The organism is Gordonia sp. NPDC062954 (assembly GCF_044543825.1).
In the GTDB taxonomy this organism is placed as follows: domain Bacteria; phylum Actinomycetota; class Actinomycetes; order Mycobacteriales; family Mycobacteriaceae; genus Gordonia; species Gordonia tangerina.
Map to the genome: position 1 here is coordinate 1 of NZ_JBITWL010000019.1, position 56,887 is coordinate 56,887.

The following is a 56,887-nucleotide window of genomic DNA, read 5'->3' on the forward strand; positions in this document are numbered from 1 at the left end:
CGCATCCGCACCGGCCTGCCCGCCGGACTGTGCGAGCTCGCCCAACTCGGCCGATCGTTGTGGGCGCGGCACCGCGAGATCCTGGCCTACTTCGAACACCGGCGCCTCCAATGGACCGGTTGAAGCGATCAACGGCCGACTCGAGCATCTACGCGGCATCGCCCTCGGATTCCGCAACCTCGGCCACTACATCTTGCGGTCCCTGATCCATTCCGGACAGCTCGCCGAACGCCTGGATGCACTCTGAATCAGGAAGAGCCAGCAATCTCCCGGAACCCGACAATTCCGAATAATCGTAGTGATCGGAACTGTCCGTGAATTCATCCTTTTGAGCGAACTCGCCACAGCCGACAATTGATACGCTGGCCCACGGATATGCCAATGAAGCCAATCCATGGAGGTACCTTTCCGATGCGTCGATTTGTCCGCACCGCGACGGTGGCCAGCGCACTGGGGGCGGCCGCAATGATTTCTCCGGCAGTCGCGACAGCAGCACCCGACACCGGCAGCCTCGGGTCGAATCAATGCGCACAGATCTCGGCCGAGAACCAGACCAACGGTTGGGGCAACACCGCGCCCGACGAGCAGGGGCAGGCCGGCACCTACTCGGCGACCAACGTCATCGACACGGACGGATCGTTGGAGTTGAAGACCGACGCGGCGAACAAGCGCAAAGCGTCCTATCACTCGGCCGGCGGAGTAAAGCTCTCCGACATCCTGGGTAAGCCGCTCACCTTTGAGAGCAAGGGCGGCAACGCCAACTGGCAGATCCGTTCCACCGGCGCTGACACCGGCGAAGGCAACGGATTCGTCACCTTCGTGTGGAGTGCCAACGCCGAGGATGCAGGTCTGCGTACCGCAACCACTTCCGATCAGTGGTGGGCCACCCGCGACCTGGGTGACAACTTCCCCCGCGGCACACGCGGCACGCTGCAGGAACTGTCGGATGCGGCGGGCGCGAACACCGTCGTCGACGACTACGGCATCTCGAGCCAGCCCTCCTCCGTGCCGGACACGGTGTACGTCGACAATGTGACATTCAACGGATGCACCACGAATTTCGCCAAGACCGCACCCACCACCGGATTCGGATCTTTGGAGGACATCCTGCCGTTCTGATGCACTGACGGTTTCCACGGAATACGCAAAGAATGCGGGCCCTCGATACCGGGCCCGCATTCGTTTCGCAGATGTGTCGGATTTTTCCTTTTACCGAAATATGTCGCTCCTCACGCTCGTCCTATCGGCGACGCATAGACGAGATAAGCGTCGTCGGTGGGCTGCCCGTTACGACAAAGCAGGTCACCAGGATCAGTCGCCCGGGCACGGCCTGCCACACCTCGTCGTATCGGGTGAGATTCCACTCCTCGTAGGTTGTGGTCGCATCGACACGGTACGTGCGTGCGCCGGCGGTGGTGTCGAGCCTGATCTGCGCGCCGGGCTGCATCTGCTGCAGCGGCGCGAAGACCCCGTCGCCGCTGTGGATGGCCTGGCCGGCGAGGTAGGCGGTGTCGGCCAAGATTTCTGCGCGCTACCGTCGGGGAGGTCGTCGAAAGGACAGCAATGCCGTCGTTCTCCGCAGGCCTGCTCGACCTGGTCCAAAGGCGGACGCTGCTGCCCGGTCGAGTGGAGCGGACCCTGACCGGGCCGGGCCGCGATGTCGCCGGCCTCACCGTGGTGGTGACCGGGGCGTCGGCCGGGATCGGGAGGGCCACCACACAGTTGCTCGCGCAACGTGGTGCGCGGGTGATCGCGGTGGCACGCCGCGAGCACGAACTACAGACCCTGTCCGACGAGACGGGAGCGGCGTATCTCGTCTGCGACCTGTCCGATGAGTCCGCGATCGTCGATCTGCTCGCTCAGCTCGCCGATCGGAACGTGGACGTACTGGTGAACAACGCCGGGCACTCGATTCGCCGCTCCATCATGGACTCGACCGACCGTCTGCACGACTACCAGCGGACGATGCAGCTCAACTACTTTGCCGCGGTCCAGCTGAGTCTGGGGTTGCTGCCAGGCATGGTCGCCCGTGGCCGCGGGCAGCTGGTGAACGTGTGTACGTGGGCGTTGATGGCCAACACGTTTCCCCGGTTCTCCGCGTATGCGGGGTCCAAGAATGCGCTCGCGATCTTCGGACGCAGCCTCAACGCCGAGCGCCCACACCCGAACGTGCGCGCGACAAATGTGCACTTCCCGCTGGTGCGGACCGAGATGATCTCCCCGACCGCCGAATACGACGACGTCACCGCGTTGACGGTTGACGACGCGGCGCGCTGGATTCTGCGGGCGGTGACCCATCAACCCGGCGCGGTCGCGCCCGCGGCATTGCGGGCACTCCTACCGGCGATCGACTACGTTGCCCCGACGGTCGCCGACCGGGCGATCGCTGCAGTGACCTGACCGCGCCGGCCGGCGGTCTCGACGATCACCAGAGGAAGTTGCCGACGGCGCTGAGAATGCCGTATACGAGATCGGCGATCAGACTGAACATGGCGCACCTCCCTCCGGTGACCTGGGATTACCTGCGTAAGTGTAATCCAGATCACAGCATGGAGCGACGGGCATACTTTGGTCGGACGACCCCCTGGCCGGGGGCGCCCGAGGGGGCGGGGAGACGGCGAAACGCCCGGACTCACCACCGTTGCGAATATCCCGTCCGAGATGACAGTCGGGGTGAAAAAGGCAAGTCTTCACCCCGAGCGGTTTCGGAGGTGTACTCAGAAATGAGTACGGGATTGATCAGTGAAAAGAGAGTACAGGGGGGGAACGACTCTCGTTTGCGTTGATCATCACGCAATGTCGGTGAGGCCGGGCGTTCGTGTTATTGAGCATTCATCATGCCGCGCCTCCCCAGAAGCCCTGGAGGAAGCCGAGTGCGGTCTCGATGAAGCTACCGAGAATGCTGAACAGATCCATTGTTGTCACCTCCTTTCCACACGTAACGGACACGGACACCAACGACCGTGAGAACCAAAGGGGGCCTGGATCTCTCGGCCGAAGCTCGGGGGGTCTGGCAGATCTCGTGGGATCGCCGCGGGCTTGACGATCCTCTGGTCTGCGTTTCGGTGACGCTCAGTGATTCGTTACAACCACCGAAGAATTTATTCTCACGAACACCATATACCGAAGTGTACGGATGACCCAGTCGGGTGTCACCTAAATCTTGGTTCTCCCCCAGCAAAGTCTCAGTTAACCCCGGTAATGTGAATCTGTTCTTTTCCCAACGGTAGTTGAGAATTCTCAACGGACGTTGTGAAAACATATTGTTCCTGATTGTTGAACATCGTCGATGTCATTTCCCTCTGCGCTGGTGAACAGCGGTGTGGCACCTGAACGGCACTTGAACCTGAACGCACCTTCAAGTAGGTTTCGAGCCGAACCCGACGCGACCGGGTGATGCCACTCGGCCGCAACCGTCCACGACGAGGATGTGGTGATGGAGCTCGACGGCAAGGTGGCCATCGTGACCGGAGGCGCCGGCGGTATCGGCGCAGCACTGGCCGAGGCACTCGTGGCGCGCAACGTACGGGTGGTGATCACCGACCTGGCGGCCGATGGACTCGACTCCGTCGCAGCGACGCTGTCGGAGTCCGCCCCCGGGTCGATCGCCACCATCGCCGGTGACGCCGCCTCCCCCGAGCACATCGATGCCACCATCGCCCTCGCCGAATCAGAGTTCGGCGAGGTTGACCTGTACTTCGCCAACGCCGGCATCACCGGTGTCCCCGGGCTGGCGGCGACCGACGACGAGTGGGCGCAAATCATCGACGTCAACCTGATGGGCCACATCCGAGCCGCTCGACGGCTCGTTCCGGAATGGGTCGAGCGTGGTGCCGGCTACTTCGTGTCGACCGCGTCGGCGGCCGGCCTGCTCACCCAACTCGGGTCGGCCACCTATTCGGTGACCAAACACGCGGCCGTGGGCTTCGCGGAGTGGCTCAACGTCACCTACGGCGACCGTGGCGTGCGGGCGAGCTGCCTGTGCCCCATGGGTGTCGACACCAAGCTTTTGCGCCCCGACGACACCCCCGCCGACGAGGGCGCGGTGCTCATGCAACGAGCGGTGGAGACCGCCGGGCGGGTGCTGACCACCACCGAGGTCGCCGACGTGGTGATCGAGGCTCTCGACGATGAGCGCTTCCTGATCCTGCCGCACCCCGAGGTGCTCGAGATGTACCGGCACAAGGGCGCCGACTACGACCGATGGCTGCGCGGCATGCGCCGTTACCAGCAGGGTCTGGTCGACTCCGAGAAACCGTGAACCGGCGCCTCGGCCGGCCAGAGCTGAACCCCTCGACAAAGGAGAATCCGATGGATCTGTTCACTCCCTCCGAACGTGCGGAGAAGTATCGCGCGCAGCTGCTCGAATTCATGGACGTCCACATTTATCCGAACGAGGCGGTCTACGCCCAGCAGATGGCCGAGTCCGACAACCCGCACGCAACACCGGAGATCCTGCTCGAGCTCAAACAGAAGGCCAAGGACGCCGGGTTGTGGAACCTCTTCCACCCGCATCCGGAGTGGGGACCGGGCCTGAGCAACCTCGAGTACGCGCCGCTGGCCGAGATCATGGGACACGTGGGCTTCGCGTCGGAGGTGTTCAACTGCAACGCCCCCGACACCGGCAACATCGAGGTGCTGACCTTGTTCGGCACCGACGAGCACAAGGAGCGCTACCTCAAGCCGCTCCTGGATGGCGAGATCGCATCGGCGTTCGCCATGACCGAACCCGACGTCGCGAGCTCGGACGCCACCAACGTGGAGATGTCCATGGTGCGCGACGGTGACGAGTACGTGCTCAACGGGCGTAAGTGGTTCGCGTCCAACGTTATGCGTCCCGACTGCAAGGTGCTGATCGTCATGGGCAAAACCGACCCGAGCGCCGCGACGCATCGACAGCAGTCGATGATGGTGGTGCCCACCGACGCACCCGGACTGACCATTGTGCGGAACCTGCCGGTCTTCGGTTACGTCGACCGCGAAGGCCACGGCGAACTGATCTTCGACAACGTGCGCGTTCCGGCCACCGACGTCCTCAAAGGTGAGGGCGAGGGATTCGCGATCAGCCAGGCCCGCCTCGGTCCCGGTCGCATCCACCACTGCATGCGCACCATCGGGGTCGCCGAACGTGCACTCGAGGCGATGTGCGCGCGGGCGTCACAGCGGGTGACCTTCGGCAAGCCCATCGCCGAGCGTGCCAACATCCAGGACTGGATTGCCGAGGCGCGTATCGACATCGAGATGGTTCGGCTGCTGACGCTCAAGGCCGCCTACATGATGGACACCGTCGGCAACAAGGCCGCCGCCACCGAGATCGCGGCCATCAAGGTGGCCGCGCCGAACATCGCCCTGAAGATCATCGACCGCGCGATTCAGGTGCACGGCGGTGGCGGGGTCACCGACGACTTCCCCCTCGCGATGGCCTACGCACACATTCGCACGCTGCGGCTGGCCGACGGCCCCGACGAGGTGCACAAGCGCGCCATCGCCCGGCGTGAGCTGCGTCCGTACCGCGACGCGGCGGCCGCGGCGAAGGAGACCGTGGCGGGTGTGTCGGATCAGGCGCTCGTATCGCGATGACCGTGCGGCCGCTCACCGCGCGCGGTGAACGTACCCGGGCGGCGTTGATCGTCGCAGCCCGAACGGTTTTCGAGCGAGACGGGTTCGCCGACGCCCGCCTCACCGACATCACGGTGGAGGCGGGCTGCGCGACCGGCTCGTTCTACACCTACTTCGACTCGAAGGAGGACATCCTCGACGCGGTGCTCGCCGCAGCCCAAGAGGAGATCCTGCATCCCGGGATGCCGCATGGCGAACCGGACTCCGATGATCCGATCGCGACCATCGAAGCGGCCAACCGCGCCTACTTCCAGGCATATCGACGCAACGCCAAGCTCATGATGGTGCGCGAACAGGTGGCCGGGATCAGTCCGGACTTCCGGCAGAAACGGGTCGAGCGCGGCCACGTGTTCATCGAACGCAACGCCCGCGGCATCCGCGAACTCCAGGAGGCCGGCCTCGCCGACGCCGACCTCGACCCCGTGCAGGCCGCGCGGGCGCTATCGGGGATGGTGTCACGGATGGCATATCAGAGTCTGGGCGTCGGCGGCGCCGACAACATCGAGGACCTGGTCTTCACCGCAACACGCTTGTGGGCCAACGCCCTCGGCCTCACCCGCAAGTAGCTTTCGAACCCCTCGGTGGTCGACCTCAGTCGGCGTCGCCTTTCGTCGGTGGTCGAGTACCGTCCGAGCCGTTCTGTCGGCGTTGCCTTTTGTCGGTGGTCGAGTACCGTCCGGGCCGCCCTGTCGACGTTGCTTTTTGTCGGTGGTCGAGTAGCATCCGAGCCGCTAGGCGAGGGTGCGTATCGAGACCACGCAGGCTGACATGCTCTGTGTGGGTGGTGATCTCGATACGCGCACTCACTCCGTTCGCGCGCTAATCGATCACGCTCTCCGTCGGGGAGCGGCTAGCGTCCGAGCTGTCCTGTCGTCGTCGCTTCTTGTCGGTGGTCGAGTAGCGTCCGAGCCGCTAGGCGAGGGTGCGTATCGAGACCACGCAGGCTGACATGCTCTGTGTGGGTGGTGATCTCGATACGCGCACTCACTTCGTTCGCGCGCTACTCGATCACCGAGGGAGCGCGCACTCACTGCGTTCGTGGGCTACTCGATCACCGAGGGTACGCGCACTCACTTCGTTCGTGGGCTACTCGATCACCGGTATCGCCCTCACTCAAAGTACCGCCGCGGCACGTCGACGAGCATCGTCTGGATGTCCTTGTCGCTCACACCCCGCTCGCGCAGCGCCGGCAGCACGTCCTCACTGATGTGCCGATAGTTCCACTTGGGCACCGCCTCGCGCTTGGCCTCCGGCGAGAACCAGTCGATGAAACAGGCGGCGTCGTGCGCCAGGCCCATCCGGTCGGCATAACCACGTTCGCACAGGGTGGCCACCGTGTTGACGCGCTCCTCGAACGGCAGCAGCACATCCAGTCCGAAACGATCCATGCCCAGAATCGAGCCGGCGTCGGCGAGCTGCATCAGATAGTCCAAATTCGTCGAGTCGCCGGAGTGGCCGATGACGACCTTCGTCAGGTCGACGCCCTCCTCCTTGAGCACCTGCTGCGCCACCAGCCCCGACTGGGTGTGCGGGTTGGTGTGCACGGTGATGGGCGCCCCGGTCTGCACGTGGGCTTGTCCGACGGCGCGCATGGCTCGCTCCACCCCGGGCGTCAGACCCTGCTCCTCGATGGCGCATTTGAGGAATGCCGCCTTCACCCCGGTGTCGGCGATTCCCTCGGTCAGGTCCTTGACGAAGAACGTGACCAGCGGTTCGGCAACGTCGAACAGCAGGCCTGGACCGGTGTAATGGAACTGGAACGGGATGTCGTTGTAGGTGTACAAACCGGTCGCGACCACGAGCTTCAGGTCGGTCTGCTCGGCAATGCGCTGGATTCGCGGAATGTAGCGGCCCAACCCGAGCACCGTCGGATCCAGGATGGTGTCCATCCCCAATCCCTTGAGTTCCGTCAGGTCGCGCACTGCCTCGGCGATCTTCTCGTCCTCGTCCCAATCATCTTGGTAGTTCTGCCGATACTCCTCGCCGAGGACAAAGACGTGCTCGTGGATGAGGACATTGCCGAGGTCAGCGGAATCGACGGGTCCGGTGACGGTGTTGACGGTGCTCATGTGGCTCCTTTGCGCAGGCGGGCGGCCGAATCGTGTGGTCTGGGTCACTCTCTCCGGACTGTATTTGAGGGTGACTTCAACTTCAAGAGCGGCTTGATCACCCTCATGCGCGCATCATGGAAGTCATGTCCACTGCGCAATCCCTCGGCGTCTCTGCTGCGGATGCCCGCAGCAGCGAGACCCCGCGCGAGAACGTCTTGATGATCCACTGGCACGACCTCGGCCGGCACCTCGGGTGCTACGGGGCCGCCGGGGTGAACAGTCCCCATCTGGACGGGTTGGCGGCCAACGGAATTCGATTCACGGCTGCGCACGCCACCGCGCCACTCTGCTCGCCGGCGCGTGGATCACTGTTCACCGGCCGTTACCCGCACAGCACCGGGCTCATCGGCCTCGCGCACCACGGTTTCGAGTACCGCGACGGGGTGCGCACCCTGCCGTTCCTGCTGTCGCAGGTGGGCTACCGAACGGTGCTGATCGGGATGCAGCACGAGAGTGCCGACGCCACCACCCTCGGCTTCGACACCGTCGACGACTCCGACACCCGTGGCGACGTGGTGAGCGACCGCGCAGCCGAGTGGCTCACCGAACACGTGCGCGTGTCCGACGAGCGGCCGTTCTTCCTCACCGCGGGCTTCTTCGAAGCCCACCGTCCATACCCCGAGGACCGGTATCCGCCCGCGGACGCGACATCGATCACCGTCCCCGACTTCCTGCCTGACACCGATGATGTCCGCGCCGACCTCGCGGGCCTGCACGGCACCATCGCGACCGCCGACGCTGCGGTGGGACGACTGCTCGCCGCGGTCGCCGACCTCGGGCTCGACGAGACCACCTGGATCGTCTTCGTCACCGACCACGGACTTGCCTTCCCGCGCGCGAAATCCACTCTGTACGAGACGGGTACGGGAATCGCGCTGATCATCCGCCCGCCGCGCCGCCGCGACCTGCTGCCCCGCAGCCATGACGGACTGATGTCGGGCGTCGACCTGGTACCGACGGTGCTGGACCTGTTGTCGGTGCCGGTCCCCGACGATGTCGACGGCCTGTCGCATGCCGAAGCGATCGTTGGCGATACTGAAACACCATGCAGAACCGAGGTTTTCACCGAGAAGACCTACCACGACGCATTCGATCCGATCCGCGCGGTACGCACCAGAGACTTCTCCTACATCGAGAACTACGCCATACGGCCCACTCTGCAGCTGCCGCGCGACATCGCCGAGAGCCGCTCGGCCCGTTCGATAGACCAGGCGGCCGCCCAGAAGCCGCGACCGCTGCGCGAACTGTACGACCTCACTGCCGATCCCGGGGAACTGCACAACCTCGCCGACGATCCCGCACACCGCGAGACACAGCGCATCCTGGCAGAGACCCTGGCACAGTGGCGAGAACGCACCGGCGACACCATCCCCGAAGAGGCCGAGGGCGACGCCATCGCCGAACGCTTCACCGACCGATAGATCCGATCGGCTACCCTGCCCTTCGGGGTTCGTTCGATCAGGGGGTGGAATCAGTGCACACATCACTATTTCGGGTGACGGCGATATCGGTGTCGGCGGTCGCCGCGATCGGTGTTACGGGATGCGGGGATTCGGGTTCGCAACCGGACACCGGCGAGTCGGCCGAGCAGTCGGCGTCGGCAGAGGTCAACGCGCTGTTGCTGACCACCGACGAGCTTCCGGCCGGATTCCGCACCATGCCCATCCCGGCCGGGCAGGTGGCGCAGGCCGCCAACAGCGTTCTCGATGTGGCCAAGGGTGCCACCATCAGTCCCGCCGAGTGTGCGGCGACCGGTACCGCCGACGACTCCGGGATGGTGATGTTGATGGCCGTCTCCGGTTCCACCACGGTCACCGAGACGGTGACGCCCGGTGGCGGGGGCTCGCTCGACGACGTCCGCGCCTCGCGCACCGGACAATGTGCGAACGTGACGGCGACCATCGGCAACGGAGGTGGCGCAGCCGAATCGAGAATCACCAGCGACCCCATCGACCTTTCCGACACTGCAGCCGACGACGTGTTCGCGGTCGAGCAGACCAGTACGTCGACCTTCAACGGCCGTGAGGTTGCCTCCACCACCTTGCTGGCCTGGGCGTCGGTCGGCGATTACGCAGTGACGGTGACCTCGGCGGGCGCCGTCGCCGACGATCCGGACGTGAACACCTTCCGTCAGACGGTGACCTCCGCGATCGACAAGGTGGCTGCGGCGAGCCGGTGATGGGTAACCACTGCCCCGACGTCGCGCCGGCGCCGACGATGCGCTGAACTGGACGCATGGAACTGCTGCTGATCCGTCACGCCAAACCGTTCCGGCTGTCCGATCCGGCGGGGGCCGACCCCGATCTGATGCCAGAGGGCGAGGACCAGGCGAAGCTGCTGGCGAAGGCGATGGCCGCCGGACGCTACGGCGCGGTGGATGCGGTGGTCAGCAGCCCGATGCGGCGGGCGGCGCAGACCGCATCGGTCACCGCGGCAGCGCTGTCGCATGAGATCTCCTTCGACGACCGACTCGTCGAACTCGATCACGGGTGGACGACGTACGGGGTCGTGCACACCTACACCGACCGCGCGACCCTCCTCGCAGACATGAACGCCGGCCGCCTGGGAGACAACAGCTTCGACCTCGACGAGTTCCGCAGTCGCGTTGTCGACGGGATCGAATCTCTGATCGTCGACGACGAGCGGACCGTCGCTGTGGTCTGTCACGGCGGGGTGATCAACGCCTACCTGTCGCACATCATCGGCGCCGAGCAGATGTTCTTCACCGAGCCCTTCTACACCTCGGTGTCGCGGGTGATCGCGCTGCCGGGCGGCTACCGCCAGGTGATGTCGCTCAACGAAACCGACCACCTGCGGTAGGTGCCGGGAGCGCCGTATCCGCCAGCGGTGCCCGCGGATCGTCGCGTCAATTATTGTTCCGGGACCTCGCTGTAACCGCCGCTGTATCGGCGGTCAGTCGGGCCCGGCGGTGATGGTCAGCCAGATGGTGCGGGACAGCGCGGCGACCACCCGATCGTCGTCGGAGACGTCGCTGTCTGCGGAGATGATGTGCTGGGCGATGCTGCGTTCCACCATCCAGGTCACCGCTGCCACCGACTCGGCGGTCACCACGGCGTCGACGCGGCCCTGCGTCTGCCAGCGCGCCACCCGGTCGGCGGCGAAGTCGATGAACTCGTGGATGCGTCCGAACCAGAACTCGGCGACTTCGGTGTCGTAGGCGGCAGCCTCGCCCAGCGCGCGCATCAACGGCCAGTGCTTGCGGAACTCCGCGATCATCTCGGCGATGGCGCGCTGCACGCCGGACACCCCGGCATCGAGCGAGGCGTCGTCAGCGAACCACGACGTCGGGGCCGCGAAAAATTCCTTCGACGCGATCTCCGCGACCTGGATCAACACCTGACTCTTGTTCGGGAAGTATTGATAGAAGTTGGTGCGCGACATGCCCGATCGCTCGGCGATCCGTTGCACCGGTAGCTCGGTGAAGCGTTCTCCGGTGCCGAGCAGATCTTCCACGGCGCCGAGCACCCGATCGGTGACCTCGGCCCGACGCTGCAGCGTCTGCCCCGTGTGCGCCCGCGTCACCGACCCCATGGGCCTGATGCTACGCCACCCTTGACACCCGGGTTGTGCAGGCATAACGTCGGCCTGACACTGTGTCGGACTGCATGTCGGGGGCCGGCCGGGAGGAGCGAGGTCATGAGCTCAACCGTCGAGCAGTTCGACGCGGTGATCGTCGGGGCCCGCATCGCCGGATCGGCCACCGCGATCACGCTGGCCGAACGGGGATTGCGGGTCCTCGCGATCGATTCCGCGCGATTCCCGTCGGACACCCTGTCCACCCACCTGTTGTGGCCGACCACCATGGCCGAGATCCAGACGCTGGGTGCGCTCCCGGCGGTCGAGGCGATCGGTGCGCCCAGGATGCCGATGGCCGAGGCCGTCCTCGACGACATCGGCTGGCGCACCACCTACTCGGCGGTCGCCGGCATCGACTATGCGATGTGTTTGCGGCGCACGCACCTCGACCACGTCCTCGTCCAGACGGCCAGAGACGCGGGCGCCGAGATTCGCGAGCAGTGCACGGCCACCGATCTCATTCGGGTCGACGGGCGGGTGGCAGGCCTGACCTACACCGTCGACGACGACACGACTCACGAGATCCACGCGCCCATCGTGATCGGCGCGGACGGACGCAAGAGTTTCGTCGCCCGTCAGGTTGGAGCGCAGACGCCGACACTTCTCGCGCCCAGCGGGCGCGCCTGCTACTACGCGTACTGGTCCGACAACCGTGACGACCTGCGCCACATCGCATCCCAATGGCGAGTCGAGCGGCTGCTGGGGACCGCGTTCCCCTGCGACGGTGGCGATCTGCTGCGCCTGCTGCAACCGCCGGTGGACATGATCCCGCAGTTCCGGGGACGTCAGGCCCACGAGGCTTATCTGGAGGGAGTGGTGGCGTTGCCGGGGCTGGCAGCCAGGCTGTCGGGGTGTGAGCTGACCTCCCGGGTTCGGGCCGGCATCGGGATCGAGTCCTACTTCCGCCGCTCGAGCGGTCCTGGCTGGGCGTTGCCCGGCGACGCCGGCCACTTCAAGGACCCGGTGACCGCACAGGGCATCCGTGACGGACTGCGCTACGGCCGCCTTCTGGGTGAGGCGATCTCGCCGGTGCTCGGTGCACGAACCGGTGTGGATGCGGCGGAGCTCGACCGCGCGACCGCCGGGTGGGCGGCGCAACGTGACCGCGACTGCATCGACGTGTTCCAGTGGACCAACTTCCTGGCCTCGGGACTGCCGCCGTCGCCGCTGGAGTACGAGCTGTACCGGCGAGCGCAGCGACAGCCCGACTACGCCGCCGTGCTCAGCGACATCTACAACCGTGTGCAGCCGCCGGCGGCCATGATGTCGCCGTCGACGATGGCCAGTGCCGTGGTCAAGGCAGTGCGTAGGCCGGGGGTGCCGACCCGCGAGGTGGTTTCGGATCTACGTTTCCAGCAGCAACGCCTGGTGTCCGGATGGCGGGAGAAGCGACGTTTTCTGCGCGCCGAACCCGACGGAGGTCGGCTGCTCGGCGACGACCTCCCCGCCGAGCAGATACCGGTCACCGTCTGATCGGCCATCGCCAGCAACCTCCCAGCGGGCGTCGAAGGTTTCACCAGCCCTGGCCCGCATTCTCAATGGTGTCAACGAGATCCACCCCGGATCGCACACCGACGAGAAAGGCCGACGATGCCCACTCCGCATAAGACCACCAACAAGAACAAGGCCCCGCAGACCCCCGCCCGCCGCCGCCGTCGCGTGCGTCACTGGGACCAGCGCACCCGTCGCTGGCTCTGGATCTGGCAGTGACCTACCTCCGCCGATAGCTCGGGCTTCGCCCTCCCCCGCAACCCCGTCGTGGACACCACGGCGGGGTTGCCGCCGTCGCCGCCCAGCCAGTGGTCGAGTAGTCCGAGCCGCCTACCTGTTGGTCGAGTGGTGCGCAGCCGTCCCTCTCGGTGGTTGAGTGGTGCGCAGCCGTCCCTCTCGGTGGTTGAGTGGTGCGCAGCCGCCCCCTCTCGGTGGTTGAGTGGTGCGCAGCTGTCCCTCTCGGTGGTTGAGTGGTGCGCAGCCGCCCCCTCTCGGTGGTTGAGTGGTGCGCAGCCGCCCCTTCGGTGGTCGAGTAGATCCGAGCCGCCCCCTTCGGTGGTCGAGTAGATCCGAGCCGCTAGGCGAGGAACGTATCGAGACCACACAGCCGCACAGCGGGCCATGTTAACGAAACCCGCGTCGCAATTATTCTCCCGGTAACCACCACGCAATAGATCGGGCGTGAACTGAATGTTGTAGCCGCCCGACGGCCACACACCCCAGATCTTCGGATCGAATCCTCTTGTGAGGCAGCGTCGCCTCGACTTCCGCAACCCGGGTCGACGGCCGTGAACCGTCGCGCCTCATTCTAGGAGACTCCGTGCCTACTTTCGACGAGACCATCACCGAGAACATCGCCACGTCACTCGGTGAGATCCCGCACCCCTCGCTGCCGAAGGGTTCCAACATCTACGGCGGCACCAAGATCTTCCCCGACTACCAGGCCGAGGACGGCGAAACCTACTTCACCCTCGTGCACGGCATCGCCCATGAATCGTCGGTGTCGTTCGTCGCGGTTCTGCAGGCCACCCGCGCACTGCGCAAGGGCTTCGAATCGGCCATCTACTTCTACGGCCCGGGCGCCATCAATTGCCTTGCCACCCGGGGCTTCCCGAAGACCGGCGATTCCGGCTTCCCCGGTGAGCAGAACATCAACGACTCGCTGGCGACGTTCATCTCCGAGGGTGGCACCGTGTTCTGCTGTCGCTTCGGCCTGGCCCTGCACGGCGGCCGCGAGGAGGATCTCATCGAAGGTGTGATCCCCGCCCACCCGCTCGACGTCCAGGACGCGATCATCCACTACGCGCGCAAGGGCGCGATCATCAACTCCACCTACATGGTGTGACCGAGCCCGAGGCAAACCTCATGACCACCATCGCCGCGGTCGCGGCCAATTTCACCCGCGACCTCGAACAGAACTATGCAACCATCGCCGACTACGTGGTGCAGGCCCGCGAGCGGGGCGTCGACTTCCTGGTCTTCCCCGAAGCGGCCATCGGCGGCTACCTCTCGTCACTCGGCAATCACGGTGACACCGTCAAGAACGCCAATCGGTCGCTGCCGCCGGCGATCAGCCTGGATGGGCCGGAAATTCAACGCGTGCAATCGATCATCGGTGACATGGTGATCGCCATCGGCTTCTGCGAGATCGCCGACGACGGGGAGACCCGCTACAACGCGGCGGCTGTGCTCGACGGCTCGCAGATCTACGGCAGCTATCGCAAGGTGCACCAGCCGCTGGGGGAGAACATGTCGTATTCGTCGGGCACCGACTACGGCGTGTTCGACACCCCGGTCGGACGGGTTGGACTCCAGATCTGTTACGACAAAGCGTTTCCCGAAGCCGCCCGGGTGATGGCACTGAATGGTGCCGAGATCATCGCGAGCCTGTCGGCGTGGCCGGCCGCCCGCACGGCTACCGCCGAGAACTTGCAGGACGACCGGTGGACCTACCGGTTCAACCTGTTCGACACCGCTCGTGCCCTCGACAACCAGGTGTTCTGGATCGCGTCCAACCAATCCGGCACCTTCGGTTCGCTGCGCTACGTCGGCAACGCGAAGATCGTCGACCCCGGCGGCAACATTCTCGACACCACCCTGCTCGGCAGCGGCATGGCTGTCGCCGACGTCGACATCGCCGGCACCTTCACCGCCATGCGTGGCGGCATGTTCCACCTGCGAGATCGTCGGCCCGACGCCTACGGCGTGCTCACCGAACTCGACGCGACCGGAACAGCACCATGGCGGGATCTGTCGCATGCCTGAGATGACGTTCACCGTCCGTTGGCCCGACGGTCAAGTGCAGGAATGTTATTCACCGAGCCTGGTGATGCACGACCACCTTGTCGTCGGGCAACACTATACGGTCGACGAGTTCACCAGCCGAGCCACCACGGCACTCGGTGAGGCCGCCGAGCGGGTGCGGGCGAAGTTCGGGTTCGCCTGTACGTCGGCCGCCGCCTCCGCCGACGACATCATCCGAACCGCGCAACACCACGAACCCGACGCCTCCGTCGAAGTCGTCCGCATGTACCCGCCCCTGCCCATTCCACTGGAGACATCATGAGCGCTCCCGCTCATCACCCCGTCGTGATCATCGGCGCCGGCCAGGCCGGACTCTCGGTCAGCTGGTACCTCGGTAACGCCGGCATCGACCACCTCGTTGTCGAAGCAGAGACCCCCACCCACGCCTGGGCCGACTCACGCTGGGACAACTTCACTCTCGTCACCCCCAACTGGCATTGCCGACTACCCGGCTACACCTACGACGGCCCCGACCCGGATGGCTTCATGACCCGCGACGAGGTGGTCGATTGGCTCGCGGGCTGGCTCGACACCTTCGATCCGCCGGTACGCACCCACACCAGGGTGACCCGGCTGCGCCGGCCCGGCCATAGCGGCTTCGAACTCACCCTGGCCGGCTCCGACGGTGTGGAACTGGTGACCTGTGACCAGGTGGTGATCGCCACCGGCGGCTACCCGCTACCGGTCATCCCGCCCTACGCGTCATCACTCGACCCGTCGATCACCCAGATCCACTCCGAGCAGTACTTCAATCCCGAGCAGCTCCCCGACGGTGCGGTTATCGTCGTCGGCTCCGGCCAGTCCGGGGCGCAGATCGCCGAAGACCTGCACCTGGCCGGTCGGCAGGTGCACCTGGCCGTCGGCAACGCACCGCGCGTGGCCCGCTTCTACCGGGGCCGCGACTGCATGACCTGGCTCGCCGACATGGGACTCTACGACACACCCGCCCAGGAATATCCGGGAGGCAAAGCCGCGCAGGAGAAGACGAACCACTATGTGACCGGCCGCGACGGTGGCCGGGATGTGGATCTGCGCCAGTTCGCCGCCGAGGGCATGCAGCTCTACGGCACCCTGACCGACGGCAAGGACACAGGGCTGCGGTTCGCCCCGACCCTGACCGCAGCTCTGGACAAGGCCGATTCCGTCTACAACTCCATCTGCGCCGACATCGACCGCCACATCGATGCCGTCGGCATCGACGCCCCACCACCGACTCGCTACGAACCGGTGTGGACACCCGAGGCCGATCCCACCGAACTCGACCTCGCCGCGGCGGGCGTGACCAGCATCGTGTGGGCCATCGGTTTCCGCCCGGACTACCGGTGGATCGAGGCCAGCGCATTCGACGGCGGCGGCCGGCCCATGCAGACCCGCGGCGCCACCCAGGTGCCCGGACTGAGCTTCATCGGTCTGCCGTGGATGCACACCTGGGGTTCGGGACGATTCCTCGGCGTCGACCGCGACGCCCGACACCTCGCCGACACCATCATCGACGGGCTCCGCGCCGCTGCGCCCCGGCTCGCTGCCGTTCGGTAGGCGGGGAACGATGGCACGACAACCGATTTCCGCTGTGCTCGCGCACCGCGCACGCGTCGGGCCGGCGGACGTCCTGGTGACCGATCGAAACGGTGATGTGACCGCCGGGGAGATCAACACCCGCGCCACCCGACTGGCCCGTCTGCTGATCGATCGCGGTGTCCGGCGCGACGACCTCGTCGCCGTGTCGCTACCGAACGACGTCGGATTCGTGGTGGCCTGCATGGCCGTCTGGCGGGTGGGCGCCACCCCGATGCCCTTGCCGCCAGGACTGTCCGACGAGGATCGTGCGGCGTTGGAGGAGGTGGCGCGACCGGCTGCGGCGTTCGGCTCGCCGCCGTTTCGTGCCGACATCGCGTGGGTGGACGAGGCACAGGCCGCCGGGTTCTCCGACGCACAACTGGCGGATCGGTGGGCTCACTGCTGGAAGGCCCCGACGTCGTCGGGGAGCACCGGACGACCGAAGGTGATCGCCAGTACCGCACCCGCTCTCGTGGATCCCGAGGCGCCGATTGCGCCGTTCGTCCCGCACCGCGCGATACAACTCGTGTCGTCACCGCTGTGGCATGCGACAGCCTTCACGTATGCCTTCCGCGGACTGACGGCGGGACATCGCCTCGTCATCGAGCCCGAGTTCGACGAACGGAGCTTCCTCGCTGCGGTCGACCGACATCAGATCAGCTGGGCGGTGGTGTCGCCACCGTCGATCCGCCGTCTGCTGCGGCTGGCCCGTGACGTACGCGACCGCCACGATCTCAGCTCGCTGGAATCGATCCTGCACCTCGGTGGACGCTGCCCGGTACCGGACAAGCTGGCCCTGATCGACTGGCTCGGAGCCGACCGCGTCGTCGAGGTCTATGCGGGTACGGAGTCCAACGGGCTGACGATGGTCGGCGGAGCCGAGTGGCTAGCCCATCCGGGCAGCGTAGGAAAACCGATCGGCGGCACCCATACCCGCATCACACGTGCCGACGGCACACTCGCCGCACCGGGGGAGACCGGCGAGATATGGATGCGCCGCGGGCTCGGCACTGCTTACCGCTACCTCGGTGTCGGGTCGCGGCGCACGACCGACGGCTGGGACACACTCGGCGACATCGGGTATCTCGACACCGACGGATATTTGTACGTGATCGACCGGGCCGCGGACGTCGTGCATCGCGACGGCACAACCCTCTATCCCGCCGACATCGAGCAGGTCTTCGAGCGACACCCGATGGTGCGCGGTGCGGTGGCGGTCGGCGACGACGCGGCGGGCGCGCGGCTGACCGTCGTGGCCGACGTCGCCGACAATGCTCTCACCACCGACGCTTTGGCGGCTTTCGCCGCAGCGCACCTACCACGATCCCACCGACCCGACCGCATCTGTCTGGCCCATCGACCACTCCGCAACGACGCGGGCAAGATCCGCCGGCGGTCGCTGACAGGCTGCAGCCCGGAACTGGCGACCCTGCACGTGAACGGAGTACCCGCATGACCGTGTCCACCCGAGTCGACCTCGCCCTGCTCGGTATCCGCGGCACCCCGCCGGTCAATCGCACCGGCGGCGCCGGACCGTCCGACGACGGTCACTTGCTGATCGATGGCCTCAACGCCGCGATACCACGAAACCCGAATAGTCCATTCATCTTCGACGGCGACCGCGTTCTGTTCGACGGTGTCGACGCGGGTGTCGAGGTGGCGACGATCGGGCGGCCCCGCTTCTACGATCTCACCACCGACGACGGGGTGCCGTATGAGCAGATCGCCAAACTGCACGGCGCCGACGTGCTGGCCACCACCGTGGTACAGACCTGCATCCGCTACGCAGAAGACCAGCGCTGCCGCTTCTGCTCCATCGAGGAATCGCTGCGGTCCGGGGCGACAGTGGCAGTGAAGAAACCCGAGCAGCTCGCCGACGTCGCCCGCGCCGCTGTCGAACTCGACGGGATCACCCAGATGGTGATGACCACCGGGACGTCGAACGGTAAGGACCGCGGCGCCAAGCATCTCGCGCGCTGCGTGCGGGCGGTGAAGGCGGCCGTGCCGGATCTCCCCATCCAGGTGCAGTGTGAACCGCCCGCCGACCTCGTCACCATCACCGACCTCCGGGACGCCGGCGCCGACGCGATCGGCATCCACGTCGAATCCCTCGACGACGACGTACGCCGACGCTGGATGCCCGGCAAGGCGACGGTGTCCCTGGACGATTACCGCGCCGCTTGGGCTGAGGCGGTGCGGGTGTTCGGCCGCAACCAGGTGTCCACGTACCTGCTCGTCGGTCTGGGCGAGAACCCCGACGAGATGATCGCCGGCGCCAAAGAACTCGCCGACACCGGCGTCTACCCGTTCATCGTGCCGTTCCGGCCGCACGCAGGCACCCTCGCGGTCGACGTGGACCATGCTGCCGGGCCCGACCCGGCCATCGTCGAGAAGATCAGTCGCGAGGTCGCCGCGCACCTACAGTGGATCGGCATGACCGGCTCGGAGCAACGTGCCGGCTGTGCCGCCTGCGGGGCCTGCAGCGTCCTGCAGAACGTGGGAGGCTGACCGATGCTGGACGGCACCCACACGATGATCCCGGCTCTGCGGCCATCCGGCGACCTGTCGATCTTGGCCGGCACCCGAGTCCGCCCCATGCCGCCGTACCTGATCCAAGTGGTCGACACACCCGACGAGTTGTCCTCGTATCACGCGCTGCGCCACCGCGAATTCGTCGAGCGACAGGGTCTTTTCGACCGCACCGATCGTGATGACACCGACGACGATCCACGTGCTGTGGTGCTCGCCGCCGTGACCGGCGACGGCACGCTGATCGGGGGCGTGCGGGTGGCGCCGTGTACCGCCACCGACATCGGCTGGTGGTCGGGCAGCCGACTCGTTGTCGCCGACCCGGCGCACGCCGCCGGTATCGGCGCGGCGCTGGTTCGCGCCGCATGCGCCTACGTGGAGTCCGTTGGGGTGGTGCGGTTCGACGCGACCGTGCAGGACCGCTACGCGGGGATGTTCCGCACCCTCGGCTGGGCGGACCGCGCTGCGGGCCCGACACTAGCCGGACGTGCCCACCGCGAGATGCGGTGGCCCATCGGGCACATTCAGGAGACCGCCGACTCCACCAAAGCCATGCTCGCCGACGTTCTCGCTCCACTCGGTCGGCAGCCGGGAGGATTGGGTCCCAGTGGCTTCCGCGGCGACGACGGTGTGCCGGTACCCGAGTCCGACGTGATCGCTGCCTGCGACGCCATCCTGCCGGCCATGGTCGACCGCGACCCGGAATGGGCGGGCTGGTGTTCGGTGCTGGTCAACCTCAACGACCTCACCGCGATGGGTGCCGCACCCCTGGGCTTGCTCGATGCCGTTGCCGCGCCGACCCGATCACATCTGACCCGCATCATGCGAGGTGTCGCCTCGGCCGCGCAGGCGTGGCGGGCGCCCGTGCTCGGTGGACACACCCAGGTGGGTGTGCACGCGTCGCTGTCGGTCACGGCGCTGGGTCGCACCGCGAGACCGGTCCCGGCCGGCGGCGGCCGGGTCGGCGACACGGTCTCGCTGATCGCCGACCTCGGCGGCGGCTGGCGACCCGGCTACCACGGACGGCAATGGGACTCCAGCAGCGCACGATCCGCCGACGAACTCGCCGACATGGCCGGACTGATCCGACGACTGCAGCCGGCCGCGGCCAAGGACGTCAGCATGGCCGGTATCGCCGGGACTCTCGGCATGCTGGCCGAGGCGTCCGGGACGGGCGCCGAACTCGATGTCGCCGCGATCCCGCGGCCGACCGACGCGAGTATGGGTAACTGGCTCACCTGCTTCCCCGGTTACGCGATGCTGGTGGCAGATCGGCATGCGCACGACACCGTTGCCGGGCCCACCGTCGGCGCATCGTGCGGACGGCTGACCGGTGACCCGGGTGTGCGACTACGCTGGCCCGACGGTGAGGTGACGGTCGCCGTCGCATCCACGGTCACCGGATTGGGCGCCGCGTGAGTAGAGTCCGATGACATGACCACGGTCACGCTGGGCGCCCTCGCGGCGCATTTCGGACGCGATGTCGACCGCGGCGTGTCCAAAGCGGTGGGCATCATCGAAGCCGCCAGGCGAGATGGGGTCGATCTGCTCGTCTTCCCGGACGCCTCGATCGGCGGCTACATCGGCGACCTGCGTCGGCCCGACACCACCGAGTTGCCGCCGACACTGGATCCCGACGGTCCCGAACTCGCGGCCATCGCCGCAGCCGCCGGTGCGATGACAGTCTGCATCGGGTATACCGAAGCGGCAGAAGGCAAGCGCTACAACAGTGCCGTGTGCCTGTCCGGCGACGGCGTTCTCGGCAGGCATCGCAAGGTGCATCAGCCGGCGGGAGAGTCGCTCGCCTACGCTGCCGGAGAGTCGTTCTGCGCCTTCGATACCCCGGTGGGTCGAATGGGCATGCTGATCGACTACGACAAGACCTTCCCGGAATCGGCCCGCACGCTCGCCCTGGATGGTGCGCGGATCATCGCCGCCCTCAACGCCTGGCCGGCCAGTGTCACCGACCGGGCGGCACGACTGCCCGCCGACCGTCAGTCGCGGTTGTTCGACCTGTACGACTGTGCGCGCGCCGCCGAGAACCAGGTGTTCGTCGCGTCGTCGAACCTGACCGGTGTCACCGGCTCCCTGCGATTCCTGGGGCAGGCCAAGGTCGTCGGGCCGGGCGGCGATGTCCTGGCCAATACCCGATCCAAGGGCGGCCTGGCCAAGGTGGACGTGGATGTGACCGCCGAGATCACTCGCGCCCGCAAGGTTCTCAACCACCTCGCGGAACTCAAGAGCGAAGCCTACGGACGCCGATGACCATGCGTATCGCCCTGCTCACGTACTCCACCAAGCCGCGCGGAGGCGTCGTTCATACGCTCAACCTCGCCGAGGCGCTGGCGCACCACGGCGCCGAGGTCACGGTGTGGAGTCTCGCCCGCGGCGGCGACGACGGCTTTTTCCGCCAGATCGACCCGACGGTGACGCAGCGGCTCATCCCGTTCGCCGACGTTGCCGACGAGACCATCACCGAGCGGATCGTGCGCTCCATCGAGACCCTGCGTCACGCGTTCGACCCGAGCGCCTACGACATCGTGCACGCGCAAGATTGCATCAGCGCCAACGCTGTCGGAACATGCATCCGCACCATTCATCATCTCGACCAGTTCACCACCCCGATCCTGGTGGAATGCCACGAGAAGGCCGTCGTCAACCCGTACGCGCACATCTGTGTGTCCCGGGCGGTCGCCCACGAGGTGCACGACGGTTGGGGATTATCGCCGACGGTGATACCGAATGGCGTTGACTACCAGCGGTTCCACGATGCGGCAGCTCCCGCCGCTACGAAGGATCGTCGACGATGGCGCGAGCGGCTCGGGCCGTATGTGCTCGCGGTCGGCGGTATCGAACCGCGCAAGGGCAGCATCGATCTTCTGGAGGCCTACGCCGCGCTGCGGCAGCAGAATCCCGATCTGGCTTTGGTTTTCGCGGGTGGTGAAACGCTGTTCGACTACCGTGACTATCGGGCCGAGTTCGAGCGTCGGCAAGCCGAACTCGGGGTGGAGCCGGTCGTGCTGGGCCCGGTGGCCGACGACGCCCTGCCCGCCCTGGTCGCCGGGTGCGAGGTCTTCGCATTCCCGTCGACGAAGGAAGGTTTCGGTCTCGCGGCCATGGAGGCGCTGGCCGCAGGTCGTCCGGTGGTCGCCCGCGAACTCCCCATCCTGCGCGAGGTGTTCGGCGACACCGTCACCTATGCCGCCGACCTCGACGCGCTGGCCACGCAGCTACACGCGGCGCGCACCTCCCATCCCGGCCGGCGCGCAGCCGGTGAAGCGCTGGCCAGGTCGCTCACCTGGGACAACGCCGCCCAAGCGCACCTCGAGTTCTATGCGGCGCATCCCTACCCTGTCGGTGGCCGTGGTCTCGATACGGTCCTCGCCTAGCGGCTCGTCCCTACTCGACCACCGAATGGGTGAGTCACTTCCGTCGGCGGTCGATCTCGATACGCCGCTCACTACGGTCGCGGCTACTCGAACCGCTTCCGTCGGTGGTCGAGTAGTCTCGAGCCGCTTCCGTCGGTGGTCGAGTAGTGTCGAGCCGCTTCCGTCGGTGGTCGAGTAGTGTCGAGCCGCTTCCGTCGGTGGTCGAGTAGTCTCGAGCCGCTAGGCGAGAGACGTATCGAGACCACGTGACCTATCTCCGAGAGACCACGTCACCCAACGCCGAGATCACCCCTGCGCCAACAACACCGGCACCAGCTGCTCGGCAGCGGTCCACGCCCCGTGGTGGCCGACCATGTTCACCTCGAGCTCGGGATCGGTCAGGCTGCGGGTGAGGATCGTCGTACCGCGCGCCACCGCCACCAGGTCACCGATCCGTTCGGCCACGGCGTCGGTCACCTCCACCCCGAACCACTCCTCGTCAAGCACCTGCTCACGCGCCACCACATGCGCATCGTCGCCCAGCGCGTCGGTCCAGAACGACTGCACATCGTCGCGGGCGCCCGGCCGGGTGTACACCTGACGCACCCGCATCTCGCCCGCGACGGCCTCCACGCCCTTCAACATCTCGTCGGTGGTGTCGATGTCGAATCTGTTGTCCGCCTGGATCATCCCGTGATCACCGGTGACGACCAGCGTGGCGTCGCGGCCGAGCGCGGCGGCCAGGTCGGCCACCATGCGGTCGGCCACAGCCAACGCCTTGACCCACTGCGGAGATCCGGGTCCGAAGAGGTGGCCGGCGGCGTCGAGGTCGGGCCAGTACGCGTACACGAACCGGTGCCGTGGACTCTGCGGCGCGAGCGCCTCACCCACCCCGGCGAGGATCTCGGCCGGGTTCTGCGCCGGCCGATAGGTGCCCTCCACTCGAAATGCTGCCCGACTGAAACCGGATCCGCGGTAGAGCCCCGGCATCACATAGGTGACCTCGACGCCACGCGCCGCCATCTCCGGCAACAATCCCTCGATGGGTTGGATCTGTTCGGGTACATAGGTTCCCAACGCCGAGCGGCCGTCGGAGCGGTCCAGGGTCCAGCGTAAGGCGTTGAGCAGCTGACGGTTCGGTGCCCTGGTGGCCGCACGGTCGGTGCGAAACGAGTAACCGATCACGCCGTGACTGCCGCACGAAGCCCCGGACATGAGGCTGGTGATGCTGGACGCGGTGGTGGCCGGGAAGCCGGCGCGGATGGTGGTCGAGCGCAGCGACGTGAGGGTCGGCGCCACATCGGCGTGCGCGGTGAGCAGACTGTCACCGAGGCCGTCGATCAGCAGCAGCACCACATCCTTGCTCCCCGGCACCGGTACCGCCGCCGACAGCTGACCGTTCAGCGAGTCGTCAATCGCGGGCAGGACGTCGGCCAGCGTGGCATAGCTGCTCCAGCGCCACGGGTGGAGCTCGTCGATCACTTCATTCACAGACGACACGGTAACCACAGATCCTGTGCACAACGCACGCTCATCACGAATTTCGTCGTCGTCGAGCCCTACGCTGGGGGCCATGTCCGGCTATCAACCCATCGGCACCAACGGGGCTGACCACCTCACTGCCTTCGACGAGCGCACCGTCGATCGCGGCTCCGCCTATGCCGACCAGGGGCGCATCGCCGGTATGAGCTGGTCCGACGACGAACTGGTGCTGTCCGGGTTGTGTCAAGGATCGGGCGGCCACAGCTATCACACCACCATCGAGTTCACCTCCCAGGAGCGCACCCGCCGACTCGACACAACCGAGTGCAGCTGCCCGGTCGGGTTCTTCTGCAAGCACGCGGTCGCGTTGCTGTTGACGGCCTTCGACGAAGAGCGACGGACCGCACACCCACCTACGCCAGTGGCGCCTGCGTCGGTTGCGCACCTGCCGGCGCAGTGGCGGACCACGCTGAGCGCACTTGTCCCGGTCGAGCCGGAGCAGACCGAACCCGACCCGCTAGGCATCCTCGTGGAACTGCCGCCCACCCATCGGTATGCGCCCAATCCGGCGCCCACTCTGCGGCTGGTTCGGCGCGGCACCAGCGGCAAGTGGGTTCGGACCGGCATCAACTGGCGCACGGTGTCGGGCGCCGCATCGGGCGCATTCAGCGCGAGGTCGCCGGCCGGCTATGACCCCGCCCAGCATCGGGCCGTCGTCGCGATCGCGCGTGCCGTCGCCGAGGGCGGGATGAACGTCGACACATTGTCGCTGACGTGGGCGCCCGCCGACATCTGGACGATGCTCGCCGAGGCACAGGCCGCCGGGGTGGCACTGGTCGCGGATCGGTCAACGGGCGCCGACCGGGTCGAGGTATTCGCGGGTGCGCGCATCGCGTTACGCATCACCGCCGTCGACGACGGTGCGTTGGTCTCCCCGTATCTGCAGGTCGACCACGAGCAGTGGGACCAGTCGCCGGTGGGGCTCATCGGTTCTCCGATGCCGCACAGTGCGTTCACCGTCGCTGAAGGTGTGTTGCTGATGGGACCGTTCGAATGCCCCACCCACCGTGGCGCCCTGGACAGTCTGGTTGCTTCCGGTGGTATCACCATTCCCTACGACGACATCGACGAGTTCGCAGCCGAGCTGCTACCCGAACTGTCGGCGCATGTACCGGTCGACATCGTCGACGACGCCATCGCCGCCCCGGTCATCGACGGTCCCACACCCCTGTTGACGGTTCAGGTCGGCGACGAGTCGGCGCTCGTGCATTGGAGCATCCGCTACACGATCAACGGGCGGCCGCGCGACTTCGAGGAGCGGGAGTCGCCGGCGGCCAGCACCTTGCGTGATGTCGATGCCGAAGCGCAGGCCTGGAAGGATGCGCGCGCTGCGCTGGAGCTCGTTGCGATGCGCTGCTCACGGTGGTTGCCGCAGGCCACGCGATGGGTACACAGCGATCTGCGTGGTGCCGCGGGCGTCGACGCCGATCTCGACGCCGTGGTGGCCGAGGACACCGAGACCGCTGTCCAGAAGGCCAGCACCCGGCTGCTTCGGCGAACCTTCACCTACTCAATGCTCGACACGGCCGTCCTGATCGGTGAGCTCATCCCAGAGCTGGGCGACAACATCGCCGTCGAGATCACCGGCAACGCCACCGATTTCCGGCCCGCCGAGAACGAACCGGAGATCGCGATCTCCGAGGAGGAGACCACCGCCGGCAACGACTGGCTGAATCTCGCGATCACCGTCACCGTCGACGGGCACGACGTCCCGCTGGGTGTGGTGATCCGGGCCATCGCCGCGCGCGCCACCCACCTGCTGTTGGCGGATGGCACCTACTTTCCGCTCGACGACCCAGGCCTGCGGCGGCTCGCCGAACTGATGGACGAGGCCCACGAACTCGGCGAGGTCGACAACGGGCACGTGCGCCGCGACACCTATCACGCCAGCCTCTGGGACGAACTGCTCAGCCTCGGTGTGGTCGATGATCAGCTCGCCGAATGGCATGAGCGCGTGCGTAAACTGGCCACCGCCACCCTGCCCGGTCCAGGTGGGCCACCTGCCGGTCTGAACGCCGAGCTGCGCGACTACCAGGCCGACGGCCTCGACTGGCTCCGCTTCCTCTGGCACAACCGGCTCGGTGGCATCCTCGCCGACGACATGGGACTGGGCAAGACGGTGCAGGCGCTCGCGCTGATCGCCGAGGCCTCCGCCGAGGTCCCCACCGGCAGCTTCCTGGTGATCGCGCCGACAAGTGTGGTGGGGAACTGGGTCAGCGAGGCACAGCGTTTCGTGCCCGATCTGCGGGCTGTCGCGGTCACCGCCACCGAAGCCAAGAGCGGAGTGAGCTTTGCCGAACAGGTCGACGGCGCACACATCGTGGTCACCTCGTACACACTGCTGCGCTTGCAGTTCCAGCAGATCAGCCAATTCCAATGGACGGGCGTCATCTTCGACGAGGCGCAGTTCGTCAAGAACCACAACAGCAAAACCCATCAATGTGCACGTCGTCTTGGGGCCGAGATGAAGCTGGCCATCACCGGCACCCCTATGGAGAACAACCTGATGGAGCTGTGGTCGTTGCTGTCGCTGACCGCGCCCGGGTTGTTCCCGTCGCCGAAGGTGTTCGGCGACTATTTCCGCAAACCCATCGAGTCCGGACAGAACCCGGGCCGGCTCGAGCAACTGCGGCAGCGTATCCGGCCGGTCATGTTGCGCCGCACCAAGGATCAGGTGGTCGGCGACCTACCGGCGAAACAGGAGCAGGTGCTCGCCGTGGGGTTGGCCGCCAAACACGACAAGATCTATCAGACTCGCCTCAACCGGGAGCGGCAACGGGTGCTCGGTCTGCTCGGGGATTGGGAGGAGAACCGATTCGCGATCTTCCGGTCGCTGACCATGCTGCGACAGCTGAGCCTGCACGCCGGGCTGGTGGAGGACAAGCATCGCGACGTGGCGTCGGCGAAGATCGACTACCTCGCCGAACAACTGCCCGAGTTGATCGCCGAAGGCCATGCGGCGCTGGTGTTCAGCCAGTTCACCGGGTTCCTCGGGCTGATCCGTGAGCGGCTCGACGACCTCGGCATCGCCTACAGCTACCTCGACGGCTCGATGTCGGCGGCCCAGCGCACGGCCCAGATCGACGCCTTCACCGACGGCACCGCGAAGGTGTTCCTGATCAGCCTCAAGGCCGGCGGTTTCGGCCTCAACCTCACCGAAGCCGACTACTGCTTCGTGTGCGATCCGTGGTGGAACCCGGCCGCCGAGGCCCAGGCCGTCGACCGCGCCCACCGCATCGGGCAGACCCGACCGGTCACCGTCTACCGCCTGGTGTCCAAGGGCACCATCGAGGAGAAAGTGGTGGAGTTGCAGGACCGCAAGCGCGCCCTGTTCGACGCCGTCGTCGACGAGGGCGACCTATTCGGCACCGTCATCAGCGCCGCCGACGTCCGTGCCCTCGTCGGCGACGACGCATCTGTGGGCGACCCTTCGTGACGGACCTCCGCAGGCTCCGGTCCTCCTCAGGTATCGGGGGGTTGCGCCAACCCCGCCCCACCGAACCACCCTGCCGCCACCCGGTATTCAAGCTCCACCAGATGGTGTGCGGGCACATGAATCGCACATTGCGCGACCCGGCTCCGCCGTCGTCCGCGCCGCAGATAGATCAGAACCTGACGATGTCCGGCCGGCAGCGGAAGCTCGATGCGCCCCCACCGTCCCTGCAGCAATTCGTGACCGTCGACCACCACATGAGCACCGCCCAGCGGCGCGGGAAGATGTGCAGCCGCCAGCCGGCATGTGATCGCCACACCCTGATGCAACTGTCGCGGTGCCCGACCGGGCCGACGCACCGGTTGGGACGAGGCGACGTGCGGTCGACGCGCCCACGCGCGGGTGGGGAGCGGTCGTCGACCGAGGTCGGCGGCAGGTCCCGTCGTCGGTGGCGGGGCGTACGGATGGGCGGTCATGTCGCGCAGCACCGTACGGGACCGCTGCGCGGCACCGTGGGAGGCCCGCCGTCACGTCGGTCGCACGAATGATGTCCACCGACGAACTGCCAGCTCCCGACTATGCGGGCCCCAGATCCCCGCGCCACTGCCCGGTGATCTCATCCACCTTCGCCCCGGTGGTCGGTGCGAATCGACTCTCGTCGAAGCGCGGCTCGCCATGCAACGTGAGGTCGTAGTGGGCGAGTTGGTCGCGTACGGGGTCCTTCATCTCGGCGAAGACCAGGGTGATGTCCTGTGCGCGCAGGAAGTCGTCGAGCTCCACGATTTCGTCGACCGCGGTCGCGTCGATCTCGGTGATGGGTTCGGCGGCGATGATGACGGTGTGCAGGTCGCGGTGCGCGCGCATCACTTCAGTGCGCACGTAGTCATCGAAGATCCCGCCGTTGGCGAAGAACAGCGGCGCGTCGAACCGCAGTATCAGTACACCCTCGATGCGTTCGGCACTGGGGTGGCGGCTCACGTCGTGGTATCCGCGGACGCCCGGCACCCGTCCGAGTTCGGTGCGATAGGGCCGCCACGCCTGGTTGATGAACGCCAGGAACGACAGTCCGATGGCCACCAGAATGCCCTGCAGCACGCCGATCAGCGCGACACCGAGGAACGCCGCAACCGACAAGGCCCCCTCGATCCAGTGCATCCGGAACAGCGTCACCACCCCGCGAATGTCGACCAGCGTCAGCGCAGCCGAGATCACCACTGCGGCCAACGCCGACGACGGCAGGTACTCGGTGATATTCGGGGCGGCAAAGATGAATACCACGATCATCAACGCGCCGACCAAAGGCGCCAGCTGTGTTCGGGCACCAGATGATTCGGCCACCGGTGTCCGCGACGACGATGCCGAGATGGCGAAGCCGCTCAGGAAGCCGGTGGCGATGTTGGCGGTACCGATGGCGGCCATCTCCTGACTGCCGTTGACCGTGGTGCCCGCGCGCGCCGCGAAGGTCCGTGACAGCACACTGGTGTCGGCGAACGCGATCAGCGCGATGCCGATGGCCGGCCCGATCAGGTTGATCACGTCGTCGAGGGTGACACCACCGAGCGCGGGGGTGGGCAGACCTCGTGGCATCGCTCCGACCACCGGGATGTCGTCGGACCAGCCGAACACGGCGACCACCACGATCGCACCGATGACGGCCATCAAAACTCCCGGAAAAGCTCTGCGCCACAGCTTGAGCAGCAGGATCACCCCCAGGCAGGACACACCGATCGCGGTCGACAGCCCGTCGACCTCGCCGTCAGCGATGCCGGTGACGAAGTCGACCACTTCTTCCAGCGCCGAGTCGCCCTCGATGGAGAAACCGAGCAGCTTGGGCAGCTGACTCAACAACACCACCAACGCGATGCCGTTGAGATAGCCGATCCGGATCGGTTTGGACAGCAGATCGGTGACGAACCCGACGCGCAACAGCCCGCCGATCACCAGCACGATGCCGACCTCGATGGCCAACACGCCGGCAAGGGCCACGCGTTCTTCGTCGAAGGCGGCCAACGGGATGATGGCGGCGGCGATGATCGGTGCGAGAGAGGAATCCGGGCCCAGCACCAGGATGCGTGATGGACCGACGATCGCGTAGGCGATGAGCGGGATGATGGTGGCGTACAGGCCGGTCACCGGCGGCAGGCCGGCCACCTCGGCGTACCCCATGCCGGCCGGGATCAGCAGGGCGGTGAGCACCACGCCGGCGACGAGATCGCCGCGCAGCCAGGAACGGTCGTACGACTTGAGGGTGGCCAGTCCGGGTAGGTAGCGGTCGAGTCGCGAGGACGCCATGGCAGGCATTATCGCCTACCGCGCACCTGCGGCGGACAACATCGTCAACCAGTGGAGATCAGCGTCACCGACAGCTCCTCCGCGACCCGGAAAGCATCGTCGACGACGCCCATCCCGTTGGTGACCAGTGCGCCCTCATGGATGAGCAGCAGCCGCTCGCCGACGTCCGCCGACGACCCGATCCCGGCGTCGACGGCGACTTGCGTGAACAGGTCGAGCATCCAGTGCTTCTGGCCGATGATGATCGAATACGCGGGATGCTCGGGGTCGCTGATCTCGGCATGAGCGTTGATCATGCTGCAGCCCTTTGGGCTTCGGTCGACAGCCCAGTCCCGGGTGGCGCCGTAGATCACCCGGAGGCGTGTCCCCGGCGCGTCGCCGGCCTGCGCGAGACGTTCATTGACCAGTTCTCGCCACGCGAGGTCCCGCGCCCGTAGGTACTCGACAACGAGTTGCTCCTTGGACCCGAACCGGTCGTACAGGGTGCGTTTGGTGACGCCGGCACGCGAGGCTATCGCCTCGACCCCCACGGCGTGAATGCCCTGTTCATAGAACAGTTCGGAAGCGGCGTCGAGGATCACCCGCGCCTTTGGTGTCCAGTCGACCTCGATACTCACCTTGCACATACTACACCGATCGGTAAAGTCGCGAACATGATGACTTCACCGATCGGTAAAGCTGCTTCGTGGGTGACACCGGCCCTTTCGGTGCTCTTCGTTCTCTGTTGGTCGTCGGGATTCATCGGCGCCAAGCTCGGCGCCGCCGATGCGCAGATGACCACCGTCTTGGCATGGCGGTTTGTGGTGGTCAGCGTACTTCTCGTGGTGGTGGGCGCCCTGGTGCGACGTGGGGCAGCACCACCTCGCCGTGCGGCGCGCGTCTACGGCCATCAGGTCGTCATCGGCGCGCTCTCACTGTTCGGCTACGCCGCAACCGTGTTCTGGGCCATCGGGCTGGGCGTCAGCACCGGGACCACTGCGCTCATCGACGGCGTGCAGCCGCTGGTGGTCGCCGCACTGGCCGGGCCGGTCCTCGGCACCGCCGCGACAGGACGGCAGTGGTGGGGTTTGCTCGTCGGAGCCGCGGGCGTGGTGATCGTGACGTGGACCGATGCGGCGAGTGCGGCCACCGACGCGCCGTGGTGGGCTTATCTGGTGCCGCTCATCGGTATGGGGTGTCTCGTTGCGGCAACCTTTTTGGAGCGGCGAATCGACTCGCCGATGTCGGTGTGGGAGGCGTTCACCGTGCATTGTGTGACATCGGCGGCGTTGTTCGCCGCGTTGGCGATCGCGACCGGCGCCGTGGTTCCGCCGATGCAGTTGGACTTCTGGCTCGCCATCGGGTGGCTGGTGGTGTTCTCGACCTTGGGCGGCTTCGGCCTGTACTGGGTGCTCGTTCGCCGGGTCGGCGTGACATCGACGAACACCCTGATGTTCCTCATGCCGCCGGTGACGGCGGTCTGGGGAGCGGCGATGTACAGCGAACCACTCACGTGGACAACCATCCTCGGGCTGAGCATGGCACTCGGTGCCACCTGGGTGGTCAATCGCGGCGGCCGATGCGGTGGTGAACGGTCGGATGCCGAACCGTCTGACACGGCAGCGCCTTACGACGCCGCCGCGTCGAATGCGTCGATGAGCTCGGCCGATAGCCGCCCGCGTGTCGACACCTCGTAGCCTTTCTCCTGTGCCCACAGCCGGATGGCCCGATTCCGTTGCCGCACCTCGGCGCGTGTGGACACCCTGGTCGGACCATCGGTGGCCGGTACGCGCGCAGCCATCTGGACGTACTCCGCGATACCCATCTCGAACTTGGCGACGTTCGCGGAGCGGAGGTCCAAACGGTAGCGAACCGGCCGACGGCCGGGTAGCTTCACTTCGAACTCGACGCGGTTGAAGTCATCGGGATCGATCGGTTCTCCATCCATGTCGTCGACGATCTCGATGCGTTGTATGCGGACCAATGTGGCGACCGCCTCCCCAGTGTCATACTTGATCGCTGATTCAGGATAGTACACCTCTGCGAGGCGGGAGAGTCCGCTGCCGCGAATACGGATGTCCACAGCGGCGACGGGGCTCGAGTGACATGATGCGAGAGTCCGTCACCCAAGACCCCACCGGGAAGGTGAGAATGCCGCCTCAACTGCACCTGAGCAGCATGCGACCGCGCGACCCGGCCGAACCCGGCCGCTCCGCCAGTCCGCTCGAGTTGTTCTTCGACCTCGTGTTCGTGGTGGCGGTGGCCACCGCTGCTGTGCAACTGCATCATGCGTTGACCGAGAATCACGTGGCCGACGGGCTCGTGTCCTACGCGATCGTGTTCTTCGGGATCTGGTGGGCGTGGATGAACTTCACGTGGTTCGCCACCTCATTCGGTACCGACGACTGGCTCTACCGAGTACTGACGTTCGTGCAGATGGCAGGTGTGTTGGTGCTCGCGGCGGGAATCGAGCCGACCTTCACCGACCGCGATTTCACGCTTCTGGTGGTCGGCTACGTGATCATGCGATTCGCGATGGTGGCCCAGTGGCTACGGGCGTCGCGCACGTCGGTCGAGTTCCGGCGGACCTGCCGGCGTTATGCCGCGGGCATTGCAGTCGTGCAGGTGCTGTGGATTCTCTGGCTCTTCATTCCGGAAGGTCCGGTGGCCTCGGTCGTCTTGGTGTTGTTGATCGCCGGCGAACTCGCCGTGCCCGTCGTCGCCGAACGGGCGGGCAACACGCCGTGGCATCCGCATCACATCACCGAACGCTACGGCCTGTTCACCCTGATCCTGTTGGGCGAGAGCCTGTTGGCCTCAGCCAACGCCATCATCGAGGCGCTACATGGTGAAGAAGAACTCGCACCCCTCATCTCGCTGGCGATCCTCACTTTCATCGTCACTGCTTCGCTGTTCTGGATCTACTTCTGGCCGCCGCACCATCGCGCCATCGGCTCACTTTCGCAGTCGATCCGGTACGGCTATGTGCACTACTTCGTGTTCGCCGCGGCGGGAGCGTTCTCGGCGGGTATCGAGGTGGAGATCGACGTGCTGACCCATCACAGCGAACTCACCGAAACCCAGGCGTCGTTCACCGTCACCGTCCCGATCGCCATCTTCATCCTCGGCATCTGGTGGATAGCGATGCGCGCCAACGCCGATCGCGTCGTCAACACGGTGGTCCCGGTGGGTGCGCTGCTGGTGCTGTTCGACCCGTTCATCCCGGTACCGGTGACCCTGACCGCGGTGCTACTGATCGCCATCGTCGTCGTGCTGGTGCTGCACCCACCGGTAGGCGAGCGCAATTCGGAACGAGCAGAACAACACTGACGACAAACAAATCACCGCAGAGGCGGTCGCGGTGGTAGAAGCTGAACAGGAGCCCGCGTGCGGCGATTCAATAAGTCCACGATGACCGGAGTGGTCGGGGCGATGGTGATGGCCGCCGTCGCCTGTGGCTCGGATGGTTCCGAACCACCGGCCGGCGGCCAGCACAGCGCAGTCGCGACCTCGGGTGCCGATGCGGGTGAGGTGACCGTCACCCGCATCGAGTACCCCACCGTCGACGATGCCGACACCGAACAGAACTGGGCCGACCTCTACCTGCCCGCCAATGCGCAGGAACCCGACACCGTCCCGCTGGTCGTGCTGATCCACGGCGGTTCCTGGCAGAGCCACTTGGGTGCGGATCTGTTCGACCCGTTGGCTCGCGACCTCGCGGCGCGGGGGATGGCGGTCTACAACGTCGAGTATCGGCGCGTCGGATCCGGTGGCGGGTGGCCGACCACCTTCCGCGACATCGCCAGTGCCCTCGATCATGTGGTCGACGTGGACAAGCGTTACCCGCAACTGACCACCGACGATGAGCTCGTCGTCGGGCACAGTGCGGGTGCGCAGTTGGCGGTGTGGGGCGGAACCCGACACAAACTGGAGAACGACGAAGTCGGTTCCCGTCCGGAGTTCCGGCCCACCCGAGTCGTGTCGTTGGCCGGTCCCCTGGACATGCGCTACGCCGCGACACACGGTGATGACCGCATCGTAACCGTGCTCGGCGGCACTCCCGGCGAGGTGCCCGACAGGTACACCTCGGTGGACCCGATTCAGAACATCGATCCGGACACGCCGGTGATCGCGATGCACGGCTCCGCCGACACCGTTGTGGCCCCGGTCAATTCGCGCCGCTATGTCGAAGCCGTGGAGCGCGAGGACGGGACCGCCTCGCTGGTCCTGCTCTCCGACATCGACCACGCGGCGATCGTCTCATCGGATGCGCCGTCCTACGAGCGGGTGCTCGATGTCATCAGCGCGACCTCGGAGGCGTCGCTGGACGAGCTGACCGAGGAATAGCTGCCATGCAGCGGCTGCGGTCCATCGTCAGGGGAGCCGAGTCCTGAGCAAAGACCTCGGATGTCCTGTCAGCAATCTCCCAGCCGGACCCGATGTGCTGACCAGGTTCGGGGCGCATCGTTGTTCCTGTCAGAGATGCGCCGGCGTGAGGCCGGACCGAACAGGAAGGGCAACGATGCCGACTCCCGCCAAGAACACCAACATCGCCCCGCAGCGCCGCCGTCGTCGGGTTCGCCAGTTCGACAAGCGCCTGCGCCGTTGGATTTGGGTGTGGAAGTAAACCCCGACCCGCCACACCCAGCTGCCACGACCCCGGTGCCCACTCTCCCTGGCGCCGGGGTCGTGGTGTGTTGCATGCCGACTCGGTCAGTGAAGGCTGCCGCGGCGATCGTGCATAGTGAGGCACGGTTCGACGACTCGAGCGGGGTTGCGGCGGGGCGAACACCAGGTCTATATGTGGCTCAGACCGTCTCGGCGTCAGCGCGCCAGGTGACGGTCACCGGGACGGTGTCGTCCCACGGTTGGCGGGTCACCAGGTCGGCTACGTTGACGTAGCCACGTTCGAGTTCACCGATCGCCGGGTCCACGAGCCGATACTGCTGGGTCTGCCGGTGGATGGGCTGCCCGTCGAGCAGCACGACACGTACCTCGCCCGGCTCGAACCGGCAGCGGCTGTGTAGCGCGGCGATGAGCTGCTCGTTGCACATGTGGCCGTCGCCGAAATTCCACCCCATCGCCGTCGAGCAGATGCGTTCGCCGTCGGTCAGCACATACGCCGACTCGTCGTGGGGCGCCATGGCGCGATGGGCGAGCGTGAACAATGCCCGGCCGTGACTGTTGAAGGAGCGGAACGCATATCCCATGTACAGCGGGATCTGCGCCGCCTCGGGGGAGCCATAGAACCGCTCGAGCTGCGCGGCCGGCATCGAGGCGATGGCGACGATGCCGTTCTCGATCTTCGCCGACGCCGACGGCTTCATGCACCACAGGCTGGTGTCCCAGTTGCCGGCGTAATAGCGCATGCCGGGCAGGAACGACACGGTGCGTGGCGAGAGGTTACCGAGGACCACAGTGCCCGCCGACACCGCGAACAACACGATCGGCCAGGGGGATTGGAGGTCGGTGAGGCCGATGTCGGCGTGGCCGACGAACAGCGCCAGCACGCCGAACATCATGAAGACGTTCCATTCCAGCGGCACCCCCATCGGAATCGAGGACAGGATGCCGAAATGGAAGATCAGCATGACGGTGGCTGCCACCGCGGTGATCCAGCCGCCGTGGGAGAAGAACAGCGCGATCGGGACCAGACCCTCGACGGCGGTGGAGAAGTGGGCGATCCAGCGGGAGCGTCGTCCGGGGCGCAGGTCGTCGGGGAAGTTCTCGAAGAACTTGCGTTTGATCGCCGGCGACCGCCAGATCGGGTTGTTCGACATCATCGTCGAGATCACGAACGGGAAGTGCTTGTTCAGTTTCGACGTGGCCGCGCCCAGCCAGATGCACAGGAAGATCAGTTTCGCGCCGATGATCATGTCCGCGCCGGCGAACAGGAACGTCACCGTGAGGGCCGCGTACACCTCGCCGCGGGCCGCGAGGAAGACGGTCTTGTCCCGCAGGCCGAGGACCGCGAGCAGTATCAGGATCGTCCAGATCTGCCACACCGGCAGAACGCCGGCGGTGGTGTCGAGCGCGGGGATCGGTCCGGTACCGGAACCGAACAATGCCACCAGCAGCATCAGCAGAAAGGCGCCGTAGAGCACCGCGTCGAGCGGTCGGCGGGTGTCGCCGCGGGTGAGCGGGATGCGTGCCGGCCACGGTGGCTGCCGGATGGTGCCCGGTCGCAGCCAGTAGAGGACCGATCCCATCGGCGGGAAGAACCGGTTGTTCAGCGGCCCGAATCCGCAGCCGAGGCCGATGACCTCGAACAGCATCGTGTACAGCACGACCTTCTGGAAGACGATCGGCTCGTTGTACCAGGCGGTGACATCAAAGAACCCGTCGATACCCGGGGTCGCGACGACGATGATCCATCCGACCAGGACGTAAGCCACGATCTTGCCGACATAGAACAGGTGCAACGCCACCGGTGTCCCGAACCCGACCTCGGCCCAGTGTTTCGCCATCGGGCGGATCTTCTCCGCCCGCGTCCCCTGACTCCACGTCGGGAAGTCGATCTCAGGGGTGTTCTGCTTCAGGAATCCCATCGTTGGCAAGCTAGCAAAGCAAGCAGTTGCTTGGTAGCGCTATGCGGATGTCGTGGCTCAGAGCGGCAGGCACGTGTCTCAACCCGCCCTGTCCTGGGTATCCGGTCACCATGACCACTCCGAGTCCGTACCGCCGTCAACTCCTCGCGACGTATCTGCGCATGCACCTCGTCGGCGCGGGCGCCGGCATTCGATTGGCCGAACTGCTGGCCGGTGATCCCTGGACCGACGGCCGGCTCGACCACCTACCGGACGAACTCGCCGACGAGGCCACCTTCGCTCGGGGTTGGGCGGCGTCGGTGAGTGGTTTGTCCGAGTCGTGGGTACCGCCGACGTTCGCTCTCACCGCCGGGGTGCGCCGCGTCGTGGCCCCGTTGCGCCCCACCCGCGGGCGGTTTCGGCGCGTCCTCGCGCTTGAGGCGATGCGGTCACTGGTACTGGCGAAGAAGGCGATGTGGGAACTCGGCATCGCCCTCGGCGACGACGTCGTCGATCTGGGCACCGTTGAGCAGCTACGGATCTATGACGAGGACGCGAAACGTCAGGCGCGGACCCTGCAGGAGCTGCACCAGCGGGCATCGTCGGAGGTATTCACCTGACCGACGGCGCAGCGTGCCGCAGTGAGTCTTAGACCGCCACTACGCTCGATGCCGGATCTGAGGGAGCGTGATGATGAAACGACGGGCGATGGCGGTGGCGGTGATGCTGGTCGGCGCGGCGGCCTTGAGCGGGTGTGGCGACTCCGACGACGACGTGGGTGTCGCCACCGTGACCAGCACGCTGGTTGTCACCCCCAGCACTGCGGCGAGTAGCCAAGCCGCCGGATCACCGGGCAACACCAACTGTGTCGAGGACGGCATGGACCCGGCCACCTGGAACACCGCCGCCGACACCGCACCGCCGCTCGCCCCGGTCACCGACGGCGGAGTCACCGACGTGACCCCCAGCGCCGGAGACTGTTTCGACACCATCGTCATCCGTACCGACACCGACTCCGACGTCGGCTTCAACGTCCGCTACGTACCGCAGGTCACCGAGGACGGATCGGGTCGACCCGTCCCGCTCCGCGGTGACGCGTTCCTGCAGGTCTCGGTGTCCGCGCCGGTGCTGGACCCACAACTGACCGACACCTTCGACTTCACGGCCGACGATCAGTACCGCACACTGCGCGAGATCGCTTTCGCCACCTCCTTCGAAGGTGTCACCACGCTGGGCGTCGGGGTTGACCACACCACCCCGTTCGCCGTCGAATCCCGTCGCGCCGACGACGGCACCACCGACATCGTCATGTACCTGGCGCATTGACCGACATCGGCGGGTGACAATCCTCAGCGCGACGCCAGCAGCGGGGTGTGCAGATCGTAGTAGGAGATGTCGCCCATCAACCGCATCTCCTCTTCGAACAGCGGCCGCAGATCGTCGGGCATCTCCATCTTCTCGCCCTCGCGGGCCGCGGCCTCGGAGGTGAAGTAGATGGCCTCCACATACGAGTCACTGCCGTCGCCACACAGCAGTCCGCCGATGATGTCCGGGCGACCCTCGTGCACCCGGTCGGACACTTCGCCCATCAGCTCGCGCATGCGGCCGACGTCGCTGGAGTGGCCTTCCATGATCTGGACGAAGCCGGCGTCGTCGGAACCGCCCTGCATCCACTCGGTGACATCCGTGCAGTCCATGAACGTGACCGGGCCGTCGAAGCACTGCTCGGTCTCGGCCCACCAGGTGCCCTGTTCGGGACGTTCGCTGTTGCGTTTCGCGGCCTCTTGGGATTCGAACCGAGCCAGCGCCACGAAGGTGCCGTCGTCGGTGATGCCGGCGGTGGTGCCGAGGTAGCCGGTCGCGCCCGGCTTCAGTTCGGTGTCCCATCGGTCGAGGCAGCGTTGCAGCCCGTCGGCATCGGATACTTTTCCTTGGAAGAGTTGAATGAACATGATTGCCTCCGTGCGGATTTCCGCAGTGAGATCATCTGGTGGTGGCCGACCCGTCGCAGGTCCCGTCGCACACCGACGGCCCATGGCCGCAGCCACTCCACCGATAATCGTGCTCTCCCGCACGGGACGGCGCAAGGGTGTCCGAGGACTTGCGCAGGGCGTCGCAACATCTGGTCCCTGAGGAGCCCGGAGCTTGCGGAGGGCGTCACGAAGGGTCACCCCCCCACACCACAAAAACGTAGCGTGGAGGCACCGATTCTGGACGGAGACCATGACCGACCCCGACGACCCGGACCCCGACGACCCGGACCGTGGCAGACCATTGGACCCCACCAGTCGTGAGAGCGTTCTCGTCATCACGCTCGCGCTGGCCGGGCTGATGATGACGCTGGCGACGTCGACGCTGCCGGTAATCGCCGACGTACCGCGCAGCGGGGTCTTCGCAGTGGTGGACGGCGCGGCAGATACCGCCGGCTATCTGGCGATGGCCGCGATTGCGGCGCGACCGCCCGTGCGCTGGGAGCTGGTGCGCCGCGTCGGTTGGGCGATGATTGCCGTGGCCGTGCTCGGTGGGGTGTGGGCGGCTGCGGCCGGTTCCGGCGCAGACTTCCTGCTCGCGATGTCGGGGTTGATGGCGGCGGTGGTGATCGTGGTCAGCCACCTCGTCGCGAGTCGCTGACCGTGCTCATCGGGTGGCGTCGATGACCGCGTCCGCCGCGTCGAGGAACTCGCCGAATCGGGTCATCCCGCCCGCCCGCGCACGATCGACATCTCCGCTGACGGCGAGTTCGCTCGCGGCGACGTCGGCCGACTCGGTGGCACCGGTCATCAGGATCTCAGGAGCCTGGAACAACACCGCGGACCCGGTGTCGACGACGGCGAGCGCCGCCTGCTGCGCGGGGGTCGTCGGCACGGCGATCTGTGGTGGATTCGGCACGATCGGTGCCGTGAGGGCGTCGAGCACACGCGCCCGGCCGGTGTCGACGCGTGCTCCCACTGCCGCCGAATCTGCGCCCGACCACGCGACGTCGGCCACGTCGAGTATCTCCACCACCGCCACCTCGAGGGCGTTCTGTGCGCGAGGCAACACCAGGTTAAGGTCGTTGTCGATGATCCCGCTCATCGCCGAGCGGGCCGGTGCGGTGACCGTCGCCGCCGCGATACCCGTTGCGCGCTCGAGGGAATGGCCGTTCGAGCGGGCCGAGTCGTACACACCTGGAGCCTGCACCAGCGCCCGCGGGACGTCGACGACGAAGTCGACGAGATGCGGACAGATCAGCGAGCAGTAGGTGAGTTGATTGTCGGCGAAGGCCACGATCAGCGACCCGGGCGGGGGAGCGGGTCTGATCGGCGCGGGCGTCGCAGCCGCAGGCTCGGCAGGCAGTGCGAGGAATCCGGCCGCCGACAGCACAGCCATCAGTAACGTGCGAGCAGTGGCGGACCACACCGTCGGGAACTCCTGGCCGGACGACAGATGCCCCGAGTGTGCGACGCCGATGCTGAAACCGCGCTGAAATACCCGGGTCAGGTATTCGGCGGCACGTCCGCGGACGCGGTCTTGCGCAGTGCGAAGAGCTTGCGGATGGTCGCGAACGCGATGATGGCGAGGATGATGTCGACCAGGATGAACAGCATCGCGCCGAGACCAATGTCGTCGCCGATCGTGTTGGTGAACAGCCCGAAGTCCCACAGGCCGTGCAGGACCATCGCGAAGATCAGCGTCCCCGACACGCGCCGTGCGAGGTAGAAGAAGTACCCGGCGATGGCGGTCGTCAGCACCTGCGGGATGGCGCCGACGCCTTCGGAGAAGAGGTTGGTGGCGTGCGCCAACCCGAACAGCACCGACGTCCACAGCGCAACCATGGGCTCGCTGTAACCGGCGTCGCGGAAGCTCACCACACCGATGCCGCGGAAGATGCCCTCTTCGCTGAACCCGACGGCCAGGGTGCCGAGCAGCAGCAGGATGGTGAAGGTGAGACCCTTGTCGGCCAACCGCGAGTAGGCGGTTCCGGCGACGATCGCGAACAGCATCACCGCCGGAAACAGCCACACCCACCGGGGTAGGCGGTTCTCCTCGACGAACACCGGCCGCCACCAGCGCAGCACTCCGACCGCGATCAGCACGATCAGACAGCCCAGGCCGGTGGTCACCCACAATCCGCGGGTGATCTCGGAGACGGTTTCGAAGTTGCCGTACTCGGCGCCGTCCGGGGTGGTCAGCAGCGGCACCGTCTGGATGATCGCCAGATATCCGATGGCCAGCACGATGAAGCCCCATATGGGGAGTCGTCGTCTGCCCTGAATCGGCTCAGCGGTCATCGGCGGCGCTCCGATCGTCGTTGCGGTGTGCGTTGAACGTACCGGTGCCCGCAACGTTCAGTGCACTCAGGACCGTCGACAGTCGGCGGGCTACTGCCGACCACCCAACAACGCTGATGTGCCATCGATCGCGACCACGGTGCCACCACCGCCGGACGCCTCGGAGGTACCCAAACACACCGCCGGCACCGGTGACGTCGGATGGGCTCTATCCGGGGGCCGACAGCACCGTCCGAGTCCTCGACATCGTAGGTGCCGTCGACGCAGACACCAGGCACCGATGCACCGTCGTCTGAGGTGGCGCCCACTGAGTCCAGTGCACCGAGCAGATTCGGAGTCAGTGACGCCTGCGCCGGGATGGAGGAACGCCACAGGGTCGGTGGATTTCCTTGGTCGACTGGCGATGGCTCAGTTGTGGAGTACACTCATTATTGAGTCCACTCATTATCTCTTGGAGGTTCGAGCCATGACGACCCTGTCGCCCCAATCCGGTGGCCGCAGAGCGCGCAACATGCGTGACAAGCAGGACCGGATCTTTCGTGCCGCTGCCGAACTCTTCGCGGAGCGTGGATTCGAGGACGTCTCGACCGGCCAGGTATCCGAGCGGGCCGATGTCGCGATCGGGACCGTCTTCCGGTACGCGTCGTCGAAGGGTGAGCTCCTGCTCATGGTGCTCAACGACATGCTTCGGACCGCGCTCGAGGCCGGCGCGGAGCGTGGCGCCGTCGAGAGCGAGACCGCGGAAGCAGTCACTCAGATGGTGCTGCCGATTGTCGAGTACGCGCACCGCCATCCGACGAATGGGCTCGCCTACCAGCGTGAACTGCTGTTCGGGAGTTCCGACGACATGTATCGCGCCGAGGGTTTGGATCTCATTCTGCGACTGCAGGATCGGATTGCTCGACGGATGATCGACGACGCCCGGCAGCGGGGCCTGAGCCCGGATCCGCAGCTCGCCGCGCTCGCGGCGAACATGGTATTCGGGGTCACCCACCTCGCAATCGCCCGCCCCTCTACGCGGACGCACACCGACCGCGATCCGATCGAGGACATCCGGGCGCAGGCCGGTGTTGCGGTGGAGGGATTCTTCGCCCGTCTGACATTTGAGGATCGCTGACATCTCACTACACAGAGAAGGAAGAACAGATGCGTTACACCAGTGGCAATTACGAGGCGTTCGTTCGGCCGCGCAGGCCGGCCGGAGTCGATGAGAAGACCGCGTGGTTCGTCGGTGCAGGATTGTCGTCGCTGTCGGGGGCGGCATTCCTCATCCGCGATGCACAGATGCCAGGAGACAGGATCACCATCGTGGAGCGCTTGCCACTTCCCGGCGGTGCGCTCGACGGCATAAAGCATCCCGAGAAGGGTTTCGTGATTCGCGGTGGTCGCGAGATGGAAAACCACTTCGAATGTCTGTGGGATCTCTTCCGTTCGATTCCCTCGCTCGAGGTCGAGGACGCGAGCGTGCTCGACGAGTTCTATCGCCTCAATCGCGACGACCCCAACTACTCGCTGCAACGTGCGACCGTGGACCGCGGGAAAGACGCACACACCGATGGACTTTTCGCGCTGTCCGACAAGGCGCAGAAGGACATCGTCAAGGTCTTCCTCGCCACCCGGGAAGAGATGGAGAACAAGCGGATCGACGAGGTCTTCTCCGACGAATTCCTTGCCAGCAACTTCTGGCTGTACTGGCGCACGATGTTCGCCTTCGAGGAATGGCATTCGGCGCTGGAGATGAAGCTCTACCTGCACCGGTTCATCCATCACATCGGCGGTCTCCCCGACTTCTCCGCGCTGAAGTTCACCAAGTACAACCAGTACGAATCGCTGGTGCTGCCGCTGTACACGTGGTTGCTCGATCAAGGCGTCCAGTTCCGTTTCGACACCGAGGTCACCGACGTCGATTTCGACATCCGCTCCGGCCGCAAGCAGGCGTCGTACCTCCACTGGATCGACGAGAATGGCACCGAGGGTGGCACCAGCCTCAGCGAGAACGATCTGTTGTTCATGACGATCGGGTCGCTGACCGAGAACTCGTTCAACGGAGATCACCATCATCCGGCCGAGCTCGACGAAGGCCCTGCTCCCGCGTGGGATCTGTGGCGGCGTATCGCCGCGAAGGACGATTCATTCGGTCGCCCCGATGTTTTCGGTGGCCATATCCCGCAGACGAAGTGGGAATCGGCGACAGTCACCACCGTCGACCCCCGCATACCGGGCTACATCGAGAAGATCTGCAAGCGAGACCCTTTCAGCGGCAAGGTCGTCACCGGTGGGATCGTGACCGCCAAGGACTCACAGTGGCTTTTGAGTTGGACGGTGAACCGCCAGCCGCATTTCAAGGCACAGAAAGCCGAGGAGATCGTCGTATGGGTGTACGCGCTCTTCGTCGATACCCCTGGGGACTACGTGAAGAAGCCGATGCAGAACTGCACGGGCGAGGAGATCACGCAGGAGTGGCTCTACCACCTCGGCGTCCCTGTCGAGGACATCGCCGAACTGGCCGCCACCGGCGCCAAGACGGTTCCCGTGATGATGCCTTACGTCACTTCATTCTTCATGCCCAGGCAGGCCGGGGATCGACCCGACGTGGTGCCGGAGGGGGCAGTCAACTTCGCCTTCATCGGCCAGTTCGCCGAATCGAAGGAACGTGATTGCATCTTCACCACCGAGTATTCGGTGCGCACACCGATGGAGGCCGTCTACACCCTTCTCGACGTCGAGCGGGGCGTGCCCGAGGTGTTCAACTCGACCTACGACATCCGCAGCCTCCTCGCGGCGACCAGTCGTGTTCGCGATGGTCAAGAGATCCGCCTCCCCGGACCCGAGTTCCTCCGAAAGCGACTGCTGGCCAAGCTCGACCGAACCGAGATCGGCGAGTTGCTCAGCGACAGTGATCTGATCTGACATCGAAGGACCACACCATTGATCTTGCTGTCACCCGAACCGATGACGTTCGGCGCCAAGTATCGTAGGCTGTTGCTCGCCGTGGTGCTCCTGGGCGGGCTCACCCAGTTCGCCCTGGGTACGTTTTATCTGGCAGTCGGCCATTCGCCGTCGCCGCGCGAGATGCCCATCGGCATCGTCGGGTCAGACCAGCAAACGGCACAGCTGACGGCAAGTCTGGAGTCCGACGGATCGTTCGATGTCACCGGGTATCCGACACTCGATGCACTGACGGACGCCGTGGAGAAGCGGACCGAGGCGGGCGGCTTAGAGGTGACCCCGGACGGCGTCGTCGCCGTCACGGCCGGGGCGGGCGGAGCGCTGCCCGCCACGGCCGTGAAAGCAGTTGCCGCCGAAGTCAATGAACAGAACGGGATGTCGCAGACCCTGCCGGTCGATGTGGTCGAACTCTCCGACGAGGACATCAACGGATCGTCACTGGGCTACATCCTCCAGGTGATCTCGCTCGGTGGCAGCATCGCCTCGCTCGGGCTGGGACGATTGATGCCGCGTGTGCCGCAATCGTTGCGCCGGGGCGTCGGTCATGTGGCCGCGCTCGTCGCCTACGCGGTGGTTTCGGCTGCCATCGTCCTGCTGTTCTCGTCGTTCTTCGGCGTCGGCGGCTCGTCGGATACCACGAAGCTCTTCTGGACATACACGCTCGTCTCCCTGGCGATCACCGGGTCCACCGCAGGATTCGTCACGCTGTTCGGGCCGGTGGGATCGCTGTCTGGTGCGTTCTATTTCCTTGTCGGCGCAACGATTTCCGGCGCGTCCATCCCGTGGGACTTCCTCCCGAGATTCTGGGCGGTGCTCGGCGAGTGGCTCCCAACCGGAGGAGGCGCTGAGCTCATCAGAAACTCCCTCTACTTCCCACAGGCCGGCAACGGTTTCGCATTGCTCTGCCTCGGTCTCTACGCAGGGGCCGGCACACTCGTCGTTCTGGTTTGGAACATACTCGGCAACAGAAGTTCTCGTCGCTCCGTCATCGACGTGGACCCCATACACCCGATCAGACACAACCACCATCACACGCAAGGAGAACCATCATGACGATCGAGAATCTGACCGTTCTGGGCACCGGGGTGCTCGGCTCACAGATCGCCTACCAGGCAGCGTACGCTGGCTTCCACGTCACGGCGTGGGACATCAGCGACGACGCCGTCACCGCGGCCGGCACGCGATTCCAGCAGTTGGCCGACACCTACGAAAGTGATGTGGAGGGCGCGACTTACGCAAACAAAGCTCGTCACACGGCCACGTCGATCACGCTCACGACCGACCTCACAACCGCGCTCGCCGAGGCGGATCTCGTCATCGAGGCGGTGCCCGAGGATCCCTCCATCAAGCGGGACACATGGACGCGGGTCGGAGGATCGGCCCCCGAGCACACGATCTTCGCGACGAACTCGTCGACGCTGTTGCCCAGCTCGCTCAAGGATTTCACCGGCCGACCGGAGAAGTTCCTCGCCATTCATTTCGCCAATCACATCTGGGCACAGAACACTGCCGAGATCATGGGCACCAGCGACACCGATCATGCGGTGTTCCAGACCGCTGTGGACTTCGCCGAACGCATGGGCATGGTGCCGGTGGAACTCAAGAAGGAGAAGGCGGGTTACGTCCTGAACTCGCTGCTGGTGCCGCTTCTCGACGCCGCCGCGGAACTTCTTGTCGGTGGGTATGCTGACATCGAGACTGTCGACAAGACCTGGCGGATCGGTACGGGCGCGCCACTCGGCCCGTTCCAGATCTTCGACATCGTGGGTCTCACGACCGCCCGCAACATCGCTGCGGCATCAGAGAGTCCGATCCAGCAGCAGTTCGCCGATTACCTGAAAACCAACTACATCGACAAAGGAAAGCTCGGAACATCCACCGGCGAAGGCTTTTACACGTACACGTAGTAGTGACCTCACGCCGCGATATCGAACACAGAGCTTCCGTATCGAACGTTGCTATCGGGACTGCGAGCGCTTCTTTCTTCCGCGAACACCGTCCACCTGACCGGATCGGGGAATGCGGACCGATCTCGACAAGGTGAGTGTCGCCATTGCATTGATCTCCGCCTTCGACGGACCAAAAGCGTTGCATGACACGCTGACCGAGGGCGGTACCGAGCTGTTCGCGTCGGGTGCGGAAGCTCTCGGTGCGATGATGGTTGCCGGGGCCTGGCTCAGCCGATGCCGATTGTCTTCCGTCGCGTCGATGGAGCGGTAGACGTGGATGGTGCTCCGATTCACCGCACTCGCTGGGACGGCACATCCCCGTCCCCGCGCAACACCACCACCCGCAACGCCGCGCGCAACTGTTCGGTGGTTGCCCGCCACGCCTGCTCCTCGTGTCGGCAGGCCGCCGCTTCGTCGGCGTCGCCCGCGAGGTCGGCCTCGGCCGCCGACTTCATCCACTCCAGGTACTGCTCCTGGCTGGTGCGGATGTAGTCGAGGATGGCCGACTGGTCATGGCGGCAGATCGTCGCGACCTCGTGCGGGTCGAGGGTGGAGCCGTCCTCGTCGAGCACGATCAACGTCTGTAGCGGATCGGGCAGCGCCTCGTCGTGCGCGGCGGCGCCGGAGCCGGCCAGTGCGCTGATGATGCCGGGCGCGGTCTCGGCGGTGAACTGCAACCAGTGCCCGACGGCTGCAGTGAGGTTCTCCCGGTGGAATGCGGTCATCGGGACCGATGAGAACGCCATCAGCGATCCCTGGTGCAGGACCAGCGTGATACCCGGCCAGCGCACCGATTCGGTGGCGATGAACTCCGCGGCGATCGCCGTGTCGGGCACCTCGTCGACCAGCGTCGCGACGAACTCGATGGTCGGCTCCTCGGTGAGTACCCGCAGCCACGACGCGAGCGACCCGGTGGGCAGCGGGATGTCGCCGTCGTCGTCGACGGTGATGCGGCGGCCGGCGATGTCCTGCAGCGCGGACACGATCAACCGCAGCAGGTGCTCGCGCGACACCGGGTGTGCGCCGACGGCGATGGACGCTTCGCGGATCATGGGAAGGTCCTGTTCGAGGAAGGACGGGTGCACGACCTCCCAGTTCTCGCGCAGCGCGTCGACGGCGACCTGCGCCAACCGGTCGACGTGGCGGCGGCTGACCTCGACGATCAGCCGTCCGTCGCGCAGCAGCCGCCACCCGGCTGCCGTCAGCGCGTCGAGCTGCTCGGCGTGGACGTCCGGTGCGGGGTGCAGGTCGGCGACATGCGCGGTGCAGCGGATGCGGTGCGCGCGGGTGACGGTGAACGTCAGGGTGCCTCGCGGGCCGTCGGGGGACTGCTGGACCTGCACCATATGATGCTCGTCGTCGGCGCGCAGCTGTGCGGCCCGGTCGGCCAGGTCGATGCGGAACGCACGCCAGGCGTCATCGACAGATGCGTCGAAATCGAAGTCGCGCATGGCATCTCCTCTCGTCAGGCGTGCGACGTGACCGGTGCGGCGGCAGTGGTGGGCCGCTCGCGGGACGGTGTCGCGGTGCTTCTCGGTGTCTGAACCATAGGGGAGGTATCCGACAGGATGACGCGATCGTCTCGGTGGGATACGCCCTCGGAACGCGGGCTTGATTCCGGTGGCGGTGTCATTGTTGCATCGCGCAACGATGGGTGTCGCGTTACATCCGCAGGTCAGGTGAACCGTCGCCGCGGCGAGGTCGATGGAATCGCTGTCGAGGCCACGGCGTTAAACACAGCACAAACAGGCTCTGAACAGGGGGGATCAACGTGGATCGACACCCAACAGGGCCGAACCGAGGTGACCATGACCACGCAGACCGCGCGCGGGCCGGCCAACGCTGCCGACCTGCTGCTACCCAACGACGATGCGTTCTACGACGTCCCGGCCGACCTGGACCGTATGCGGCCCGGCGACCTGATCCGGTCACGCCAAGTGGAGCTCAAGGACTACTGGGCGTCGCATCACCGTAGCCAGGCGTGGCAGTTGCTGTACCGCTCGACCGACCTGCACGGCGGCGCCGGTGTGGCGGCGACCACCGTGGTGCTGCCGCGCAAGCCCGCGCCCGCCGGCCGGTTCATGCTGCTGTCGTTCCAGTGCGCCATCGACGCGGTCTCGAGCCAATGCTTTCCGTCGTATGCACTGCGCAAGGGTGCCGACTCGGTCCGAACCATCGCGCCGTTCGAATTCCTGGTGGTGCGTCGTGCACTGGCCAAGGGCTGGGCGGTCTCCATCCCAGACCACGAGGGCATGGTCGGTGCGTGGGGCGCGCCCCGTGAACCCGGCTACCGCACCCTCGACGGCATCCGCGCCGCCCTGGCATTCCCGCATCACGAACTGCCCGCCGACACTCCTGTCGGTCTCTGGGGCTACTCGGGTGGTGGGATGGCGACGTCGTGGGCAGCGGAGGTTGCACCGGACTACGCGCCCGAGCTCAACCTGATCGGCGCGGTGCTCGGGTCCCCGGTCGGTGACATGGCCTCGGCGCTGATGCGGCTCAACGGTGGCCTGCACGCCGGGCTGCCGGTGATGGCGATCGCCGGCCTGCGCCGCGTCTATCCGCAGCTGGAACGGGCGATCGGCGAGCATGCCACTGAGAAGGGGCGACGGCACCTCGACGAGATCGCCCGGCTGCCGGTGCTCGATGCCGTGCGGCAGTTCCGCCACCACGACATCGACGACTACCTCGACATCCCGCTCGCCGACCTGCTCGCCCAACCCGACATCGTCGAGATGATGGACGACCTCCAGCTCGGCACCCACGCCCCGACGATCCCGCTGCTGGTGGTGCAGGCGGTGCACGACGAGGTGATCGCCGTCGACGACATCGACGGTCAGGTCGCCCGCTACCGCGAGCAGGGCGCCACGGTCACCTACGTCCGCGACCAGCTCAGCGAGCACTACTCGCTGCTGCCGCTGTCGGGGCCGATGGCGGTGGGGTGGTTGGCGGATCGTCTCGAGGGGCGGTCGGCGAGCGATCGGACCGTGAGTGCTGTTGCCGGACAGCGTCGTCCGCGGTGGACGATGAAGTTGACCGGACGGGGACGGTCGGTGGAGCCGACCCCGCACAACGATGGGGAACAACCTGCTGCGTAGCGGGTATGGCCCACCGACACCCATTCGCGGTGGCCGCGTCGAGCACGACGCAGCGAGCCGGCGAGCGCGTATGCTCATATGCATGGCTGACAATACAAAAGGCTGCGACAACCCCGACTGCACCTGCGGGCCCGACTGCCAGTGTGGCGAGAACTGCACCTGCGGGAAAAAGTAGCGACTAGGAGTTCGCCGCGCGAAACCGCCCCGGGCTGTGCCCGGTGAGGCGGCGAAATGTGCGGCTGAAATGCGACACGTCGAGGTATCCGACGGCTGCCGCAACATCGGCGACCGACAGGTCGGTCGTCAGGAGAAGATTCTTGGCTCGCTCGACACGAGCTTGATGCAGCAGGCCGGTTGGCGTGTGTCCAGTGGCACTCACCAGTTTCTGCATGTTGCGCAACGACATCCCGGCCGCAGCCGCAACGTCGGGCAGGCTGAGGTACGGGTCGTGCAGCCCATCGGAGATGATCTGGGCGATCCGCGCCAGATCCCGTTCCCGCTGCGTCAACGCGGGGCCAATGGAGGTCGTCTCACTCAGCGCTGCGGCGAGCATGTCGACCGTGGCCGACCCGAACGAAGCTCTCGTCGACTGCGACATGGACTCGTCGCTGCCGGCCAGGTCTGCCAGCAGACGTCCCAGAACAGCAGGCGCCCCCAAGGGTTCATATGTTCGCGCAACCGCGTGGCCGGCAAGTCGTGCCGGCAGCCGAGATTCCATCAGCGACGTCGGAATACGCACCGCCACTTGATGAAACGGAACAAGTGAATGAAATACAAAGGGTCGGTTGAGGTTCACCATCGCGAACGCGCCGCGCCCTAGTTCTGCCGTCCGATCGCATTGGGTGACCTCCACCGCGCCGTCGGTCACCATCAGCAGCAGGTAGCCATCCTCTCCGCTGTCGCGGATCATGGCCGGTGACCGGACGACGGTCTGGACGTCGGACCGGATCGCGCTCACGTGGAGCCGACCAAACGCGCGCCCGCCCCACTCGGCGTCGTAGCGCTCGGTGGGTTTGTCCCAGGTCACGTCCATCTCGCCGTAGAGCTGGCCGATCGTGCGCGCCCATTCGGCTCGCCCTTCGGTTGAATCGAGATCACCGGTTCGTAGCTCGACGACATCGTCGGTGTCGGCCGTGCGCAATCCGCCATGTGACTGTTCGTTCTCAGCCATTCCGCGCCACACCTCCGCCTCTTAGTGTTCTACGTCACAGGGACGTGGCTCGGCCAACATACACCGAAACGTCACGGCCCCGCGAGTGGCTGTCATTTCGGCACCCACGCAACAGATTCGACCGATGACCCGGCCGATCGGGCACATCGTCGGTCCGTACCAGGAGGTTTGTTCCGTGACATCTGCACCCGCAACCGTGAACCCGGCAGCAACCGCATCCGAGGAGAACGACGTCCGCCCCATGACCGGCGCAGAGTATCTGGAATCGCTGCGGGACGGCCGGGAGATCTACTTTCGCGGAGAACGCGTCGATGATGTGACCACGCATCCGGCATTCCGGAATTCGGCGCGGTCGATCGCCCGGATGTATGACGCTATGCATCAGCCTGACGCGAACGGTGTGCTGGCGGTACCCACCGACACCGGAAACGGTGGCTTCACCCATCCGTTCTTCAAGACGGCGCACTCGGCGGATGATCTGGTCGCTGCGCGCGATGCGATCGTCACCTGGCAGCGAGAGGTGTACGGCTGGATGGGCCGCTCACCCGACTACAAGGCATCCTTCCTGGGCACTTTGGGGGCCAATGCCGACTTCTACGGCGAGTACAAGCAGAACGCGCTGGACTGGTACAAGAAGTCGCAGGAACGGATGCTCTATCTCAATCACGCGATCGTCAACCCGCCGATCGACCGCGACAAGCCCGCCGACGAGACCGCCGACGTCTGCGTGCACGTGGTCGACGAAACCGATGCGGGCCTGATCGTCTCCGGTGCGAAGGTGGTGGCCACGGGTTCGGCCATCACCAACGCCAACTTCATCGCGCACTACGGACTGCCGTTGCGCAAGAAGGAATACGGCCTGATCTTCACCATCCCGATGGACTCGAAGGGCCTCAAACTGCTGTGCCGTACCTCGTATGAGATGAACGCCGCGGTGATGGGAACACCCTTCGACTATCCGCTCTCGAGCCGGTTCGACGAGAACGACGCCATCATGGTGCTCGACCGGGTGTTGGTGCCGTGGGAGAACGTCTTCGCCTACGACGTCGACACCTCCAACAACTTCGTGATGCGATCCGGCTTCCTGAACCGCTTCATGTTCCACGGCTGCGCCCGTCTCGCGGTGAAACTGGACTTCATCGCCGGCTGCGTGATGAAGGGCGTGGAGATGACCGGCTCCGCCGGGTTCCGCGGTGTGCAGATGCAGATCGGCGAGATCCTGAACTGGCGCGACATGTTCTGGGGACTGTCGGATGCGATGGCCAAGTCGCCCGACGAGTGGGTCAACGGTGCGGTGCAGCCGAATCTCAACTACGGCCTGGCGTACCGGACTTTCATGGGTGTCGGTTATCCGCGGGTCAAGGAGATCATCCAGCAGGTGCTCGGCAGCGGTCTGATCTATCTCAACTCCCACGCCGACGATTGGGGCAACCCCGACATCGAGCCCTACCTCAACCAGTACGTTCGCGGCTCCAACGGCATCGCCGCCATCGACCGCGTGCAGTTACTCAAACTGCTGTGGGACGCTGTCGGCTCTGAGTTCGGGGGACGCCACGAACTGTACGAACGCAACTACGGCGGCGACCACGAAGCCGTTCGCTTCCAGACTCTGTTCGCTTACCAGGGCACCGGGCAGGATCTGGCGCTCAAGGGCTTCGCCGAACAGTGCATGTCGGAGTACAACGTCGACGGCTGGACCCGTCCGGACCTGATCAACAACGACGACCTCGCCATCGTCCGGCGCTGAGAGGGCTGCCATGAGCACTATTACCGACCACACCCTCGAGCTGGACCCGACACCGCTGCGGATGCGGAAAGCGCTCGGACGGTTCGCCAGCGGGGTCACCATCGTCACCACTGCCGAAGGGCCGGGCGAAGAGTCCGTGCACGGCATGACCGCCAACGCATTCACCTCGGTCTCGCTGGACCCGCCGCTGGTGCTCGTGTCGATCGCCAACCGGGCGAGGATGAACGACAAGATCACCGAGACCGGCCGCTACGGTGTGTCGATCCTCGCCGGCGATCAGGAACCGCTGTCGCTGCATTTCGCCGGTGCCGCGCATGAACCCGACTTGGTGAGATTCACCTGGCGAAAAGGGGTTCCGCTATTGGATGGGGCGTTGGTGCACCTGTCGTGTACGGTCATCGACTCGCATCCGGCGGGCGACCACACGCTGCATGTCGGTCAGGTGGAGGAACTCTGGTACGACAACGGACGGCCGCTGCTGTTCTACACCGGCAGCTTCCGCGCCCTGGATTTGCAGGGTACCTCCGACGGCTGGGGGTTCTAGGACATGGCCGCGTTGCAAACCGTCCAGAAGATCGGCCCGGTCCTCGACCTGTTCACCGTGCAGCGGCCGGAGTGGGGGGTCACCGAGGTCGCCGGTGAACTCGGGCTGCCGCGATCGAGCGCTCATGCCTTGCTGGCGTCACTCGTCGACATCGGCTTACTGCAGTGCAGATCGCGCGGTCGTTACCGGATCGGCTGGCGGGTGGTAGAACTCAATCAGACTCTGCAGGGCACCGTCGACGTGAAGACCTGCGCGGCACCGATTCTGCAGGCCCTGTCGGAGGAGTACGGCGAGACCACACATCTGGCGATCATGGAGCGCTACCGCGTCATGTACGTCGACAAGGTGCTGGGCAACCACGTCATCAATGTGAACGGCGCACGAGTCGGCGCCCACCTGGACGCGCACTGCAGCGCCGTCGGCAAGGTGCTGCTGGCGCACTGTCACACCGCCGAGATCGAACGCAACATCATTGACAAGCCGCTGCGCCGATTCACGTCGTCGACCATCACCGACCCGGCCCACCTGCAGCGCGAGTTGGGGGCGGTGCTGCGCAACGGCTGTGCCTACGACTCCGGAGAAGCTGTCGCCGAGGTGCATTGCGTCGCTGCGCCCATCCGCGATGAGATGGGCGTGGTGGTCGCCGCCATCAGCATGACCGCGCCCGAGACCAGGTTCAAAGCCGGCCACCACGAGTATCGGCGGGCCGTCATCGCTGCAGCCGGTGCCATCTCGAAGTCGCTCGTGGCCGCCGTCGACAAGCCGTTCGGCCAGGACCGTGACGACCCCAGCCTGCGCGCCGTCGCCGGCTGACCCTTCCACAGAAAGCAGATCCGATGACCGTTGATGTGCAGTGGGCGGCCGACGCCCTGCTGACGGCCTACCGCACCCGCCAACCGATCTCACCGATCGCCGCACGCTTCGCCGACGCCCCGCTGTCGACGGCCTACGAGATCGCACTCGCCCAGGTCGAGTCGTGGGTAAAGGACGGCGACGTGGTGAAAGGGCACAAGGTCGGGCTTGCCTCCCGCGCCATCCAGCGCCAGATGAATGTCGACCAACCCGACTTCGGCCACCTCACCGCGGGAATGTTCCACCTTGAACACCAGCCGATTCCCGCGGACACATTCATCCAACCGCGCATCGAACCCGAAGTGGCGTTCGTACTGGCCAAGCCGCTGCGCGGACCCGGCGTTACCGTCGCGGAAGCTGCGGCGGCCGTGGACTTCTGCCTGCCCGCGCTGGAGATCGTCGACTCCCGCATCCAGGATTGGCAGATCGGCATCTTCGACACCGTCGCCGACAACGCCTCCTCCGGTGGCGTGGTACTCGGCAGCCGCCCGGTCCGGCTCGCCGATGTCGACCTACGGCTGGCCGGCTGCACCCTGCACGTCAATGGCGAGCTCATCGCCACCGGCGCCGGCGGGGCTGTGCTGGGTTCACCCCTCAACGCTCTGGTGTGGCTCGCCAACACCGTCGGTCCGCTCGGCGTGACACTCGAACCCGGACACGTCGTCCTGCCCGGATCGATGACCAAGGCCGTGCCGATCGCCCCGGGTGATGCGGTGGTCGCCGACATCGCCGGCGTCGGCAGCGTCACCGCAGTTCTCGCAGGAAAGGAAGACCGATGACCACGGAGACCGCCACAGAGTGGAGTGCGGCCCGCGTTGCCGACATCCTGCTGACCGCCGAACGCACCCGCACCGCCCGCACGTCCATCCAGGCCGAATGGCCTGATCTCGATCTGGACATCGCCTACACCGCACAGGATGTGGCATTGGCCGACCGGTTGTCGCGGGGTGAGGTGATCACCGGCGTCAAACTCGGCCTCACCTCACGCGCCAAGCAGCGGCAGATGGGTGTCGATGTGCCGTCGGTGGCATGGCTGACCGACGCGATGGTGCTGCCTGCCGGTCTGCCGGTGCCGCGTGCCCAGCTCATTCATCCACGGGCCGAACCCGAGATCGCCTTCGTGCTCAAACGACCACTGAAGGGACCGGGTGTGACGGCCGCGCAGGCGCTTGCCGCGGTCGACACGGTCGTCGGCGCCATCGAGATCATCGACAGCCGCTACTCCGGCTTCAAGTTCACCCTCGCCGATGCCGTCGCCGACAACAACTCGTCGGGTGTGTACGTGACCGGACCCGTGCCACATAGACCCGCCGACCTGGACCTCGGCCTGGAGGCATGTCTCCTGGAAGTCGACGGTCACGTCATCGACAGTGCCACCGGCGCAGCGGTTCTGGGCCACCCGGCGGAGGCGCTTGCGTTCGCCGCGAACACCATGGGCGCTCGTGGCCACACGCTCGAGGCCGGCTGGACGGTACTCACCGGCGGCATGACCGATGCGGTGGCCGTGCCCGAAGGCGCGCGGGTGGCCGCCCACTTCACCTCGCTGGGCTCGATCACGATTGCGGGAGGGTGACATGCCGTTCATCGATGTGACGCTGGCACAAGGGCGTTCCGACGAGCAGATCCGCGCGCTCATCCACGAGCTGACCGCGGCTGCCCAACGAGCCGTCGGTGCGCCGGCGGCCAACATCCGCGTGGTGGTCCGGGAAGTGCCACCGACGCACTTTGCCGCCGGCGACGTGACGATCGCGGAGCGGGCCGCGACGTCGGCGAATGATGCCCCGTCGAACAGTCAGGACCCGGCGGTGCGGTAGCGGCCCGGGCTGGTCCCGAAGTGTTTGCTGAACGCCCGGCTGAAGTGCGAGACGTCGCGGAAGCCGAGCTGTTCGGCAATGTCGGCGACGGGCAGGTCGGTCTGCAACAGCAGCGACCGCGCTCGGTCGAAACGCCGCGCGTACAACCAGGTTCGTGGGGTGGTGCCGGCGGCGCTGAACAGCTTGTGGATATACCGCACCGACATACCGACCTCGCCCGCAACATCGGTGAGCCGGTGATCGGGATTGCTGATCTCTCGCACCATCACCTGCTGCACCACGCGCAGGTCGGCATCATGTGCGCGTTCGATGAGTGTTGCCGCCGGAACTCGTGTATTCACCGCTGCGGCAACCACGTCGAGGACTGCCGACGTCACCGCGGTCAGGTCGCCGGCGGTGAAGTCGTCGTCGTGTGAAGCGAGGTCCACCAACAGATTCGACGCCACCCGATCAATGCCTTTCTCAGCCGAGAATCGTTGGCCGAGTGAGTTGTCCAGTCGGTTCTCGGCAACCTGAGGGGCGAGCAGATCACGGCCCAGCCGTACCACGATCTGCTCGAAAGTGGTCTCGCCACGCACCACGAACGGCTGTGCGGAATCCACGAAACCGAACGCACCTTCACACAGCACACCGCTTCGCCCGGACTGCGCAATCGTCGCGGTCCCTTGAGTGATGAGACATAGCAACAGATCATCACCGGGATCGGACTCGATCATCGACGGCGTGCGGACCACCGTGTGCGGGTCGGCGCGCACCACACTCACCGAGATACTGCCCACCGGTCGCGCGACGATGTCCGCGGCAAAACCGTCGCTACCCGAGGGCCAGTCGACAGCCATCTCGCAGTAGGTGGAATCCAACGTCTGCGACCACAGCGCGCGCTGCTCGGTACTCGTCAGATCGCGGGTACTCAACGCCACGGTCGCCGGTTCAGGGTCCGTGCGCTCGCGGTCAACGAACGGTGCACTATCGGTCATTCTCTCTCCTCCGATCTGACCATAGTGTTCCAGATCACAGGGTTCATCAAGCCCGGTCGCCGTCATCACCGGATCGTCCGCCGGTCGATTCCGATGTCGATTCCGCATATCCGAACGGAGAAACCCATGACCACTGCGCAATCTCTGACTCCCGCATGGATCGAAGACATCACCATCGAACAGCTGGAGAACGATCCACACCAGGTGTACGAGCGGCTGCGGGCCGAGGCGCCCATCGCATACGTCCCGCAGTTGGGTCTGCACATCGTGTCCACCCGCGAACTGTGCATGGAGATCGCCAAGGACTCGGAGAACTGGCCCGCAGTGATCTCACCGGCCGGCGGGCGCACCTTCGGGGAGGGCGCCATCCTCAACACCAACGGTCCGGAGCATCAGAACCTGCGCGGCATGGTGGAGCCACACCTGCAGCCCGCCGCGGTGGACGGTTACATCGACGACCTGGTGCGCCCGTTCGCCCGGGAACGGCTGGCGGCCATCGAAGACAACGGCACCGCCGACATCGTCGCGGAGTACTTCGAACCGGTCAGTGTCCGGTCCCTGGGCGATCTACTCGGGCTCAACGACGTCAGCACCGACAAACTGCGCGAATGGTTCCACAAGCTCAGCGTCTCGTTCACCAACGCCGACATGACCGCCGACGGCGAGTTCGCCAACCCGGACGGCTTCATCCCCGGTGACGAGGCGAAGGCCGAGATCATCGCGCACCTCGATCCGAAGATCGATCACTGGATCGAGAATCCGGATCACACCGCGATTTCGCACTGGCTGCATGATGGGATGCCCGACGGTCAGACCCGCGACCGGTCGGTGATCTACCCGAACCTGTACGTGTTCCTGCTCGGCGCGATGCAGGAACCGGGCCACGCCATGGGCACCACCCTCGCCGGACTGTTCAGTCGGCCCGAACAGCTCGAACGTGTCATCGACGATCCGACGCTGATCCCGCGCGCGGTGGGGGAGGGTATGCGGTGGGTCGCACCGATCTGGTCGGCGGCCGTGAAGGTCGCCACCGATGAGGTCACCGTCGGCGGCGTGACGCTGCCCGCCGGGTCGCTGGTGATGCTGTCCTACGGGTCGGCCAACAACGACGAGCACGCCTACGACGCGCCCACCCGCTACGACCTGGACCGCACAGTGATCCCCAA

53 protein-coding genes and 1 pseudogene (1 of these 54 cut by a window edge) are annotated in these 56,887 nt (G+C 65.9%); 39 read left to right on the top strand and 15 right to left on the bottom strand.

Annotation, left to right across the window (positions count from 1 at the left end; genetic code table 11):
- Positions 1–247, top strand: a pseudogene (locus tag ACIGKQ_RS17290) (transposase); the annotation flags it as partial.
- 164 nt (positions 248–411) lie between these two features.
- Positions 412–1,119, top strand: coding sequence for a hypothetical protein (locus ACIGKQ_RS17295; RefSeq protein ID WP_396574558.1), 708 nt, complete (start codon positions 412–414; stop codon positions 1,117–1,119).
- Positions 1,120–1,240: 121 nt separating this feature from the next.
- Here ACIGKQ_RS17295 and ACIGKQ_RS17300 read toward each other — a convergent pair whose 3' ends face one another.
- On the bottom strand, positions 1,241–1,519 hold the full coding sequence (locus ACIGKQ_RS17300) for a sortase domain-bontaining protein (RefSeq protein ID WP_396574559.1): 279 nt from the start codon (positions 1,517–1,519) through the stop codon (positions 1,241–1,243).
- A gap of 44 nt (positions 1,520–1,563) precedes the next feature.
- On the opposite strand from ACIGKQ_RS17300, the gene ACIGKQ_RS17305 reads away from it, so the two are divergent.
- The 4 genes from ACIGKQ_RS17305 (at position 1,564) to ACIGKQ_RS17320 (ending at position 6,185) form a co-directional block, all read left to right on the top strand.
- Positions 1,564–2,400: an SDR family NAD(P)-dependent oxidoreductase gene (locus ACIGKQ_RS17305; protein ID WP_396574560.1), complete on the top strand. Its 837-nt coding sequence runs from the start codon at positions 1,564–1,566 to the stop codon at positions 2,398–2,400.
- A 1,036-nt stretch (positions 2,401–3,436) separates the two neighbouring features.
- Positions 3,437–4,261, top strand: coding sequence for an SDR family oxidoreductase (locus ACIGKQ_RS17310; protein ID WP_396574561.1), 825 nt, complete (start codon positions 3,437–3,439; stop codon positions 4,259–4,261).
- A gap of 50 nt (positions 4,262–4,311) precedes the next feature.
- Entirely contained in the window at positions 4,312–5,580 is a 1,269-nt protein-coding gene (locus tag ACIGKQ_RS17315; RefSeq protein ID WP_396574562.1) for an acyl-CoA dehydrogenase family protein, read from the top strand.
- Positions 5,577–6,185 (top strand): TetR/AcrR family transcriptional regulator, encoded by a 609-nt coding sequence (locus ACIGKQ_RS17320; protein ID WP_396574563.1) that lies wholly within the window; start codon positions 5,577–5,579, stop codon positions 6,183–6,185. The genes ACIGKQ_RS17315 and ACIGKQ_RS17320 overlap by 4 nt, the downstream gene beginning before the upstream one ends.
- A 543-nt stretch (positions 6,186–6,728) precedes the next feature.
- Here the strand turns inward: ACIGKQ_RS17320 and ACIGKQ_RS17325 are convergent.
- Positions 6,729–7,688: a phosphotriesterase gene (locus tag ACIGKQ_RS17325; RefSeq protein WP_235721511.1), complete on the bottom strand. Its 960-nt coding sequence runs from the start codon at positions 7,686–7,688 to the stop codon at positions 6,729–6,731.
- Positions 7,689–7,813: 125 nt separating this feature from the next.
- Between ACIGKQ_RS17325 and ACIGKQ_RS17330 the strand changes: the two genes are divergently transcribed.
- Genes ACIGKQ_RS17330 through ACIGKQ_RS17340 form a run of 3 tightly spaced genes read left to right on the top strand, consistent with a single transcriptional unit; the run spans position 7,814 to position 10,550 of the window.
- Positions 7,814–9,151, top strand: coding sequence for a sulfatase (locus ACIGKQ_RS17330; RefSeq protein ID WP_396574564.1), 1,338 nt, complete (start codon positions 7,814–7,816; stop codon positions 9,149–9,151).
- A gap of 53 nt (positions 9,152–9,204) precedes the next feature.
- Positions 9,205–9,909: a hypothetical protein gene (locus ACIGKQ_RS17335; RefSeq protein ID WP_396574565.1), complete on the top strand. Its 705-nt coding sequence runs from the start codon at positions 9,205–9,207 to the stop codon at positions 9,907–9,909.
- 56 nt (positions 9,910–9,965) lie between these two features.
- Positions 9,966–10,550 (top strand): histidine phosphatase family protein, encoded by a 585-nt coding sequence (locus ACIGKQ_RS17340; protein WP_396574566.1) that lies wholly within the window; start codon positions 9,966–9,968, stop codon positions 10,548–10,550.
- Positions 10,551–10,643: 93 nt separating this feature from the next.
- Here ACIGKQ_RS17340 and ACIGKQ_RS17345 read toward each other — a convergent pair whose 3' ends face one another.
- Complete coding sequence (locus tag ACIGKQ_RS17345) at positions 10,644–11,282, bottom strand: TetR/AcrR family transcriptional regulator (protein ID WP_396574567.1); 639 nt, start codon at positions 11,280–11,282, stop codon at positions 10,644–10,646.
- Positions 11,283–11,387: 105 nt separating this feature from the next.
- On the opposite strand from ACIGKQ_RS17345, the gene ACIGKQ_RS17350 reads away from it, so the two are divergent.
- The 10 genes from ACIGKQ_RS17350 to ACIGKQ_RS17395 all read left to right on the top strand — a co-directional run bounded on the left by ACIGKQ_RS17350 (position 11,388) and on the right by ACIGKQ_RS17395 (position 22,597).
- Positions 11,388–12,800 carry an NAD(P)/FAD-dependent oxidoreductase gene (locus tag ACIGKQ_RS17350; protein WP_396574568.1) on the top strand — a complete coding sequence of 471 codons (1,413 nt, stop codon included), beginning with the start codon at positions 11,388–11,390 and terminating at the stop codon, positions 12,798–12,800.
- Between the two features lie 838 nt (positions 12,801–13,638).
- On the top strand, positions 13,639–14,163 hold the full coding sequence (locus tag ACIGKQ_RS17355) for an MSMEG_0572/Sll0783 family nitrogen starvation response protein (RefSeq protein WP_328713961.1): 525 nt from the start codon (positions 13,639–13,641) through the stop codon (positions 14,161–14,163).
- A gap of 20 nt (positions 14,164–14,183) precedes the next feature.
- Entirely contained in the window at positions 14,184–15,083 is a 900-nt protein-coding gene (locus ACIGKQ_RS17360) for a carbon-nitrogen hydrolase family protein (protein WP_235721518.1), read from the top strand.
- Positions 15,076–15,384, top strand: coding sequence for an MSMEG_0570 family nitrogen starvation response protein (locus ACIGKQ_RS17365; protein ID WP_328713963.1), 309 nt, complete (start codon positions 15,076–15,078; stop codon positions 15,382–15,384). Before ACIGKQ_RS17360 ends, ACIGKQ_RS17365 begins: the two co-directional genes overlap by 8 nt.
- Positions 15,381–16,658, top strand: coding sequence for an MSMEG_0569 family flavin-dependent oxidoreductase (locus tag ACIGKQ_RS17370; protein ID WP_396574569.1), 1,278 nt, complete (start codon positions 15,381–15,383; stop codon positions 16,656–16,658). The genes ACIGKQ_RS17365 and ACIGKQ_RS17370 overlap by 4 nt, the downstream gene beginning before the upstream one ends.
- A 10-nt stretch (positions 16,659–16,668) precedes the next feature.
- Entirely contained in the window at positions 16,669–18,135 is a 1,467-nt protein-coding gene (locus tag ACIGKQ_RS17375) for an AMP-binding protein (protein ID WP_266061945.1), read from the top strand.
- A complete protein-coding gene (locus tag ACIGKQ_RS17380) occupies positions 18,132–19,187 on the top strand; it encodes an MSMEG_0568 family radical SAM protein (protein ID WP_266061947.1) in 1,056 nt (351 codons plus the stop codon). The genes ACIGKQ_RS17375 and ACIGKQ_RS17380 overlap by 4 nt, the downstream gene beginning before the upstream one ends.
- 3 nt (positions 19,188–19,190) lie before the next feature.
- The gene (locus tag ACIGKQ_RS17385; protein WP_266061949.1) at positions 19,191–20,627 is read left to right on the top strand and encodes an MSMEG_0567/sll0787 family protein; all 1,437 of its coding nucleotides are present in this window, start codon (positions 19,191–19,193) and stop codon (positions 20,625–20,627) included.
- A gap of 15 nt (positions 20,628–20,642) precedes the next feature.
- Positions 20,643–21,473, top strand: a complete 831-nt coding sequence (locus tag ACIGKQ_RS17390; RefSeq protein ID WP_266061950.1) for a carbon-nitrogen hydrolase family protein — start codon at positions 20,643–20,645, stop codon at positions 21,471–21,473.
- A gap of 2 nt (positions 21,474–21,475) precedes the next feature.
- Positions 21,476–22,597 carry an MSMEG_0565 family glycosyltransferase gene (locus tag ACIGKQ_RS17395; RefSeq protein WP_396574615.1) on the top strand — a complete coding sequence of 374 codons (1,122 nt, stop codon included), beginning with the start codon at positions 21,476–21,478 and terminating at the stop codon, positions 22,595–22,597.
- Positions 22,598–22,882: 285 nt separating this feature from the next.
- Here the strand turns inward: ACIGKQ_RS17395 and ACIGKQ_RS17400 are convergent, their stop codons facing one another.
- A complete protein-coding gene (locus ACIGKQ_RS17400) occupies positions 22,883–24,067 on the bottom strand; it encodes an alkaline phosphatase family protein (protein WP_287016202.1) in 1,185 nt (394 codons plus the stop codon).
- A gap of 82 nt (positions 24,068–24,149) precedes the next feature.
- On the opposite strand from ACIGKQ_RS17400, the gene ACIGKQ_RS17405 reads away from it, so the two are divergent.
- The gene (locus ACIGKQ_RS17405) at positions 24,150–27,554 is read left to right on the top strand and encodes an SNF2-related protein (RefSeq protein WP_396574570.1); all 3,405 of its coding nucleotides are present in this window, start codon (positions 24,150–24,152) and stop codon (positions 27,552–27,554) included.
- 26 nt (positions 27,555–27,580) lie between these two features.
- On the opposite strand, the gene ACIGKQ_RS17410 is transcribed toward ACIGKQ_RS17405, so the two are convergent.
- From ACIGKQ_RS17410 to ACIGKQ_RS17420, 3 genes are all read right to left on the bottom strand, one after another.
- On the bottom strand, positions 27,581–28,027 hold the full coding sequence (locus tag ACIGKQ_RS17410) for a hypothetical protein (RefSeq protein ID WP_396574571.1): 447 nt from the start codon (positions 28,025–28,027) through the stop codon (positions 27,581–27,583).
- Positions 28,028–28,127: 100 nt separating this feature from the next.
- Positions 28,128–29,843, bottom strand: coding sequence for a SulP family inorganic anion transporter (locus tag ACIGKQ_RS17415; RefSeq protein WP_266061955.1), 1,716 nt, complete (start codon positions 29,841–29,843; stop codon positions 28,128–28,130).
- A gap of 44 nt (positions 29,844–29,887) precedes the next feature.
- Positions 29,888–30,460: a TetR/AcrR family transcriptional regulator gene (locus tag ACIGKQ_RS17420; protein ID WP_396574572.1), complete on the bottom strand. Its 573-nt coding sequence runs from the start codon at positions 30,458–30,460 to the stop codon at positions 29,888–29,890.
- A 36-nt stretch (positions 30,461–30,496) separates the two neighbouring features.
- Here ACIGKQ_RS17420 and ACIGKQ_RS17425 point away from each other — a divergent pair, with 36 nt between their 5' ends.
- Positions 30,497–31,519 (top strand): DMT family transporter, encoded by a 1,023-nt coding sequence (locus tag ACIGKQ_RS17425; protein ID WP_396574573.1) that lies wholly within the window; start codon positions 30,497–30,499, stop codon positions 31,517–31,519.
- Here the strand turns inward: ACIGKQ_RS17425 and ACIGKQ_RS17430 are convergent.
- Entirely contained in the window at positions 31,450–31,905 is a 456-nt protein-coding gene (locus ACIGKQ_RS17430; protein ID WP_396574574.1) for an Lsr2 family protein, read from the bottom strand. The genes ACIGKQ_RS17425 and ACIGKQ_RS17430 overlap by 70 nt on opposite strands.
- A 68-nt stretch (positions 31,906–31,973) precedes the next feature.
- Here ACIGKQ_RS17430 and ACIGKQ_RS17435 point away from each other — a divergent pair, with 68 nt between their 5' ends.
- Both ACIGKQ_RS17435 and ACIGKQ_RS17440 read left to right on the top strand, forming a co-directional pair.
- Positions 31,974–33,152: a low temperature requirement protein A gene (locus ACIGKQ_RS17435; RefSeq protein WP_396574575.1), complete on the top strand. Its 1,179-nt coding sequence runs from the start codon at positions 31,974–31,976 to the stop codon at positions 33,150–33,152.
- Between the two features lie 81 nt (positions 33,153–33,233).
- Positions 33,234–34,169 carry a S9 family peptidase gene (locus ACIGKQ_RS17440; protein ID WP_266061964.1) on the top strand — a complete coding sequence of 312 codons (936 nt, stop codon included), beginning with the start codon at positions 33,234–33,236 and terminating at the stop codon, positions 34,167–34,169.
- A gap of 461 nt (positions 34,170–34,630) precedes the next feature.
- Here the strand turns inward: ACIGKQ_RS17440 and ACIGKQ_RS17445 are convergent, their stop codons facing one another.
- Positions 34,631–36,370, bottom strand: a complete 1,740-nt coding sequence (locus ACIGKQ_RS17445; RefSeq protein WP_287016195.1) for a DUF3556 domain-containing protein — start codon at positions 36,368–36,370, stop codon at positions 34,631–34,633.
- Between the two features lie 110 nt (positions 36,371–36,480).
- On the opposite strand from ACIGKQ_RS17445, the gene ACIGKQ_RS17450 reads away from it, so the two are divergent.
- On the top strand, positions 36,481–36,969 hold the full coding sequence (locus ACIGKQ_RS17450) for a hypothetical protein (RefSeq protein ID WP_396574576.1): 489 nt from the start codon (positions 36,481–36,483) through the stop codon (positions 36,967–36,969).
- A gap of 73 nt (positions 36,970–37,042) precedes the next feature.
- Complete coding sequence (locus ACIGKQ_RS17455; protein ID WP_396574577.1) at positions 37,043–37,675, top strand: hypothetical protein; 633 nt, start codon at positions 37,043–37,045, stop codon at positions 37,673–37,675.
- A 23-nt stretch (positions 37,676–37,698) separates the two neighbouring features.
- On the opposite strand, the gene ACIGKQ_RS17460 is transcribed toward ACIGKQ_RS17455, so the two are convergent.
- Positions 37,699–38,301: a hypothetical protein gene (locus ACIGKQ_RS17460; RefSeq protein WP_266061971.1), complete on the bottom strand. Its 603-nt coding sequence runs from the start codon at positions 38,299–38,301 to the stop codon at positions 37,699–37,701.
- A gap of 271 nt (positions 38,302–38,572) precedes the next feature.
- Between ACIGKQ_RS17460 and ACIGKQ_RS17465 the strand changes: the two genes are divergently transcribed.
- Positions 38,573–38,980, top strand: coding sequence for a hypothetical protein (locus ACIGKQ_RS17465; RefSeq protein WP_235721535.1), 408 nt, complete (start codon positions 38,573–38,575; stop codon positions 38,978–38,980).
- A 6-nt stretch (positions 38,981–38,986) separates the two neighbouring features.
- On the opposite strand, the gene ACIGKQ_RS17470 is transcribed toward ACIGKQ_RS17465, so the two are convergent.
- Together ACIGKQ_RS17470 and ACIGKQ_RS17475 are read right to left on the bottom strand one after the other, a co-directional pair.
- Positions 38,987–39,718, bottom strand: a complete 732-nt coding sequence (locus ACIGKQ_RS17470; RefSeq protein WP_235721536.1) for a hypothetical protein — start codon at positions 39,716–39,718, stop codon at positions 38,987–38,989.
- 107 nt (positions 39,719–39,825) lie between these two features.
- A complete protein-coding gene (locus ACIGKQ_RS17475) occupies positions 39,826–40,620 on the bottom strand; it encodes a CPBP family intramembrane glutamic endopeptidase (RefSeq protein ID WP_235721537.1) in 795 nt (264 codons plus the stop codon).
- Positions 40,621–41,086: 466 nt separating this feature from the next.
- On the opposite strand from ACIGKQ_RS17475, the gene ACIGKQ_RS17480 reads away from it, so the two are divergent.
- From ACIGKQ_RS17480 to ACIGKQ_RS17500, 5 genes are all read left to right on the top strand, one after another.
- On the top strand, positions 41,087–41,737 hold the full coding sequence (locus ACIGKQ_RS17480) for a TetR/AcrR family transcriptional regulator (RefSeq protein ID WP_235721538.1): 651 nt from the start codon (positions 41,087–41,089) through the stop codon (positions 41,735–41,737).
- A 29-nt stretch (positions 41,738–41,766) separates the two neighbouring features.
- Positions 41,767–43,530, top strand: coding sequence for an oleate hydratase (locus ACIGKQ_RS17485; RefSeq protein WP_235721539.1), 1,764 nt, complete (start codon positions 41,767–41,769; stop codon positions 43,528–43,530).
- 18 nt (positions 43,531–43,548) lie between these two features.
- Positions 43,549–44,622 (top strand): ABC transporter permease, encoded by a 1,074-nt coding sequence (locus tag ACIGKQ_RS17490; protein WP_266061976.1) that lies wholly within the window; start codon positions 43,549–43,551, stop codon positions 44,620–44,622.
- A complete protein-coding gene (locus ACIGKQ_RS17495) occupies positions 44,619–45,476 on the top strand; it encodes a 3-hydroxyacyl-CoA dehydrogenase (protein ID WP_235721541.1) in 858 nt (285 codons plus the stop codon). Before ACIGKQ_RS17490 ends, ACIGKQ_RS17495 begins: the two co-directional genes overlap by 4 nt.
- A 112-nt stretch (positions 45,477–45,588) precedes the next feature.
- Positions 45,589–45,789: a hypothetical protein gene (locus ACIGKQ_RS17500; protein ID WP_235721542.1), complete on the top strand. Its 201-nt coding sequence runs from the start codon at positions 45,589–45,591 to the stop codon at positions 45,787–45,789.
- A gap of 19 nt (positions 45,790–45,808) precedes the next feature.
- On the opposite strand, the gene ACIGKQ_RS17505 is transcribed toward ACIGKQ_RS17500, so the two are convergent.
- Entirely contained in the window at positions 45,809–46,969 is a 1,161-nt protein-coding gene (locus tag ACIGKQ_RS17505; protein ID WP_235721543.1) for a TY-Chap domain-containing protein, read from the bottom strand.
- 357 nt (positions 46,970–47,326) lie between these two features.
- Between ACIGKQ_RS17505 and ACIGKQ_RS17510 the strand changes: the two genes are divergently transcribed.
- Positions 47,327–48,616 carry a lipase family protein gene (locus ACIGKQ_RS17510; RefSeq protein ID WP_396574578.1) on the top strand — a complete coding sequence of 430 codons (1,290 nt, stop codon included), beginning with the start codon at positions 47,327–47,329 and terminating at the stop codon, positions 48,614–48,616.
- Between the two features lie 178 nt (positions 48,617–48,794).
- On the opposite strand, the gene ACIGKQ_RS17515 is transcribed toward ACIGKQ_RS17510, so the two are convergent.
- Positions 48,795–49,787, bottom strand: a complete 993-nt coding sequence (locus tag ACIGKQ_RS17515; RefSeq protein WP_266061983.1) for an AraC family transcriptional regulator — start codon at positions 49,785–49,787, stop codon at positions 48,795–48,797.
- 241 nt (positions 49,788–50,028) lie between these two features.
- On the opposite strand from ACIGKQ_RS17515, the gene ACIGKQ_RS17520 reads away from it, so the two are divergent.
- Genes ACIGKQ_RS17520 through ACIGKQ_RS17545 form a run of 6 tightly spaced genes read left to right on the top strand, consistent with a single transcriptional unit; the run spans position 50,029 to position 54,744 of the window.
- Positions 50,029–51,534: a 4-hydroxyphenylacetate 3-hydroxylase family protein gene (locus ACIGKQ_RS17520; protein ID WP_396574616.1), complete on the top strand. Its 1,506-nt coding sequence runs from the start codon at positions 50,029–50,031 to the stop codon at positions 51,532–51,534.
- 19 nt (positions 51,535–51,553) lie between these two features.
- Positions 51,554–52,078 (top strand): flavin reductase family protein, encoded by a 525-nt coding sequence (locus tag ACIGKQ_RS17525; RefSeq protein WP_396574617.1) that lies wholly within the window; start codon positions 51,554–51,556, stop codon positions 52,076–52,078.
- 3 nt (positions 52,079–52,081) lie between these two features.
- On the top strand, positions 52,082–52,891 hold the full coding sequence (locus tag ACIGKQ_RS17530; protein ID WP_396574579.1) for an IclR family transcriptional regulator: 810 nt from the start codon (positions 52,082–52,084) through the stop codon (positions 52,889–52,891).
- A 23-nt stretch (positions 52,892–52,914) separates the two neighbouring features.
- Positions 52,915–53,709 (top strand): 2-keto-4-pentenoate hydratase, encoded by a 795-nt coding sequence (locus ACIGKQ_RS17535; protein WP_235721547.1) that lies wholly within the window; start codon positions 52,915–52,917, stop codon positions 53,707–53,709.
- A complete protein-coding gene (locus ACIGKQ_RS17540) occupies positions 53,706–54,503 on the top strand; it encodes a 2-keto-4-pentenoate hydratase (protein WP_396574580.1) in 798 nt (265 codons plus the stop codon). Before ACIGKQ_RS17535 ends, ACIGKQ_RS17540 begins: the two co-directional genes overlap by 4 nt.
- 1 nt (position 54,504) lies before the next feature.
- A complete protein-coding gene (locus tag ACIGKQ_RS17545; protein WP_235721549.1) occupies positions 54,505–54,744 on the top strand; it encodes a 2-hydroxymuconate tautomerase in 240 nt (79 codons plus the stop codon).
- Here ACIGKQ_RS17545 and ACIGKQ_RS17550 read toward each other — a convergent pair.
- Positions 54,723–55,721: an AraC family transcriptional regulator gene (locus tag ACIGKQ_RS17550; RefSeq protein WP_235721550.1), complete on the bottom strand. Its 999-nt coding sequence runs from the start codon at positions 55,719–55,721 to the stop codon at positions 54,723–54,725. The genes ACIGKQ_RS17545 and ACIGKQ_RS17550 overlap by 22 nt on opposite strands.
- Before the next feature lie 126 nt (positions 55,722–55,847).
- Here ACIGKQ_RS17550 and ACIGKQ_RS17555 point away from each other — a divergent pair, with 126 nt between their 5' ends.
- Positions 55,848–56,887, top strand: the 5' portion of a protein-coding gene (locus ACIGKQ_RS17555) for a cytochrome P450 (RefSeq protein WP_266063240.1). The gene runs 187 nt beyond the window's last position; the window shows 1,040 of its 1,227 coding nt (coding positions 1–1,040); it begins with the start codon at positions 55,848–55,850; its stop codon lies beyond the right edge, outside the window.

Coding starts and splice junctions, on each gene's coding strand:
- ACIGKQ_RS17425 (WP_396574573.1), top strand. CDS start 30,497: ATGATGACTTCACCGATCGGTAAAGCTGCTTCGTGGGTGACACCGGCC.
- ACIGKQ_RS17500 (WP_235721542.1), top strand. CDS start 45,589: ATGCGGACCGATCTCGACAAGGTGAGTGTCGCCATTGCATTGATCTCC.
- ACIGKQ_RS17450 (WP_396574576.1), top strand. CDS start 36,481: ATGACCACTCCGAGTCCGTACCGCCGTCAACTCCTCGCGACGTATCTG.
- ACIGKQ_RS17435 (WP_396574575.1), top strand. CDS start 31,974: ATGCCGCCTCAACTGCACCTGAGCAGCATGCGACCGCGCGACCCGGCC.
- ACIGKQ_RS17370 (WP_396574569.1), top strand. CDS start 15,381: ATGAGCGCTCCCGCTCATCACCCCGTCGTGATCATCGGCGCCGGCCAG.
- ACIGKQ_RS17360 (WP_235721518.1), top strand. CDS start 14,184: ATGACCACCATCGCCGCGGTCGCGGCCAATTTCACCCGCGACCTCGAA.
- ACIGKQ_RS17340 (WP_396574566.1), top strand. CDS start 9,966: ATGGAACTGCTGCTGATCCGTCACGCCAAACCGTTCCGGCTGTCCGAT.
- ACIGKQ_RS17375 (WP_266061945.1), top strand. CDS start 16,669: ATGGCACGACAACCGATTTCCGCTGTGCTCGCGCACCGCGCACGCGTC.
- ACIGKQ_RS17380 (WP_266061947.1), top strand. CDS start 18,132: ATGACCGTGTCCACCCGAGTCGACCTCGCCCTGCTCGGTATCCGCGGC.
- ACIGKQ_RS17440 (WP_266061964.1), top strand. CDS start 33,234: ATGACCGGAGTGGTCGGGGCGATGGTGATGGCCGCCGTCGCCTGTGGC.
- ACIGKQ_RS17365 (WP_328713963.1), top strand. CDS start 15,076: ATGCCTGAGATGACGTTCACCGTCCGTTGGCCCGACGGTCAAGTGCAG.
- ACIGKQ_RS17460 (WP_266061971.1), bottom strand. CDS start 38,301: ATGTTCATTCAACTCTTCCAAGGAAAAGTATCCGATGCCGACGGGCTG.
- ACIGKQ_RS17390 (WP_266061950.1), top strand. CDS start 20,643: ATGACCACGGTCACGCTGGGCGCCCTCGCGGCGCATTTCGGACGCGAT.
- ACIGKQ_RS17325 (WP_235721511.1), bottom strand. CDS start 7,688: ATGAGCACCGTCAACACCGTCACCGGACCCGTCGATTCCGCTGACCTC.
- ACIGKQ_RS17415 (WP_266061955.1), bottom strand. CDS start 29,843: ATGGCGTCCTCGCGACTCGACCGCTACCTACCCGGACTGGCCACCCTC.
- ACIGKQ_RS17535 (WP_235721547.1), top strand. CDS start 52,915: ATGACCGTTGATGTGCAGTGGGCGGCCGACGCCCTGCTGACGGCCTAC.
- ACIGKQ_RS17295 (WP_396574558.1), top strand. CDS start 412: ATGCGTCGATTTGTCCGCACCGCGACGGTGGCCAGCGCACTGGGGGCG.
- ACIGKQ_RS17445 (WP_287016195.1), bottom strand. CDS start 36,370: ATGGGATTCCTGAAGCAGAACACCCCTGAGATCGACTTCCCGACGTGG.
- ACIGKQ_RS17405 (WP_396574570.1), top strand. CDS start 24,150: ATGTCCGGCTATCAACCCATCGGCACCAACGGGGCTGACCACCTCACT.
- ACIGKQ_RS17505 (WP_235721543.1), bottom strand. CDS start 46,969: ATGCGCGACTTCGATTTCGACGCATCTGTCGATGACGCCTGGCGTGCG.
- ACIGKQ_RS17515 (WP_266061983.1), bottom strand. CDS start 49,787: ATGGCTGAGAACGAACAGTCACATGGCGGATTGCGCACGGCCGACACC.
- ACIGKQ_RS17330 (WP_396574564.1), top strand. CDS start 7,814: ATGTCCACTGCGCAATCCCTCGGCGTCTCTGCTGCGGATGCCCGCAGC.
- ACIGKQ_RS17410 (WP_396574571.1), bottom strand. CDS start 28,027: ATGACCGCCCATCCGTACGCCCCGCCACCGACGACGGGACCTGCCGCC.
- ACIGKQ_RS17395 (WP_396574615.1), top strand. CDS start 21,476: ATGCGTATCGCCCTGCTCACGTACTCCACCAAGCCGCGCGGAGGCGTC.
- ACIGKQ_RS17540 (WP_396574580.1), top strand. CDS start 53,706: ATGACCACGGAGACCGCCACAGAGTGGAGTGCGGCCCGCGTTGCCGAC.
- ACIGKQ_RS17480 (WP_235721538.1), top strand. CDS start 41,087: ATGACGACCCTGTCGCCCCAATCCGGTGGCCGCAGAGCGCGCAACATG.
- ACIGKQ_RS17465 (WP_235721535.1), top strand. CDS start 38,573: ATGACCGACCCCGACGACCCGGACCCCGACGACCCGGACCGTGGCAGA.
- ACIGKQ_RS17510 (WP_396574578.1), top strand. CDS start 47,327: ATGACCACGCAGACCGCGCGCGGGCCGGCCAACGCTGCCGACCTGCTG.
- ACIGKQ_RS17470 (WP_235721536.1), bottom strand. CDS start 39,718: ATGGCTGTGCTGTCGGCGGCCGGATTCCTCGCACTGCCTGCCGAGCCT.
- ACIGKQ_RS17475 (WP_235721537.1), bottom strand. CDS start 40,620: ATGACCGCTGAGCCGATTCAGGGCAGACGACGACTCCCCATATGGGGC.
- ACIGKQ_RS17495 (WP_235721541.1), top strand. CDS start 44,619: ATGACGATCGAGAATCTGACCGTTCTGGGCACCGGGGTGCTCGGCTCA.
- ACIGKQ_RS17385 (WP_266061949.1), top strand. CDS start 19,191: ATGCTGGACGGCACCCACACGATGATCCCGGCTCTGCGGCCATCCGGC.
- ACIGKQ_RS17350 (WP_396574568.1), top strand. CDS start 11,388: ATGAGCTCAACCGTCGAGCAGTTCGACGCGGTGATCGTCGGGGCCCGC.
- ACIGKQ_RS17485 (WP_235721539.1), top strand. CDS start 41,767: ATGCGTTACACCAGTGGCAATTACGAGGCGTTCGTTCGGCCGCGCAGG.
- ACIGKQ_RS17530 (WP_396574579.1), top strand. CDS start 52,082: ATGGCCGCGTTGCAAACCGTCCAGAAGATCGGCCCGGTCCTCGACCTG.
- ACIGKQ_RS17520 (WP_396574616.1), top strand. CDS start 50,029: ATGACCGGCGCAGAGTATCTGGAATCGCTGCGGGACGGCCGGGAGATC.
- ACIGKQ_RS17550 (WP_235721550.1), bottom strand. CDS start 55,721: ATGACCGATAGTGCACCGTTCGTTGACCGCGAGCGCACGGACCCTGAA.
- ACIGKQ_RS17305 (WP_396574560.1), top strand. CDS start 1,564: ATGCCGTCGTTCTCCGCAGGCCTGCTCGACCTGGTCCAAAGGCGGACG.
- ACIGKQ_RS17545 (WP_235721549.1), top strand. CDS start 54,505: ATGCCGTTCATCGATGTGACGCTGGCACAAGGGCGTTCCGACGAGCAG.
- ACIGKQ_RS17455 (WP_396574577.1), top strand. CDS start 37,043: ATGAAACGACGGGCGATGGCGGTGGCGGTGATGCTGGTCGGCGCGGCG.
- ACIGKQ_RS17315 (WP_396574562.1), top strand. CDS start 4,312: ATGGATCTGTTCACTCCCTCCGAACGTGCGGAGAAGTATCGCGCGCAG.
- ACIGKQ_RS17345 (WP_396574567.1), bottom strand. CDS start 11,282: ATGGGGTCGGTGACGCGGGCGCACACGGGGCAGACGCTGCAGCGTCGG.
- ACIGKQ_RS17320 (WP_396574563.1), top strand. CDS start 5,577: ATGACCGTGCGGCCGCTCACCGCGCGCGGTGAACGTACCCGGGCGGCG.
- ACIGKQ_RS17310 (WP_396574561.1), top strand. CDS start 3,437: ATGGAGCTCGACGGCAAGGTGGCCATCGTGACCGGAGGCGCCGGCGGT.